The sequence below is a fragment of the Nocardioides koreensis genome, assembly GCF_039531775.1.
GTDB lineage: Bacteria > Actinomycetota > Actinomycetes > Propionibacteriales > Nocardioidaceae > Nocardioides > Nocardioides koreensis.
Map to the genome: position 1 here is coordinate 110,484 of NZ_BAAAQR010000012.1, position 56,379 is coordinate 166,862.

Here is a 56,379-nt window from a genome sequence, read left to right on the forward strand (position 1 = left end):
CGGTGCGACCGTCGCCCGGGAGGGCATGGAGCTCGGCGTCGTCTCGCGGGTGCCGGCCGTGGGCGGGCAGGTCGTCTCGCTCCAGGGCCTGCGGGCGAGGTACGACGAGGTGTTCCTGCCGCTCTACGGCGCCCACCAGGCGCAGAACGCCGCGCTGGCGCTGGCGGCGGTGGAGGCGTTCGCCGGCGAGCAGCCGCTGGACGAGGACATCGTCCGGGCCGCCTTCGCCGAGGTCACCTCGCCCGGTCGCCTGGAGATCGTCCGCCGCAGCCCGACCGTGGTCCTCGACGCCGCCCACAACCCGCACGGCGCGGAGGCGCTCGCGAGCGCGCTCGACGACTCGTTCACGTTCTCGCCGCTGGTCGGCGTGCTCGGCGTGATGGCGGACAAGGACCACGAGGGCCTGCTCGTCGCGCTGGAGCCGCACCTCGCGCACGTGATCTGCTCCCAGAACTCCACCGCCCGTGCGCTGCCTGCTGGTGAGCTGGCCGACGCGGCCCGCGAGATCTTCGGCGAGGACCGGGTCTCGGTCGCGCCCCGGCTGGCCGACGCCATCGACCAGGCCGCGGCGCTCGCCGAGGCCGGTGAGGCCTTCGGCGACCCCCTGGGGTCCGGCGCGGTCCTGGTCACCGGCTCGGTGGTCACCGCCGGCGAGGCGCGCAGCCTGCTCGTGCCCCGGGGCAAGGGGGGCCCGCGGTGAACACCCCACGACACCGCTCGCTGCGCTCGCGCTTCCGCGGGGGCCCCGAATGAGTGACGACCGCACGCGCTCGCCGCGCCGCGGCATGTGCGCCGCGATCCTCTGCCTCGAGGCGATCACCCTCGGGCTCACGACGCCGGTGATGATCTCGGTCTCCGACGTGGCGCGGGGCACCGCCCTGGCCATCGGGCTCGGCCTGACGGTCGCCTGCCTGCTGCTCGCGGGGATGCTCCGCGCCGAGTGGGCCTACACCCTCGGCTGGATCGTGCAGGCGGCCGCGATCGCCCTGGGGTTCGTCATCCCGCTGATGTTCTTCCTCGGAGCGCTGTTCGCGCTGCTGTGGGGAACGGCGTACTTCCTGGGTCGCAAGATCGAGCGCGAGCGCGCCGAGGCGTACGCCGCCTTCGACGCCGGCCGCGACTGATCCCGCCCCGGGCGGCGCTCAGCGCAGCGGCCGGGTCAGCGCCTCCAGTGCCCGGTCCAGCTGCTCGTCGGTGCACCCGCCGAAGCCGACCACCAGGCCGGTGAGCGTGGCCGAGCGGCAGTAGTCGGCCAGCAGGTTGACCCCGAAGCCGGCCTGTCGCGCCGAGTCCCGGGCCCGGCGGGCCTCGGCCTCGGGCAGCAGCCACGTGGAGTACATCCCGGCCAGTGGACCGGCGAGCTCGGCGTACGGGGACAGGGCGGCGGCCACGCGCGGGGCGCGCTCGGCGTACACCCGTCGTGCGGTCCGCACGACCTTGTCCACGTAGCCCTCGCGGAGCAGCGCCACGAACGCCCGCTGCACCGGCCAGGGCGCGGCGTCGTGGGTGACCGCCCGGCGGAGGTTGACGTGCTCCAGCAGGTCGGGGGGTGGCACCAGCCAGCCCAGGCGCAGGCTCGGCGCGACCGACTTCGAGGCGGTGCCGAGGTAGGCGACCCGGGACCGGTCGAGGGTGGCCAGGGCGGGGACGGGCGCCACGTCATAGCGGAACTCCGAGTCGTAGTCGTCCTCCACGAGCAGGGCGTCCGCCGCGCGGGCGGCGGTGAGGGCCGAGAGCCGGTCCGCGGCGGGCATCACGCGGCCGAGCGGGTGCTGGTGGGCGGGGGTGAGGTAGGCGGCCACCACGCCGCCCAGGTCGGTCACCGGGGCGGTGGCCGGCAGGTCGACGACCCCGCGACCGGCCCCCCGGACGGTCTCCACCGCGGCCCGGTAGCCGGGGTCCTCGAGCGCCACCGGGCCGGCCGGCACCACCGACAGCACGTGCCGGAGCCCGTCGGTGGTGCCGTTGGTGACGACCAGCTCGTCCGGGTCCACCGCCAGGCCGCGGGTCCGCGCCACGTGGTCGGCGAGTGCGCTGCGCAGCTCCGGCAGGCCGCGGGGGTCGTCGTACCCGCGCGGCGCGGAGGCGGTGGAGACCTCCCGCCAGGCCCGGCGCCACCCGGCCCGGTGCCGCGGGTCGATCCAGGGAGTGCCCGCGTCCAGCGACACCAGGTCCCGCCGCGGCGTGGGGGTACGACGCCGGACCGGCGCGGCGAGCGCCGGACCGCCGTCGGAGGCGACGAACGTGCCGGCGCCCCGTCGCGCCTCCAGCCAGCCCTCGGCCAGCAGCTGGTCGTAGGCCTGCTCGGCGACCGAGCGGGCGACGCCCAGCTCGGCCGCCAGCGCCCGGGTGCTGGGCAGCCGGTCACCCCGGACGAGGGTGCCGGCGAGGACGAGGTCGCGGACCTGGCCGGACAGCTGGACGCCGAGCGGCACGTGGTCGCTGCGGTCGAGCCGCACCGGCAAAGGGGAGTGGGACATCGAATTGTCCTGTTCGACTGGGTCCGGATTGGCCCGTGACGGCAGGCCACTGGGGACCCGACGATAGTCCCGTGCCCACGACCCCGCTCTCCCCGTCCCCGCGCACCACCGTGAACCGGGGCCGCAGCCGCGCCGTCGCCGACCGCGACCAGATGCACGCGCTGCTCACCGACGCCCTGGTGGCACACGTGGGCGTGGTCATGGGTGGCCACCCCGTCGTGCTGCCCGCGGCGTACGCCGTCGACCCGGCGGGCCCCGACCGCGACGGCACGCTCTACGTGCACGGGTCCGTGGCCGCGGGCTGGCTGCGCGGCGCCACGGACACGACCGTGTGCGTGACCGTCACCCAGCTCGACGGGCTGGTCGCGGGCCGCTCGGCCTTCCACCACTCGATGAACTACCGCTCGGCCGTGGTGATCGGGCGGGCGCGCCTGGTCGACGACCCGGCCGAGAAAGCGCGGGCCCTGGCCCTGATCGTGGACCACATGGTCCCGGGGCGGTCGCCCACGCTGCGGCCCGACACCCGCAAGGAGCTCGCCGCGACCGCCGTGCTCGCCGTACCCCTGCACGAGGCGTCGCTGAAGGCCCGCGACGGCGGCCCTGTCGACGAGCCCGACGACGTGGCCGCCGGCATCTGGGGAGGGCACGTGCCGGTGCGCCTGGTGGCCGGCGACCCGGTCCCCGACGACGACTCCCACGGGCCGGTGCCCGCGGACGTGGCAGCCCGGGCGCACCAGCTCGGTGGCCCAGGGCTGCGGGCCGGTGAGGATGCGGAGCCGGCCGCGGCCGGTGCGCGCGCCACTCGATAGGGTGCGGCTCATGACGCAGCGCACCCTGGTCCTCCTCAAGCCCGACACCGTCCGCCGCGGGCTGGTGGGGGAGGTCGTCTCCCGCTTCGAGGCCAAGGGCCTCACCATCGTGGCGATGGAGCACCGGACCATCGACGCAGCCAAGGCCGACGAGCACTACGCCGAGCACGTGGAGCGCGACTTCTACCCGCCGCTGCGGACCTTCGTCACCAGCGGGCCGCTGGTCGCGATGGTGCTCGAGGGTGACGAGGCGATCGAGGTCGTGCGGGCCCTGAACGGCGCCACCGACGGCCGCAAGGCGGCCCCGGGCACGATCCGCGGGGACCTGTCGCTGTCCAACCGCGAGAACCTCGTGCACGGGTCGGACAGCTCCGAGTCGGCGGAGCGCGAGATCAAGATCTGGTTCCCGAGCCTCTGACCGGGCGCGCGGAGCGGTAGCGGCGGCCCGACCGCCGGCCCGACAGCCGCTGCAGACGCGGGCCTCGTCCGGCTGCCCCCTGTCGCCAGCCAGACGACGACCCGCGCCGTGCATGCGCACCGTAGGTGAGCACAGCCGCGAGCCACACCGGTGTGTCTCGCCGGGTTTTCCTTTCCTCCGAGGCCCGGGAGGGGCAGGATCGCCTCCATGATCGGGCTGGTCGAACGGGCGACGGAGCTCCACCAGGTCATGGCCCTGCTCGAAGGTGCCCGCGAGGGCACCGGTGGGCTGCTCGTCCTCGAAGGGGCTGCGGGGATCGGGAAGACGACCATCCTGCGTGAGGCCGCGGCGATCGCGGACCAGGAGGGCATCGCCGTGGCGCGGGCGACCGGGCACCCGATCGAGGCCACCCTCTCCTTCGGCCTGGTCCGGCAGCTCCTCGAGCCCGCGCTGGCGCGGGTGACGCCGCGGGAGCGGGCCGCGCTGGCCGCCGGGCCGGCCCGGGCAGCCGTCGCGCTGCTCGACGGAGCACCCGCGGCCGGCACCGACGAGCTCGAGCTGGTGCACGCGGCGTACCGACTCGTGGCCGAGCTCGTGGGCGCGGGCGGGGGAGACCCGTGGCTGGTCGTCGTCGACGACCTGCACTGGGGCGACCGGTCCTCGGTGACGTTCCTGCTCTACCTGGCGCAGCGCCTGGTCGACCTCCCGGTCGCGCTCCTCGCCACCGTGCGCACCGGCGAGCCCACCGAGGTCGCCGACCTGCTGGGCCGGCTGCTGGTCGAGGTGGGACAGGGCGGCACCACGCTCGGGCCGCTGTCGGCGCAGGCGTGCGGCCAGCTGGTACGTCGTCGCTTCCCCGAGGCCGCGGACAGCTTCTGCGCCGAGTGCGCGCGCGTGACCGGCGGCAACCCGTTGCTGCTCAACGAGCTGCTGCAGGCGGTCGCGACGAGCGGGGCCGCCACCGACGAGCCGGCTGCCGAGCGGCTGCACGAGATCTCGTCGGTCTCGCTGCAGCGCTCCACCGGCCTGCGCCTCTCCGGGGTCGGCGTGGCCGGCCGGGCGGTCGCGGAGGCGGTCGCCGTGCTCGAGCCCGGGGCCCCGCTGCGCCGCGTGGCCGCGCTGGCCGGGCTGCCCACCGAGGACGCCGCCTCGGCCGCCGACGCCCTGGTCCGGGCGGGCGTGCTGGCCTCCAGCGATCCGCCCGCCTTCGCGCACCCGCTCATCCAGTCCACGGTCCGCAGCGCCATCCCGGACGCCGAGCGCGGCACCCGGCACCGCAGGGCGGCCGCGCTCGCCCACGGGGACGGCGCCGGCCCGGAGCAGGTCGCGGCCCACCTGATCTGGTCCACGCGCGCGGGCGACGCGTGGGCGGTCGGCACGCTGCGTGCCGCGGCGGACTCCGCCCGGTCCCGTGGCGCGGCCGAGTCGGCCTGCCGCTACCTCGAGCGCGCGCTCGAGGAGCCCCCGGCCCAGGCCGAGCGGGCCCACGTCCTCGCCGAGCTGGCCGAGGCCGAGCTCCTCACCGGCAGGCTCAGCGCCCTGGAGCGGCTCGACCAGGCGTCGCGAGCCGCGGTGGACCCCGAGACCGAGTCGGCCGTGCTGATCCGGATCGGCGACGTGCTGTTCCAGAGCGGGAAGTACGACGAGGCCGCCGAGGTGTTCGACCGCGCCCTGCAGCAACAACGCGGCGGCGACGCCGAGCTGCACTCGCGGTTGCGGGTCTGCCGGCTCGCCATGGAGACGCTGCGCCCGGGCGGCAAGGTCGGCCCGGACCTGGTCGACGTCCCGGACGAGCAGCTGGAGGGCGGCCGCTTCCTGCAGGCCCACCTCGCCCTCGCGAGCGTCATGGGCGTGACCGACCACGAGCAGACCCGCCGGCTGGCTCGCGGTGCACTCGCGGACGGCGCGATGCTCCGCGAGCAGGGGATCGGCCTGGACCTGATGGTGTCACTGGGCTGCCTGATCTGGTCGGACCTGTTCGACGAGTGCGACGAGGAGGTCGCTCGTGGCCTGGCGGTGGCCGACCGCCAGGCATCCCACCTGGGCAGGGCCAACCTGCTCTTCGGCCGGGCCTGGGCGCGCTACTGGTCGGGGCGGCTCGAGGAGTCCGTCGACGACTCCCTCGCCGCGATCGAGCCGTGGCGAGGGGGCTGGAACGGCCAGATCCACTTCGCGCGCTTCTGGTGCGCCGTGGCGCTCGTCGAGCTGGACCGCCTCGACGAGGCGCAGGCCGTGGTTGACGAGCCGGACTCGCCCGGGCACGGCGCCGACGCCGTCGGGGTCGCCACCATCGAGGTCGCCCGGGGGCGGGTCGCCACTGCTCGTGGGGACCACCGGGCGGCCCGCGAGCACCTGGTGAAGGCCGTGGCGGCCTCGGCGAGCCTGCCGTTCCTGGTCAACCCGACCGTGCTGCCCTGGCGCTCGGAGGCGGCGCTGGCCCACCACGCGGTGGGCGAGGTGGAGGAGGCCCTCGCCCTCGCGGCCGACGAGGTGCGCCTGGCCCGTGCGTACGGCGCCCGTCGGCCGATCGGCGTGGCCCTGCGGGCCCAGGCGCTGGTCGTCGGTGGCGAGGCCGGGCTCGACCTGCTCCGGGAGGCGGTCGAGGCGCTCGCCGCCTCGCCGGCCCGCCTCGAGGAGACCCGTGCGCGGATCGACCTGGGCGCTGCGCTGCGCCGCGCCGGCCGGCGCAGCGAGGCCCGGGAGGTGCTGCGCGAGGGGCTGGACGCGGCCACGCGGCTCGGGGCGGTCCGCCTGCGCGACCGGGCCCGTGCCGAGATGACGGCCGCGGGCGGCCGCCCGCGGCGCGCGGCATTGTCGGGGCCGGAGTCGCTGACCCCCAGCGAGCAGCGGGTCTGTGAGCTGGCCGCGGCCGGGCGCAGCAACCCCCAGATCGCCGCCGAGCTGTTCCTCAGCCGCCGGACCGTGGAGTTCCACCTGCGCGGGGCCTTCCGCAAGCTCGGCATCGGTTCCCGCGACGAGCTGGCGGCGGCGCTGCGCGACGGCTCCTGAGCGGCCGGCGGCAATTCGCCGGCGGGCGGGCCCGCGTGTCCTGCCGGGGAGCGCCCGTCCCGCTCCTTAGCCTTGTGCCACTCCCTTCCCAGCAGCACCATCTTCCTCCAGGGCGGCAGCACATGGCGAACAGCTTCATCGGCCGGGACATGGCCGTGGACCTCGGCACCGCCAACACCCTCGTCTACGTCCGCGGCAAGGGCGTCCTGCTCGACGAGCCCAGCGTCGTCGCGCTCAACGCCACCACCAACGAGATCCTGGCCGTGGGGCACGAGGCCAAGCGGATGATCGGGCGGACCCCCGACAACATCACCGCCATCCGCCCGCTCAAGGACGGCGTCATCGCCGACTTCGAGGCGACCGAGCAGATGCTGCGGTTCTTCATCCAGCAGGTGCACCGCCGCCGGTACTTCGCCAAGCCGCGCATGGTCATCTGCGTGCCCAGCGGCATCACCGCGGTCGAGCAGCGGGCCGTCAAGGAGGCCGGCTACCAGGCCGGCGCCCGCCGGGTCTACATCGTCGAGGAGCCGATGGCCGCCGCGATCGGCGCCGGGCTGCCGGTCCACCAGGCCACCGGGAACATGGTCGTCGACGTCGGCGGCGGCACCACCGAGGTCGCCGTCATCTCGCTCGGCGGCATCGTCACCAGCCTCTCGATCCGCACCGCCGGCGACGACCTCGACCAGGCCATCGTCGCGTGGATGAAGAAGGAGTACTCCCTGATGCTGGGGGAGCGCACCGCCGAGGAGGTCAAGATGACCCTCGGCTCGGCGTTCCCGCTGCCGGACGAGCCCGAGGCGGAGATCCGCGGCCGGGACATGGTCTCCGGCCTGCCGCGGACCGTCGTCGTGTCCAGCGCCGAGGTCCGCCAGGCCCTCGAGGAGCCGCTGCACGCCATCGTCGACGCCGTCCGGGCGACGCTCGACCAGACGCCGCCCGAGCTGGCCGGCGACATCATGGACCGCGGCATCGTGCTGACCGGTGGCGGCGCGTTGCTGCGCGGCCTCGACGAGCGCCTGCGCCACGAGACCGGCATGCCGGTCCACGTCGCCGAGAACCCACTCACCTCCGTGGCCCACGGGGCGGGCAAGTGCGTCGAGGAGTTCGAGGCGCTCCAGCAGGTCCTCGTCTCCGACCCCCGGCGGTACTGATGGGTCTCGACAAGCTCGGCCACCGGACCGCGAGGCTCGGCCGGTTCAGGGGGCGGCGCGAGCGGCGCTGGAGCGGCGCGGGCCGGCTCGACGAGCGGTCCCGCCCCTCGCGCTCGCTGCTCGTGGCGCTGGTGCTGGCCAGCCTCACGCTCATCACCCTCGACTACCACGGCGGCGACGACTCCCCGGTGGAGTCGGCCCGGCGCGGGGTGGGCGAGGTCTTCGGCCCGGTCGAGACCGGCACCGCCACCGCGATCCGGCCGTTCACGGCCGTGCCCGACTGGTTCCGCTCCCGCGGCGACCTCAACGACGACGTCGCCCGGCTCGAGGCCGAGAACTCCCGGCTGCGCTCGCAGGCCGCCACCGCGGACTACGACCGCAACCGCCTCCAGGAGTACGACGGCCTCACCGCCGCCGCCGACGACCTGGGCTACGCGCTGGTCCCGGCCCGGGTGGTCGCACTCGGCCCGGCCCAGTCCTTCTCCGACGCGGTCACCATCGACGCGGGATCGCGGGCCGGCATCCGCCCGGACATGACGGTCATCAACAACGACGGGCTGGTCGGCCGCGTCCTGCGGGTCACTAGCACCACCGCGACCGTGCTGCTGGTCGTCGACACCGACTCGGTGGTCGGCGGCCGGGTGGGGGAGAGCATGGAGGTCGGCTTCCTGCACGGCCGCGGCGTCGTCGGTGATGCGGGCCGCCTCGACCTCGAGCTCGTCGACGAGTCCGAGGTGCCGGCGAAGCACGACACGGTGGTGACCTGGGGCAGCGAGGACGGCGCGCCGTACGTCGCCGGGGTCCCGGTCGGTCGGGTCACCAGCGTCTACAGCAGCGTCCGGGAGAGCACCCAGCGCGCCGTCATCGACCCGTACGTCGACTTCGGCTCCCTGGACCTGGTCGGCGTGGTCGTGCCGTCCGGCACCCACAGCGACCGGGCCGTCATCGAGGCGGACGGGAGCATGCGGTGAGCCTGATGCGTGGCGTCGTCGCGGCCCTGGCCGTCTCGCTCGCGCTGGTGCTGCAGGTGACGGTCTTCCCGCACCTCGCCTGGCAGGGCATCGTCCCCAACCTGTGCCTCCTGGTCGTCGTCGGCGCGGCGCTGACCCGCGGCCCGCAGTTCGCCGCGGTCCTCGGCTTCCTGGCCGGCGTGGCGCTCGACCTGGCCCCGCCGGCCGACCACGTGGCCGGCCGGTGGGCCCTGGCCCTGGTGGTCGTCGGGTACCTGGCCGGCCGGGTCCGCCAGGACGTCCGGCCGACCGCCATGGCCGTGGTGGCCACCGTGGCCGCCTCCTCGTTCGTCGGCACCTCCGTCTTCGCGATCAGCGGCCTCGTGCTGCGTGACCCCGCGCTGGGCGTCCCCGACCTGCTCCGGGTGATCCTCGTCGCGGTGGTGTGGGACGTGCTGCTGACGCCCTTCGTGCTGCCGCTGGTGATGCGGATGTTCCAGGCCCTCGAGCCGGCCCGGACCGCGTGATGGCGCCCTCGAACCCGGGGAGCCCGTCGGGCCGCCTCTCCGCCACCGCGACGACCAAGAGCCGGTTGCGGCTGCTCGTCATCCAGGCGCTGGTCTTCTCCCTCTTCGCCACGCTCTTCGTGCGGCTGTACTACCTCCAGGTCGTCGGCGGCGAGGAGTACCACGCCCAGGCCGCCTCGCAGTCGGTGCGCGAGGTGGTCGTGCAGCCCCAGCGTGGCCTGATCGTCGACGACATGGGCCGCCCCCTGGTCGCCAACCGCACCTCGTGGGTGGTCTCGGTGGACCGCAGCATGCTGGACAAGATGTCGCACGCCCAGCGCGAGAAGCTGGTCGAGCGGCTCGCCTCGGTCGTGGACCAGGAGGCCGGCACGATCCGCAAGCGCCTGGTCACCTGCGGTGACCCGGGCAGCGTGACGGGCACCTGCTGGAACGGCTCGCCGTACCAGCCGGTCCCGGTCGCCACCGACGTCCCGCAGGGGATCGCGCTGCGCATCCTGGAGCAGCCCGAGGACTTCCCGTCGGTGGTCGCGGAGCGGCAGAGCGTGCGGGCCTACCCGCACCCGTTCGGGGTCAACCTCGCCCACGTGCTCGGCTACCTCAGCCCGATCACCGAGAAGGAGTACGACCAGGCCCAGAGGGACGGCGACCGCTCGGTCAACGGCGCCTCCTCGGTCGGCCGGGCCGGCGTCGAGAAGCAGTACGACGCGTGGTTGCGCGGCATGCCCGGCTACAAGCGGGTGGCCGTCGACTCGATGGGCCGCGTGCTCGGCGACGACAGCGAGGTCGACGGGCAGCCGGGCGACACCCTGGTCACCTCGATCGACGCCAAGGTCCAGGGCGTGGTCGAGAAGCAGCTCGCGCAGACCATCAAGCTCGCCCGGCAGACCTACGACCCGGTCACCCACATGAACTACAAGGCCGACTCCGGCGCCGTGGTGGTGATGGAGGCGAAGACCGGGCGGATCGTGTCGATGGCCAGCCAGCCGACGTACGACCCCTCGGTGTGGGTCGGCGGGATCACCGACAAGCAGCTGGCCCACCTGTACTCCGACGCGGCCGGCACCCCGCTGCTGGCGCGGGCCACCCAGGGCCAGTTCGCCCCCGGCTCGACGTGGAAGCCGATCATGACCGTCGGCGCGCTCAACAACGGCTTCTCGCCCTCGACCCGGCTGGACTGCTCCGGCGGGCTCCAGGTCGGCAACCGCTGGTTCAAGAACTACGAGTCGGCCTCCTACGGGATGATCGGCTTCGACCGCGCGCTGCAGCTCTCGTGCGACACGTTCTTCTACCGGGTCGGGCTGCACTACTGGAACAAGTACGGCTCCGACCCGACGAACGTCGACGCCAAGGACCCGCTGGTCCAGGAGGCCAAGAACTTCGGCTTCGGCAGCGAGACCGGCATCGACCTGCCGGGCGAGGCCAGCGGCCGGATCGCCGACCGGCACTGGAAGCTCGCCTACTGGAAGTCCATGAAGAGCTACTACTGCACGATGGACCGCAAGGGGAACGCCCCCAGCTCCTTCCTGCGGGTCTTCGCCCACGAGTTCTGCCTCGAGGGCAGCTACTACCGCGCCGGCGACGCGGTGAACTACTCGATCGGCCAGGGCGACACGATCGTGACGCCGCTGCAGCTCGCCCGCGCGTACGCCGCCCTCTCCAACGGTGGCACCCTGTGGCAGCCGCGGATCGCGAAGGCGATCGTCAGCGCCGACGGCAAGGTGCTCAAGCGGTTCGGGCCCCGTTCCAGCGGCAAGGTCGACGCCTCGCCGGCGAGCCTGCGCTACGTCAACCAGGCCCTGCTCGGTACGCCCCGGGTCGGCACGCTGGCCTGGAAGTTCATCGACTTCCCCCTGGACACGGTGCACATCCGCGGCAAGACCGGCTCGGCCGAGGTCTACGGCAAGCAGTCGACCTCCTGGGTCGCGACCTTCGACGAGAACTACGTCGTGATCATGATGGTCAGCCAGGCCGGCACCGGCTCGGGCACGTCCGGCCCGGCCGTGCGCAAGATCTGGGAGGCGCTCTACGGCATCGACGGGATGAACGTCGACCCCGGCCACGCAGCCATCCCCGGCACGGTCCCGCCCGCGGGACTGCCCACGTTCATGAAGGACGGCTCGATCCTGCCGCCCGCCCGGGAGGACTGACATGCCCCTCGCCCCCAGCCCGCGCTCCGCCCGCACGACCCTGCGCGCCCCCGGCCTCGACTGGCTGCTCATGCTCGCGGTGCTCGCCCTGGTCACGCTCGGCAGCCTGCTGGTGTGGTCGGCCACCTCCCACCGCGAGGACCTCACCCTCGGCGACCCCACGGCGTACCTGAAGAAGCAGCTGGTCAACGTCGCCATCGGCCTGGTGCTGCTGGTGACGGTGATGGCCACCGACCACCGCTGGGTACGGATCGTGGCCCCGCTGGTCTACCTCGCCTCGATCGTGGGGCTGGTGCTGGTGCTGACCATGGGCTCGACGATCAACGGCTCCCGGTCCTGGCTCCAGCTGGGCAGCATGTCCATCCAGCCCTCGGAGTTCGCCAAGCTCGCGGTCGTGATCGGCATGGCGCTGATCGTGGCCGAGCGCGCCGAGGGACGCTGGCAGAACCAGGTCGGCACCGTCGAGGTGGTCGGCATGCTCGTCGTCGCCGGCGTCCCCGCCTCGCTGATCATGCTGCAGCCCGACCTCGGCACGATGCTGGTGCTGTCGGCGACCGTGTTCGGCGTGCTGGCGACCTCCGGCGCGCCGCGTCGCTGGCTGGCCCTGCTCGGGATCGGCGGCGTCACCGCGGCGGCGGCCGGGATCGCGGCGGGGTTCCTCAAGCAGTACCAGGTCGACCGGTTCATGGCCTTCACCAACCCCGACCTCGACCCCCAGGGTGCCGGCTACAACACCGAGCAGGCCCGGATCGCGGTCGGCAACGGCGGGCTCTTCGGGCAGGGCCTCTTCCACGGCTCGCAGACCCGGGCCGGCTTCGTGCCCGAGCAGCACACCGACTTCATCTTCACGGTCGCGGGCGAGGAGCTCGGCCTGGTCGGGGCCGGGGTGCTGATCGCGCTGCTCGGCATCGTGATCTGGCGGGCCCTGGCCATCGCCCGGCACACCGACGACGTCTTCGGCCGGGTCGCCGCCGCCGGGATCGCCTGCTGGTTCGGCTTCCAGGCGTTCCAGAACGTCGGCATGTGCCTGGGCATCATGCCGGTCACCGGCGTGCCCCTGCCGTTCGTGTCGTACGGCGGCAGCTCGATGTTCGCGGGGATGCTCGCTATCGGGCTGCTCCAGAACATCCACCTGCGCTCGACCGCCTCGCTGCCGACGCGCTACGTCATGCCGGTCCGCGTGCTCGTCTCCCGCTGAGCGGGTCGCAGCGGGATACTGCCGACATGGCGTACGACGAGGAGCTGGCGGACCGGGTCCGGGACCTGGTGGAGGGTGAACCGGGCCTGAGCGAGAAGCGCATGTTCGGCGGGCTCGCCTTCCTCGTGAACGGGAACATGGCGGTGAGCGCCAGCAGCCAAGGTGGTCTCCTGCTGCGCATCGAACCGACCCGGACCGAGTCGCTGGTGGACGGCCAGCACGTGCGTCGCTTCGAGATGCGCGGCCGGGAGATGGACGGGTGGCTGCGCGTGGACGTCGCGGTGCTCGGCACCGACGAGGAGCTCCGCCGCTGGGTGGACCACGGCCTGGCGTACGCCCGGACGCTCCCGCCCAAGTAGCGGGTCCCAGGGCTGCGCGGACATGTCCGCACCCTGGGCAGCGACACCCAAGGCGGCCCTAGGCTCGAGGTCGATGAGCACGAGCCCCACGAGCCCCGCACCGGCCGAGACCGGCGAGTACTCCCACGCACAGGTGCTGACGATCCTGTCCGGCCTGATGATGGGCATGTTCCTCGGGGCGCTCGACCAGACCATCGTGAGCACGGCGATCCGGACCATCGCCGACGACCTGCACGGGCTGTCGGTGCAGGCCTGGGTCACCACGGCGTACCTGATCACCTCGACGATCGCGACGCCGATCTACGGCAAGCTCGGCGACCTCTACGGCCGCAAGAAGCTGTTCATGTTCGCGATCACGATCTTCATCGTCGGCTCCGCGCTGTGCTCGTTCGCGACCTCGATGTACATGCTCGCCGCGTTCCGGGCCTTCCAGGGGATCGGTGCCGGTGGCCTGTTCACGCTGGTCCTGGCGATCGTCGGCGACATCGTCTCGCCCCGGGAGCGCGCTCGCTACACCGGCTACTTCATGGCGATGTTCGGCACCTCCAGCGTGCTCGGGCCGGTGATCGGCGGCTTCTTCGCGGGGCAGGGCGTGCTGCTGGGCGTGGCCGGCTGGCGCTGGGTATTCCTGGTCAACGTGCCGATCGGCATCGCGGCGCTGGCGGTGGTTGCCCGCACCCTGCACCTGCACCACGAGCGGCGCGAGGTCCGGATCGACTGGTGGGGAGCGACCTGGCTGGTCGTCGCGCTGGTGCCGCTGCTGACCGTGGCCGAGCAGGGTCGCGCGTGGGGCTGGGGCTCCGGGCGCTCGGTCACGGCGTACGTTGTCGGCGCCGTCGGGCTGGTGGCCTTCGTGGCGGCCGAGGCCCGGATGGGGGACGCCGCGCTGATCCCGCTGCGGATCTTCCGGATCCGCCCGGCGGCGGTGGCCATCGCGGCCAGCGTCATCGTGGGCATGGCCATGTTCGGCGGCATCATGCTGCTGCCGCTGTACATGCAGATCGTCCACGACGCCTCACCGACCGAGGCGGGCTTCCTGATGCTGCCGATGGTGGTCGGGATGATGGCCGCATCGATCGGCTCCGGCCAGGTGATCTCGCGGACCGGTCGCACCCGCCCGTTCCCCATCGCCGGATCCCTGCTGATCACCGCCGGACTGCTCCTGCTCTCGCTGGCGGGAGCCGACACGCCCCTGGTCCTGGTGCTGCTGTCGATGTTCGTGCTCGGCCTCGGCCTCGGCAACTGCATGCAGCCGCTGCTGCTGGTCCTGCAGAGCGCGGTGCCGCCCCGCGACATCGGCGTCGCGTCGAGCTCCGCGACGTTCTTCCGGCAGATCGGGGGCACCCTCGGTGTCGCGATCTTCCTGTCCATCCTGTTCGGCAGCGTCGGCGGCAACATCGCCGACGCGGTGCGCACGGAGTCCCGGACCGCTGCCTGGTCGGCGACCGTGCACGACCCGCAGGTGCTGGCGGACCCGCTGGACCGGGCGGTCGTCGAGTCGCTCCAGCACCCGACGCCCGACGGGGGAGTCCTGGGCCAGGTCCAGGACGACTCGTCGATCATCGGCCGGATGGACGCCGTGCTGGCCCACCCCTTCAAGGCGGGCTTCGCGGACTCGATGTCCACGGTCTTCCTGATCGCCGGAGTGGTGGCCTTCCTCGCCTTCCTGGTGCTGCTGCTGATGCCGCAGGTCGAGCTGCGGGCCACCTCCGCCAGTGCGGCGGCCCGCTCCGAGGGCCTGGCGGCCGCCGCCCCGCGCGAGGACGAGGTGCGCTGAGTCCCGTCATCATCCCAACGGCCCGCTTGGGCCATGGTGAACCACTCGCCGGGGTGCGACCGTGGCGGTGTGGCGCCTGCAGAGCTGCTGCGCGAGGCCGTTGAGCGTCGTGCGGTCTCGGGCCATGAGGGAAAGTCGGGAGCCGGTCTCGAGCGGGTCCGGCTCGCCGACGGCCGCGTGCTGCTCGTGAAGCGGGTGACGCCCGGTGCGGACTTCACCCTGGACCTGACCGGCGGGGGCCCCTCGCGCGAGTACCTGCTGTGGCGCTCCGGGGTGCTCGACGCGCTGCCGGACGGCGTAGGTCATGCCGTGGTCGACGGGTGGCTCGAGGGCGCCACGACGGTGCTGGTGATGCGCGACCTGGGCGACGCCGTCCTGACGTGGGAGGACCGGCTGCCGGCGGCGCAGGCCGTGGCCGTCATGGAGCGGCTGGCCACGCTGCACCGACGGTTCCTCGGGGACCCGCCGGCGGACCTGGCGCCGCTCGAGCTGGTGCTCACCCTGTTCGCACCCCGGCGGATCCGGGGCCTCGCGGCCCAGGGCAGCGAGCTGATGGCCCTCGCCTGCCGGGGGTGGGAGATCTTCGCCGACGCCGTCCCCTCCGACGTGGCCGGTCCGGTGCTCGGGCTGCTGGACGACGTGCGTCCCCTCGTCGCCGCGCTCGCGTCCGGGCCGGTCACCCTGACCCACGGTGACGCCGCCACGGTCAACATGGCCTTCGAGGGCGAGGACCTCGTGCTCCTCGACTGGGCGATGCCGACGGCGGCGCCGGGTGCGCTGGACGTGGCCCGGTTCCTGGCCGGCTGCTCCTCGGTCGTGGAGCCGAGCCGCGAGGCGCTGCTGGCGGCGTACCGGCGGGCCGCGGGCCCCGCGGCCGACGAGAGGTCGGTGCGGCTGGCCCTGCTCTCCGGCCTCGTCTGGCTGGGCTGGAACAAGGCACTGGACGCTGCGGAGCACCCGGACCCGGCGACGAGGCGGCGCGAGAGGGCGGACCTCGACTGGTGGGTCCGCGCGGCACGAACCACGCTCGAGAGAGGCGAACCCTGATGGATCTCAAGACCCTGTACGCCCGCACCGTGGAGGGGTGGGCGGAGCGCGTCAACGCGGTCCCGGCCGATCGCTGGGACGACCCCACTCCCTGCCGTGACTGGACCGTCCGCGAGCTCGTCAACCACGTGTGCGCGGAGGACCTGTGGACCGCGCCGCTCGTCTCGGGCCGCACCATCGAGGAGGTGGGGCACCGGTTCGACGGTGACCTGCTGGGCGGGGACCCGATCCGCAGCGCCCTGGCGGCCGCCTCCGACGCCACGCGCGCGGTGGCCGACTCCCCGCCGGAGGGCGCCACCGTCCACCTGTCCTACGGCGACGAGCAGCTCGAGGAGTACGTCCTCCAGCTGGCTGCCGACCACCTGATCCACGGCTGGGACCTGGCGGTGGCGACGGGCGGCGACCCGCGGCTCGATCCGGCCCTCGTGGCCGAGGTGTCCGCCTGGTTCGCCGAGCGCGAGGAGCTCTACCGGGCGGCCGGCGTCGTCGGTCCCCGCGCCGCGTCGCACGGGGACGCCCAGGGCGACCTGCTCGCGAGCGCCGGCCGGGACTCCGAGTGGGGCCCCAACCACGCCGCCATGGCCCGGTTCTCCGCAGCCTTCGGCAGCGGCGACGTCGACGAGATCATGGCGCTGATGACCGACGACTGCGTGTTCGAGGCGACCGGGCCGGCCCCGGACGGGCGCCGGCACGAGGGTGCCGAGGCCGTGCGCGCCGTGTGGGACGAGCTCTTCGGGCAGACCCGGGAGGCGGTCTTCACCGAGGAGGAGCTGTTCGTCTGTGGCGACCGCGGCGTGCTGCGGTGGCGGTTCGACTGGACCGACGAGCAGGGGACGCCCGGCCACGTCCGCGGGGTCGACGTGCTCCGGCTGCGGGACGGGCGGGTCGCCGAGAAGCTGTCGTACGTCAAGGGCTGACCCCGTCCCACCTCGCTCGGAGGTCCCCCTCCGCCCATGCTTGGATGGAGCCATGACCGAGCACACCATTGACCCGGCCATCGTCGAGGCGGTCCACGTCGTCGCCAACCGCTTCGGCGCCGCTGGGCTCGAGGACCTCATCACCGAGGCCCAGCGCGAGCTGGGCGAGGCGCGCGCGGCGCTCGAGAAGCTCGCCCGCGAGACCCCGTGACCCTCAGCGCGTGAGCCGCTTCAGCCGGCCGCGCGCCGAGGACCCCGCCGTCAGCGACACCAGTCCCGCGGCCCTGCCCAGGCCGTGGGGCGGCATGTTGCCGTAGACCGCTTCGTACTCCCCGGCGCGCACCAGGTAGGTCTCGTGCCAGATGCCCGACCTGGGGTCGCGGCCCACGCGCCTCCAGTAGCTGCGCCACGCCGGCCGGTGCGGGGCGTCGTCGTCGTTCGCGAACCGCTCGAGGTCCTCGAACGAGCGCCAGTACTGCACGTTCATCGTCAGCCCGTAGGTCTCGTAGCCCAACAGGCCCTTCTCGGGATGCTGGCCCAGGTGCTTGAGCATGTACGGCATCCCGCGCACGCCCCCGAGGTCGCGCAGGCTGCGGACCGGATGTCGTACGTCGATCCGCGCGCCGATCAGGAACACCACGAAGTCGCCGTCGATGTGGGCCGCCCAGCGACCCGGTCGCACCTGCGCCATCCTTGGATGCTCCCGCCCGGCGCGCGCGCCGACAAGGGTCGACCGGCCTGCATCGGTTCGCCCGCGGCCGGACGGGCGACGTACCCTAGGTCGATCCCCGATCCGTTGTGAGGAACTGCTGTGTCCAAGAGCCTGTTCGCCCGTCTCGAGCCACGGCTGTCGTCGGTCTCGAAGCCGATCCAGTACGTCGGCGGCGAGCTGAACTCCACGGTCAAGGACTGGGACTGCGCGCCCGAGGGCGAGACGGTCCGCTGGGCGCTGATGTACCCCGACGCCTACGAGGTCGGCCTGCCCAACCAGGGCGTGCAGATCCTCTACGAAGTGCTCAACGAGCGCGACTGGGTCGTCGCCGAGCGCACCTACGCCGTGTGGCCCGACATGGAGCAGGTCATGCGCGAGGGCGACGCGGACGGGCCGATCCCGCAGTTCACCGTCGACGCCCACCGCCCGGTGCGCGACTTCGACCTCTTCGGGCTGAGCTTCTCCACCGAGCTCGGCTACACCAACATGCTCAACGCCCTCGACCTGGCCGGGATCCCGCTGCACGCGGTCGACCGCGGCGAGGACGACCCGGTCGTGCTGGCCGGCGGCCACGCGGCGTTCAACCCCGAGCCGATCGCGGACTTCCTCGACGCAGCCGTCCTCGGTGACGGCGAGGAGGTCGTGCTCGCGATCTCCGAGGTGGTGCGCGAGTGGAAGGGCGAGGGCCGCCCGGGAGGGCGCGACGAGCTGCTGCGCCGGCTCGCGGTCAGCGGCGGCGTCTACGTGCCGAAGTTCTACGACGTGGGGTACGCCGAGGACGGCTCGATCGAGGCCGTCGTGCCGAACCGGCCCGGCATCCCGTTCCGGGTGCGCAAGCACACCCTGATGGACCTCGACGCCTGGCCCTACCCGGCCAAGCCGCTGGTGCCGCTCGCCGAGACCGTGCACGAGCGCTTCTCCGTCGAGATCTTCCGCGGCTGCACCCGCGGCTGCCGCTTCTGCCAGGCCGGCATGATCACCCGCCCGGTGCGCGAGCGCTCGATCGAGACCATCGGCGACATGGTCGAGAACGGCATCCGCAAGTCCGGCTTCGAGGAGGTCGGCCTGCTCTCGCTCTCCTCGGCCGACCACACCGAGATCGGTGACGTCGCCAAGGGCCTGGCCGACCGGTACGACGGCTCCAACGTCTCGCTGTCGCTGCCCTCGACCCGCGTCGACGCGTTCAACATCACCCTCGCCAACGAGTTCTCGCGCAACGGTCGGCGCTCGGGCCTGACGTTCGCGCCCGAGGGCGGCTCGGAGCGGATGCGCAAGGTGATCAACAAGATGGTCACCGAGGAGGACCTGATCCGCACCGTCGCCACGGCGTACTCCCACGGCTGGCGGCAGGTGAAGCTCTACTTCATGTGCGGCCTGCCCACCGAGACCGACGAGGACGTGCTGGCCATCGCCGATCTGGCGAAGAAGGTCATTGCCAAGGGTCGGGAGGTCTCCGGCCGCAACGACATCCGGTGCACCGTCTCGATCGGGGGCTTCGTGCCCAAGCCGCACACGCCGTTCCAGTGGGCCGCGCAGCTCGACCACGAGACCACCGACGAACGGCTCAAGAAGCTCCGCGACACCGTCCGCGAGGACAAGCGGTACGGCCGCGCCATCGGCTTCCGCTACCACGACGGCAAGCCCGGGATCGTCGAGGGGCTGCTCTCGCGGGGCGACCGCCGGGTCGGCGCGATCGTCGAGCAGGTCTGGCGCGACGGCGGCCGCTTCGACGGCTGGAGCGAGCACTTCTCCTACGACCGCTGGATCGAGTCGGCCGAGAAGGCGCTGGCCCCCACCGGCGTCGACCTGGACTGGTTCACCACCCGCGAGCGGGAGTACGACGAGGTCCTGCCCTGGGACCACCTCGACTCCGGCCTCGACAAGGACTGGCTGTGGGCCGACTGGGAGGACGCCATCGACCCCGACTCCGACGTCGAGGTCGAGGACTGCCGCTGGACGCCCTGCTACGACTGCGGGGTGTGCCCGGAGATGGACACCGAGATCCAGATCGGCCCGACGGGGCAGAAGCTGCTCCCGCTCAGCGTGGTCTGACCCCGCCCGCACGAGGCCGGTCGTCAGCGGACCGGTGCGCAGCCGGCCGGCAGCCACCCACCGGTTCAGCCGTGCGATGACGCTCCGCCCACCAGCAGCAGCGCGTACGCCGCCAGCGACTTCGCGTCGGTGATGGCGCCGTCCCTGATCATGCGCTCGATGTCACCACGCGAGAACCAGGCCGACCGCATGTCCTGCTCCGCCTGCTCGCGCTGCGGCGCCTCCTGGGTCAGGTCGGTGGCCAGGAAGACGCTGCACCGCTGGTTCAACGTGCTGGGTGTGACGTCGAGCGTCCCGAGCGGCACCAGGCTGCCGGCCACGAGTCCCGTCTCCTCGCGGAGCTCGCGCGCGGCGACCTCGGTGGCGTCCAGGTCGAGGCGCTCGTCTGCGCTCCCGGAGGGGAACTCCCAGCGTCGGCCACCGACGGGGTGGCGGTACTGCTCCACGAGATGCAGCCGGTCGCCGTCACCGGGGATGACCAGCGCGATGTCGGAGGTGTCCACCACCCAGTAGGTGCCGGTGGATCCGTCCGAGCGACGCACGGCGTCCTCCCGGACCGCGATCCAGGGGTTGGCGTACACCTGATGGCTGCCCAGGGTCTCCATGCGAGCCAGTATGGGCAGCCGCGAGCCACTCTCGCTCGCGCGCCGCGCGGCCGGGGAACCGCTCATCGTGAGTGCGCATCGGAGGGGCGCGACTCGCGACGGGGGATCTGGTCCTCGATCGCGGCCGGGCGGGCGACGTACAGCCCGAGGGCGATCTGCGGGACCATCAGCAGCGTCAGCATCAGCAGGGGAGCGGTCCAGGCCCCGGTGGCGTCGTACAACGCGCTCATCGCGAACGGTCCGAGCGCGGCGATCAGGTAGCCGGTGGACTGGGTGAACCCCGACAGCGCGGCGGTGCCCTGCGGCGTCCGGGCGCGCAGCCCGATCAGGGTCAGCACGATCGGGAAGGTCACCGCGCCGATGCCGACCAGGATCGCGCCGGGGACGGCGAAGCCGTGCGGGGCGATGATCAGTCCGACGTACCCGAGCGGGTAGCAGGCCATGATCGCCAGCAGGATGGCGCGCTGGTCGGTGCGTCGCGCGACGGCGGCCGGGGCCCACAACGACAGCGGGATCGACATGGCCGCCACCAGCGCGACCAGGGCGCCGGCCTGGCCGGCGGTGTAGCCGTTGTCCCGCCACAGCTGGGCGAACCAGCCGAAGACCGAGTAGGCCTGCAGCGACTGCAGCCCGAAGAAGAGCGCCATGGCCACCCCCAGCCGGGTGCGGGCGACGTCGGCCGACCGGATCGACCGCGCGGTCGGCTCGAGGCTCCGGTCGTGGGTGACCAGCCCGACCCAGGGCAGCGCGGCGAGCAGCGCGACCGCCGCCCACGCCCCGAGCCCCCAGCGCCAGGAGCCGGCCGCCTGGGACAGCGGGACGGTGATCAGGAGCGCGCCGGTGAGCCCGACCGCGAGCGCGGTCGTGTAGATGGCGGTGACCCGGCCGATCCGGTCGGGGAAGTGCAGCTTGACCAGGCTCGGCAGCAGCACGTTGGCCATCGCCATGCCGCCGAGCGCGACGAGCGAGAGGACCAGGAACAGCGCCTCGCTGTCGCTGACCGCCCGGCCGAGGAGCCCGAGGACCGCGGCGAGCAGCGCCAGCAGCGTGACCCGGTGGACCCCGATCCTGCGGGCCGCCGCGGGGGCGAGGGCCCCGAAGACGGCGAAGCCGATCACCGGCAGCGAGGTGAGCAGCCCGGCGGCCGCGGGCGACATCCCCAGCGACGACCGCACCTCGGCGAGGACCGGACCGACGCTGACCGCAGCCGGGCGGAGGTTCAGCGAGAGGAGGACGAGTCCGGTGAGGATGACGAGGGAGGTACGCCGGGCGGTCACTCGTCCCATCCTCGCAGGGCCCCGGTTGTCGGCGGGCTCGGGCAGGATGAGTGCATGCAGCACATCCCCGACGACGAGCGGCGGGCCCGGCTCGCGCGCCGCCACGCCGTCGCTCCCGGGCAGCGCGTGGCGGACCCGGTCGCGGCGACCCGGGCGATGACGGTGCTCCACTCGACCGAGCCGGCGACGGTCTACCTCTCGCTGTTCGCGCGGGTCGACGGCGTCACCCACGACGACGTGGACCGGGTGCTCTACGCCGAGCGGTCCCTGGTCAAGCAGCTGGCCATGCGGCGCACGCTGTTCGTCTTCCCCCGCGACCTGCTCCCGGCCGCGTGGGGCATCGCCTCGGCCCGTGTCGCGGCGCAGCAGCGGACACGCCTGGCGAAGGACGTGGAGCGGGCAGGGATCGCCGAGGACGGGTCGATCTGGCTCGATGCCGCGTGCGCCGCGGTCCTCGACCGGCTGGCCGACGGGTCTGCCCTGGGCGCACAGGAGCTGCGGGAGCAGGTCCCCGAGCTCCAGGGCCGCATCGACATGGCGGTGGGCAAGTCCTACGGCGGCAACTTCCCGATCGCGCCCCGGGTGCTGACCCAGCTGGGCGTCGAGGCGGCCATCGTGCGCGGCCCCAACGGCGGTCACTGGCGGCTCTCGCGGCCCCGGTGGACGCTGATGCACCACTGGCTGGGGGAGGAGGCGACCCCGCTGAAGGCCGACGAGGGGTACGCCGAGCTGGTCGCGCGCTGGCTGGCGTCCTTCGGCCCGGGGACCACCGCCGACCTGCAGTGGTGGCTGGGCGCGACGGCGGGCGCGGTGAAGCGGGCGCTGGCCGACGTCGGGGCGGTCCAGGTCTCGCTCGATGGCGACGCGGTGGGCTGGGTGCTGCCCGGCGACACGGAGCCGGTGGACTGGGACGGACCGTGGGCGGCGCTGCTGCCGGTGCTCGACCCGACCGTGATGGGCTGGAAGGAGCGGGGGTTCTTCCTCGGCCCGCACGGACCCGCCCTGTTCGACACCAACGGCAACGCCGGCACCACCGCCTGGTGGGACGGCCGCGTCGTGGGGTGCTGGGTCCAGGACGCCGAGGGCGTGGTGCGGCTGGAGCTGCTCGAGGAGGTGCCGGCCGCGGGGCGGGACGCGCTGGAGGCGGAGGCCTCCCGGCTCACGACCTGGCTGGCCGGCACGCGGGTGAGCACGGTCTACCCCTCACCGGCCATGAAGGCCGCGGCCGCGCGGCTGGGCGTCTGACTCTCGGGTGAACGGTGGCCTGTTCACCGCCGGGCCGCCAGACCCCCGGCCAGCCGCGACTGCGCAGCCTGCGGGTTCGAGCCTTAACCTTTGCGGATGCGTGAACAGCCCGAGCAGCAGGCCCCACCGGTCCAGCGACTCCGCGTGAGGTACGCCAAGCGGGGACGACTGCGTTTCACCAGCCACCGCGACTTCAGCCGGGCGTTCGAGCGGGCGGTCTTCCGGGCCCGTGTCCCGATGGCCTACTCCTCGGGTTTCAACCCGCACCCGCGCATCTCCTACGCCGGCGCGGCGCCGACCGGGTCGGCGAGCGAGGCGGAGTACCTCGAGATCGCGCTGGCCGAGGTTGTGACCCCGGACAGCATCCACGTGGCGCTCGAGGAGTCGCTGCCCGACGGCCTGGACATCCTCGAGGTGGTCGAGTCGCCGGGCGGATCCCTGGCCGACCGCCTGGAGGCGAGTCGCTGGAGCCTGGAGATCGCCACACCCGTCGAGGAGGCCGAGGGCGCCGTCGAACGGTTCCTGGCGACCGAGTCGGTCCCGGTCCAGCGGATGACCAAGAAGGGGATGCGGGAGTTCGACTGCCGCGCGGCGGTGGTGTCCCTCGGGGCGGCCGCGCACGAGCGCGGCGCCTGCCTCGACCTGGTGCTCCGGCACACGGTTCCCGCCGTCCGGCCGGACGACGTCCTGACCGGGCTCGCGGCGGTCTCCGGGCTCGCCGCGGGTGAGTCGCCGCTGCTCACCCGGCTCGCGCAGGGCCCGCTGGACGAGGCGACCGGCGAGATCGGTGACCCGCTGCGCGGTTCGGTATAGGACCCTTTCGGGTGGCGTGTGCGATACTCGCCGTGGTTGACGACGGATGGCTTGCTGTCCACGAGTCGACCCGACGACGTTCTCGCCGTCCCCGCCCGGGGTCGGCACAGTGGGTGTACGTCCTCGCCAGACCGCGACGCGGCAGGTGGGTCGGTGACAGCGACCCGCGGCAGTCAGACCGACTGCGCCCGGCGACCGCGGCAGGTGATGTGTCGGCCATCCAGTGACGCGCTGCGGAGAGTGTCGTCGCCATCGAAGGCTTAGCGCCGTCGACCCTGAGCTCGCGGGTCCCGGCGTCCGACACGCCCGGTGCCGAGGCACCGGGTCGAGGAGCAGTACATGCCCGACGACCTCCACACCGCAGAATCCACCACGGGCGAGGAAGTTCCGGCGCCCGACGCCGGCGCCGCCCCCGCCGAGATCGACGGGGCCGAGGCCGCGCCGGTGAAGAAGGCGGCCGCGCGGAAGACCACCGCGAAGAAGGCCCCCGCCAAGAAGGCGGCCACGAAGAGGACCACCGCGAAGAAGACGGCGGCCCCGGTGGCCGACGAGCCGCTCCCGGTCGTCGAGGACCTCGCGAGCGAGCCGTCGCCGCAGCCCGCCGAGGAGGCCCCGGCGAAGAAGGCGGCTGCCAAGAAGACCACGGCCAGGAAGACGGCCGCCAAGAAGACCACCACGAAGAAGACGGCCGCGAAGAAGGCCGCCCCCGCCGAGGCTCCGCTCGAGCTTCCCGTCGAGGAGGAGCCCGCCCGGCCTCCGGCTGCCGAGACTCCCGAAGAGCCGGCCGCCGTCGAGGCCGCGGCCCCGATGCTGCTGTTCAAGGCTCCCGAGCCCACGAAGGCACCGGCCAAGCGCACCCGCAAGGCCGCCCAGCCGAAGCCTGAGACCCAGGCCGACCAGGGCGAGGCCACCGCCGAGGCAGAGGGCAAGGCCGAGCCGGAGGGCAAGGCCGCGCAGCCGGCCAAGGCAGAGAAGTCGGGCAAGGGCGGCAAGTCCGGCAAGTCCGGCAAGTCCGCGGGCCCGGCGTCGTCCGAGACCGAGACCGAGACCCAGGCCGCGCCCGCTGCCGAGCAGCCCGCGGCGCAGGGCCCCGGCGAGTCCGCGGACGGCGAGGAGGGCGAGGGCGGTGAGGGCGGCGGTCGTCGCCGGCGCCGCCGCGGTGGCCGTCGGCGCCGCAAGTCCGGTGAGGGCGAGAACGGCGACGCCCAGAACGGCTCCGCCGCCGAGCAGGAGCCCGAGACGACCGAGCCCGAGGCCGAGTCCGAGGAGACCGGGGGCGACGGGTCCTCGCGCCGCCGCCGCCGGCGTCGCCGTTCCGGCGATGACTCCGGCGACTCCGGTGACGAGCCGCAGAACACCGTGACCCGGGTCCGCCGGCAGCGGAACGCCGAGGACGAGATCACGGCCGTGTCCGGCTCCACCCGCCTCGAGGCCAAGAAGCAGCGGCGCCGCGAGGGCCGGGAGGCCGGCCGCCGCCGCGCCCCGATCGTGAGCGAGGCCGAGTTCCTCGCCCGCCGCGAGGCCGTCGAGCGCGTCATGGTCATCCGCCAGCGCCACGAGCTCACCCAGATCGGCGTGCTGGAGGACAAGGTCCTCGTCGAGCACTACGTCGCTCGTGAGTCCCAGACCTCGCTGATCGGCAACGTCTACCTCGGCCGGGTGCAGAACGTCCTGCCCTCGATGGAGGCCGCCTTCATCGACATCGGCAAGGGCCGCAACGCGGTCCTCTACGCCGGCGAGGTCAACTGGTCGGCGCTCGGCCACCGCGACGGCCAGCCCCGCAAGATCGAGTCGGTGCTCACCTCGGGCCAGCCGGTCCTGGTGCAGGTCACCAAGGACCCGATCGGGCACAAGGGCGCCCGCCTCACCAGCCAGATCAGCCTGGCCGGCCGCTTCCTGGTGTACGTGCCCGACGGCACCACCAGCGGCATCTCCCGCAAGCTGCCGGACACCGAGCGCAACCGGCTCAAGACGCTGCTCAAGGAGATCGTGCCGGACAGCGCGGGCGTCATCGTGCGCACCGCCGCCGAGGGCGCCAGCGAGGACGAGCTGACCCGCGACGTCGAGCGGCTCAAGGCGCGCTGGGAGGACATCGAGAAGAAGTCCAAGGGCAGCGCGCCGCAGCTGCTGTACGGCGAGCCCGACCTGACCCTGAAGGTCGTGCGTGACCTGTTCACCGAGGACTTCACCAAGCTGGTGATCCAGGGTCAGGACGCGTGGGACACCGTCCAGGGGTACGTCGCGCACGTGGCGCCCGACCTGGAGCAGCGGCTCGAGCGCTTCGAGCCGAACGACAACGGCAAGGACGTGTTCGCGACGTACCGGATCGACGAGCAGATCGCCAAGGGCCTGGACCGGAAGGTGTGGCTGCCCTCCGGTGGGTCGCTGATCATCGACCGCACCGAGGCGATGACGGTCGTCGACGTCAACACCGGCAAGTTCACCGGCTCGGGCGGCAACCTCGAGGAGACCGTCACCAAGAACAACCTGGAGGCGGCCGAGGAGATCGTCCGCCAGCTCCGGCTGCGCGACATCGGCGGCATCATCGTCGTGGACTTCATCGACATGGTCCTGGAGTCCAACCGCGACCTGGTGCTGCGTCGCCTCGTCGAGTGCCTGGGCAGGGACCGCACCCGCCACCAGGTGGCCGAGGTGACCTCGCTGGGCCTGGTCCAGATGACCCGCAAGCGGATCGGCACCGGCCTGGTCGAGGCGTTCAGCGAGAACTGCGAGCACTGCCAGGGTCGCGGCGTCGTGATCAAGGACGCCCCGGTCGAGCCGAAGAAGGCCGAGGATGACTCGCGCCGCGGCGGCGGTCGCCGCAGCCGCGGGGGCCGCGGCCGCGGCCAGGACGACGGCGGCCACCACGACGGCGGCCACCACGACGGCGGTGGGAACGGCGGCCCGGGTGGCAAGTCCGCTCCGTCCCCGAAGGACGTGGCGGCGGTCGCCAAGCCGGAGAACGCCGAGAAGGCGCAGGCGGAGGAGCAGGCGCAGCCGGCCGAGGAGCAGCAGCGGCCCGTGGCGAAGAAGCGGCCCGCGGAGAAGCCCGCCGCGACCGAGAAGCCCGCCGCGACCGAGAAGCCCGCCGCGACCGAGGCGCCCGCCGAGTCGCCCCAGGCGCCGACGGCGGAGGAGAAGCAGTCCGAGCCTGCCGAGCCCGCTGCCCCGAAGGTCGTCACCCGGACCCGGCGGCGGGCGGCGAGCCGCCCCGCCGGACAGCCCGAGCAGCAGACCGCACCCGCACCGGTGGTGATCGAGGCCGCGCCGGCCGCCGAGCCCCCGGTCGCCGAGCCGGCGGCCCCGGTCGAGCCGCCCAAGGTCGTCACGCGCACCCGTGGCCGGAGCGCGAGCCGCCCCGCCGGTCCGCCCGCGGCAGGCACGGACGCCGCGGCGCCGACGGGTGACGGCACGGTTCCGGCCATGCCGGCCGCGACCTCGATGCCGCCCGGCAGCGTCGGCAGCGTGGGGGCGCCCCCGGTGCACGGCTCCGTGGAGCCCGGCACGGCGGAATCGGAGCCCGGCACCGACGCGGACGCGCAGGCCGAGGACAGCCACCCGGTCGAGCACGTCCCGGTCAAGAAGAAGGGCTCGCGCAAGCGCTGATCATGCGGGTCGGGGGGCCCGGCGCCGTGTTTTGCGGTCTGGGTTCCCGATCCGTACTATTGACCCTCGGTGCGCTCATGCGTGCCGCTCTCTGTGTGGCAGTCCGCGCCATCGCCGATCCAGGTTCGAGCCGGGGATCGCTGATGCGTGCGGAGCAGCCCCAGACCCAGACTGATGCAGCAGACGGAATCGACGAAGGAGACCGCGGTGTACGCGATCGTGCGCGCAGGCGCCAAGCAGCAGAAGGTTGCCGTGGGCGACGTCATCGAGATCGACAAGGTGACGACCGAGGTGGGCCAGACGCTGAGCCTTCCCGTCGTCCTCGCTGTCGATGGCGAGACCATCACCTCCGACGCGAAGGCGCTCGACAAGGCCTCCGTGACCGTCGAGGTGCTCGGTGCCACCAAGGGCCCCAAGATCATCATCCAGAAGTACAAGAACAAGACCGGGTACAAGAAGCGCCAGGGGCACCGTCAGAAGTACACCCAGGTCAAGGTCACCGACATCTCCCTCTGAGCGCAGCACGGCTCCGAGACACCTAAGGACTCGAAATGGCACACAAGAAGGGCGCGGCGTCCACCAAGAACGGTCGCGACTCCAACGCGCAGCGGCTCGGCGTCAAGCGGTACGGCGGCCAGACGGTCAACGCCGGCGAGATCATCGTGCGCCAGCGTGGCACCCACTTCCACCCGGGCAGCGGCGTCGGCCGCGGCGGTGACGACACCCTGTTCGCGCTCGTCGCGGGCGCCGTCGAGTTCGGCACCCGCCGGGGTCGTCGCGTCGTCAACATCGTTCCGGGCGAGTGACCTGACGCTCACCTGAGGCTTTCCACGAAGGGCGTCCCTGTCGACGGGGCGCCCTTCGCCCATTTGCTCCACACAAGCTCGATCGGCGGTTGACCCATGGCTGTACCCACCTTCGTGGACCGGGTGACGTTGTACGTCAGCGCCGGTCGGGGCGGCAACGGTGTCGCCTCGGTGCACCGGGAGAAGTTCAAGCCGCTCGGCGGCCCCGACGGCGGCAACGGCGGCCCGGGTGGCTCGGTGATCCTCCGGGTGGACCCGGACGTCACCACGCTCATCGACTACCACCACAGCCCGAAGCGCCGCGGCGAGCACGGCGGCCACGGCGCGGGGGGCCACCGCAACGGCGCCCACGGCGCCGACCTCGTGCTGCCGGTCCCCGACGGCACCCTGGTGACGGACCGGAAGGGCAACGTGCTGGCCGACATGGTCGGCCCGGGCACCGAGCTGGTCGTCGCCCAGGGCGGCCGCGGCGGCCTCGGCAACGCCGCGCTGGCCTCCTCGAAGCGCAAGGCCCCCGGCTTCGCGCTGCTCGGTGAGCCCGGCGACGAGCTCGAGATCGTGCTCGAGCTCAAGGTGGTCGCCGACATCGGCCTGGTGGGGTTCCCCAGCGCCGGCAAGTCGAGCCTGATCGCGGCGGTCTCGCGGGCCCGGCCGAAGATCGCCGACTACCCGTTCACCACGCTGGTGCCCAACCTCGGCGTCGTGACCGCCGGTGACACCACCTTCACCGTCGCCGACGTCCCCGGCCTGATCGAGGGCGCCAGCGACGGCCGCGGCCTCGGTCACGACTTCCTGCGCCACATCGAGCGTTGCGCGGCCCTGGTCCACGTCATCGACACCGCCACCATGGAGCCCGGCCGGAACCCGGTCGAGGACCTCGACATCATCGAGAACGAGCTGGCGCGGTACGGCGGTCTCGAGGACCGGCCCCGGCTGGTGGCCCTGAACAAGATCGACGTGCCGGACGGCCGGGACATCGCCGGCTTCGTCGTCGAGGAGCTGCGCGAGCGCGGCCTGCGGGTCTTCCCGGTGTCGGCGGCGTCGGGGGAGGGCATGCGGGAGCTGACCTTCGCGATGGCCGAGATCGTGGCTCGCGCCCGTGCTGAGAAGCCGGTCGTCGAGGCGCAGCGGATCGTGCTCCGGCCGCCCTCCGCGGACGGGTCGGACTCGTTCACCGTCACCGAGACCGGCGAGGGCTGGCGGGTGCGCGGCGAGAAGCCCGAGCGCTGGGTCCGGCAGACCGACTTCAGCAACGACGAGGCGGTCGGCTTCCTCGCCGACCGGCTCAACCGGCTCGGCGTCGAGACCCGGCTCGTCGAGCTCGGTGCCGTGGAGGGCGACACCGTCCTCATCGGCCACCCCGACAACTCGGTGGTCTTCGACTTCAAGCCCGGCGTCGACGCCGGCGTCGAGATGCTCGGCCGGCGCGGCGAGGACCAGCGGTTCGACGAGTCGCGCGCCGCGGCCCGCCGCCGCCGCGCCATCGATGACGCGATGGACGACCGAGCCGAGGGCGAGACCCGCGCCGACGTGGCACGCCGCCTGGACAAGCCCGAGCGGCTCGGCCCCACGTCGTACGAGATCGGCACCCACGACGACCCCGACTGGGCGGAGAACGACCCCGGGGTGAGCGAGCAGGAATGAGCGGTCGCGAGCCACGGGTCGAGGTGACGGGGGCCCGACGCGTGGTGGTCAAGGTCGGCTCCTCGTCCCTGACCACCGCCGCCGGCGGGATCGACCCGGCGCGGGTCAGCCGGCTCGTCGACGTGCTCGCGGCGGTGCGCGCCCGCGGTGCCGAGGTGGTGCTGGTCTCCTCCGGCGCCATCGCCGCCGGACTCGCGCCGCTGGGCCTGAGCCGACGTCCGCGCGGCCTGGCCGCGCAGCAGGCCGCGGCGTCGGTGGGCCAGGGCCTGCTGGTGCACCGCTACACCGAGGAGCTCGCGCGGCACGGCGTGATCGCCGGCCAGGTGCTGCTCACGCTGGACGACGTCACCCGCCGCTCCCACTACCGCAACGCCTACCAGACCTTCGCCAAGCTGCTCGACCTCGGCGTGCTTCCGATCGTCAACGAGAACGACACCGTCGCGACCACGGAGATCCGCTTCGGCGACAACGACCGGCTGGCCGCGCTGGTCGCCCACCTCGTGCACGCCGACCTGCTGGTGCTGCTCTCCGACGTCGACGGGCTGTACGACGCCCACCCGGCCGACCCGGGCAGCTCCCTGGTCACCGACGTGGCCACCGAGGCCGACCTGGACTCGGTGAGCATCGGCAGCGCCGGGGCGGCCGGCGTCGGGACCGGGGGCATGCAGACCAAGGTCGAGGCGGCCCGCATCGCCACCGGCGCGGGGATCCCGGTGGTGCTGACCGCCGCAGACCGCGCCGCCGAGGCGCTCGAGGGGCACCCGGTCGGCACCCTCTTCCACGCCACCGGCCGCCGTCGCCCGACCCGGCTGCTCTGGCTGGCGCACGCCACGGAGCCCAAGGGCAGCCTGCACCTCGATGCCGGTGCGGTCCGGGCCGTGGTCGAGCGCCGCGCCTCCCTGCTCGCCGCCGGCGTCACCGGGGCCTCGGGCAGCTTCGTCGCCGGCGACCCGGTCGACCTGTGCGACCCGGACGGCGTCCCGGTCGCCCGGGGACTGGTCAACTTCGACGCGGGGGAGGTGCCGAGCCTGCTCGGCCGGTCCTCGCACGAGCTCAAGCAGGAGCTGGGCTCCGGCTACGAGCGCGAGGTCGTGCACCGCGACGACCTGGTCCTGCTGTGACTGCACGGGAGCCGCTGCCGCGCAGCGCGGAGGAGATGGCCGAGGACGAGGCGTTCTTCCGCCGGTACGGCGCGTGGGCGCCGTTCGACCCGGCCGCGCTGCGGGAGTTCATGGCCGGCTTCCCACGGCCGTGGTGGATCGTGGGCGGCTGGTCGATCGAGGCGTTCACCGGGGCGCCCCGTGAGCACGAGGACGTCGACCTCTCGATCCTCGCCTGCGACGTGCCGGCGTTGCGTGAGCACGTCGGCGACCGCTGGCACCTGTGGAGCAACCACGGGGGCACGCTGCGGCCGCTCGACGACCGGTTCCCCGAGCCCCTCAGCGTGGAGAGCCAGATCTGGGTGCGGGCCGGCGCCCAGGACCCGTGGGTGATCGACCTGCCGATCACGCCGGACCGCGACGGCCTGTGGACCAACAAGCGGATGCCCGCCCACGTCGCCCCGCTCGAGCAGGTCACCTGGGTGGCCGCCGACGGGATCCGCTACCTGCGGCCCGAGATCACGCTGCTCTACAAGGCCGCCCTGCAGCGGCCGAAGGACGACCGCGACCTCGACCGGACCTGGCCGCTCCTCGAGCCGGGTGCGCGCACCTGGCTGCGCGAGGCAGTGCGCGAGCTGTACCCGGGCCACGCCTGGCTCGAGCGGCTGGCCTGAGGAACCGACGGCGGCCCTGATCACCGCGTGCGGGTCGGACACACCCGCCGCGGACGACCCGACCCCACGGGAGGTCGTGCGGCCGCACTGGCCGACCGAGGGCTGCGAGACGAGGTCGGGGTCGTCGATCGACCACGTGTCCGACGCCGCCGGTGCCGACACCCGCGGGGAGGCGCTCGCGAGGTACAACCCGCACGGGCTGCCGGTGGTCCGGGAGAAGAAGCGGCCGCACCGTGCGGCCCGCTGGCTGGTGGTGGACGAGGACCACGAGATCGTCCGCGCGGTCTCGATGTTCCGGGGCAGCAACGGCTGGCTGGTCGACGGCGTCGAGGAGTGCAGCGGCTGACCCGACCGCGGTTGGGCGGGGCAGCCGGGGGCGCCGTACGCTGGTCGGTGCGATGACCACCCGTACCGCCTATCTCGATCATGCCGCCACCACGCCGATGCGTGCGGAGGCCGTCGAGTCGATGACGGCGCACCTGCTCGACGTGGGCAACCCCAGCTCCCTGCACGCGTCCGGCCGCAAGGCCCGGCGGGTGGTGGAGGAGTCCCGCGAGACGATCGCGCAGGCGATGGGCTGCCGTCCCAGCGAGGTCGTCTTCACCTCCGGCGGCACCGAGGCGGACAACCTGGCGGTCAAGGGCATCTACTGGGCCCGGCGTGCGGTCGACCCGGCTCGCACCCGCATCCTCACCACCGCGGTCGAGCACCACGCCGTCCTCGACCCGCTGCGCTGGCTCGAGGAGCGCGAGGGCGCCGAGGTCGAGCTGCTGCCGGTCGACGGCGAGGCGCGGCTGGACCTCGACGCGCTGCGCGCCTCCATCGCCCGCGACCCCGGCTCCGTCGCGCTGGTCTCGGTGATGTGGGCCAACAACGAGGTCGGCACCCTCCAGCCGATCGACCAGGTTGTCGCGATCGCCGCCGAGCACGGCATCCCCGTGCACACCGACGCGGTCCAGGCCGTCGGCGCGGTCCCGGTCGACTTCGCGGCCTCCGGCGTCGACGCGCTCACCCTGACCGGCCACAAGGTCGGCGGGCCGTACGGCGTCGGCGCGCTCGTCGTACGCCGCGAGGTCGGCGTAACGCCGCTGGTGCACGGCGGCGGCCAGGAGCGCGACATCCGCAGCGGCACCATCGACACCCCGGCCATCGCCGGCTTCGCGGCCGCCGTCGAGCTCTCCGTCAAGCACCAGGCCGACCACGCCGCCCGGGTCAGCGCGCTGCGCGACGACCTGGTCCGCCGCGTCATCGAGGTGGTGCCCGACGCGCACGTCCACGGTGCTCCGCTCGACGCCGAGGGGGGCCGGCTGCCCGGCAACGCGCACCTCGGCTTCCCCGACTGCGAGGGCGACTCCCTGCTGATGCTGCTCGACGCCCGCGGGATCGAGTGCTCCACGGGGTCGGCCTGCTCGGCCGGGGTCCCGCAGCCCTCCCACGTGCTGCTCGCGATGGGCTGCACCGCCGAGGCCGCGCGCCACTCGCTGCGGTTCTCGCTCGGCCACACCTCCACCCGGGCCGACGTCGACGCGCTCGTCGAGGCGATCGGCCCGGTCGTGGAGCGCGCCCGGATGGCGAAGAGGCCGGCATGAGGGTCCTCGCCGCGATGTCCGGCGGCGTGGACTCGGCCGTCGCCGCCGCCCGCGCGGCCGAGGCCGGCCACGAGGTGACCGGCATCCACCTCGCCCTCTCGCGCAACCCCGCGTCGTACCGCTCCGGGGCCCGCGGCTGCTGCACCATCGAGGACAGCAACGACGCGCGCCGCGCCGCCGACGTGATCGGCATCCCGTTCTACGTGTGGGACCTCAGCGACCGCTTCCACGAGGACGTGGTCGAGGACTTCATGGACGAGTACGCCGCCGGCCGCACCCCCAACCCCTGCCTGCGGTGCAACGAGAAGATCAAGTTCGCCGCCGTGCTGGACCGGGCCCTGGGACTCGGGTTCGACGCGGTCGCCACCGGGCACTACGCGCAGCTGCGGACCGGGGCGGACGGCCTGATCGAGATGCACCGGGCCGTCGACGACGGCAAGGACCAGTCCTACGTGCTCGGGGTCCTCGACCAGGACCAGCTGGCGCACTCCCTCTTCCCGCTGGGTGACTCGCGCAAGGAGGACGTGCGGCGCGAGGCCGCCGCGCGGGGGCTGCTGGTCGCCGACAAGCCCGACAGCCACGACATCTGCTTCGTCGCCGACGGCGACAACGCCGGTTGGCTGCGGGAGAAGCTCGGCGAGAAGGCGCCCAACCACGGCGGCGACATCGTCGACGAGGCCTCCGGCGACGTGCTGGGCCGGCACGAGGGGACCTACGGCTTCACGATCGGGCAGCGCAAGGGGCTGCGCATCGGTCGGCCCGCGCCCGACGGCAAGCCGCGGTTCGTGCTCGACATCGAGCCGGTGTCCGGCACGGTCACCGTGGGACCCCGCGAGCGGCTGGCCGTCGACCGGCTCGCCGGGATCCGGCCGCGCTGGTGCGGCACGGTGCCCGGGCGCCTCGAGGGCACCGTCCAGCTCCGCGCCCACGGCGAGGAGCACCGGGCCGTGGTGACCACCGACGGCGACGAGGTCGCGATCGAGCTGCTCGACCCGGCGTACGGCATCGCCCCCGGCCAGGCCGCGGTGATCTACGACGGCACCCGCGTGGTCGGCTCCGCCACGATCGCGAGCACCCAGCGGGTCCCGGCGGACGCATGACGATCGCCACCGGTGTCGGGTCCATGCCCGGCGAGGACCAGCACGCGTTCGCCGAGGCGGTCCGGACCGTCCTCGGGGAGCTGCCCGAGCTGACCCACCTCCCGGAGCTGCCCGGCCGCGGCGTCACCGCCACCATGACCGGCCGCGCCCTGGCCGTGATGGCCGGCCTCGGCGCCGACCTCCAGCCGGCCGGCTGGCGGCTCACCGACGCCCCGGGTGTCGACCACCGCCGCGCCCGCAGCCTGCTCGGCCAGGACCTCGACGGCTTCGAGGAGCAGGCGCAGGGCTTCGCGGGCGGGGTGAAGATCCAGGTCGCGGGCCCGTGGACGCTGGCCGCGACGGTCGAGAAGCCCCGCGGGGACAAGGTGCTCAGCGACGTCGGTGCGCGTCGCGACCTGGCCCAGGCCCTCGCCGAGGGCGTCCGTGCGCACGTGCGCGACGTGCGTCGCCGGGTCCGGGACGCCGACCGGCTGGTGGTGCAGGTCGACGAGCCGGCGCTGGCCGCGGTGCTCGCTGGCCGGGTGCCGACCGCGTCCGGGTTCCACAGGCACCGCAGCATCGACCTCCCGGAGGCCTCGGCCGCGCTCGGCTGGGTGCTCGCCGCGATAGAGGAGGAGGGCGCCGAGCCCTGGGTGCACACCTGCGCCGCCGGCACGCCGCTGGGCCTGCTCCGCGGTGCGGGCGTCCGCGGGCTGTCGGTGGACCTCGACCGGATGTCCGCCGCCGACCACGACGTGCTGGCCGAGGCGCTCGAGGCGGGGGAGACGGTCGCCCTCGGCGTGCTCCCCACGAGCGCACCGTCGACGGTCCCGACGCCGGGCCAGGTGGCCGAGTCCGTGGCGCGGTGGCTCGACATGCTCGGTCTCGATCCGGCGACGACCGGTCCCCGACTGGTGCTCACGGCGACGTGCGGGCTGGCCGGCGCGTCCGACCAGTGGGCGCGCCGGGTCCTCGGGCTGCTGCGCGCCGGCGCTGCCGAGCTCACCGGCTGACCGCGCCGGGGGAGGAGGCATCCCCTCACCAGGGCCGGGGTAAGGGGGAAGGGACCCCGAACCGCCTCGAGAGGAGAGCCCCATGAGCGACCTGACCGGCAAGAGGGTGGCCATCATCGCCACCGACCACTTCGAGGAGTCCGAGCTCGTCGAGCCCCGCGATGCCCTGGCGAAGGCAGGGGCCGAGGTCAAGATCTACTCCAGCGGCACGGACCCGATCCAGGCCGTGAAGGGTGACACCGAGCCGACGCAGAAGGTCGAGGTCGACGGCACCTTCGCCGACCTCGACGTCAGCGCGGTCGACGCGGTGGTGGTGCCCGGCGGCACCGTGAACGCCGACACCATCCGCACCGACGAGCAGGCGCAGGCCATCGTGCGGCGGGTGACCGAGGCCGGCAAGCCGCTGGCGGTGATCTGCCACGGCCCGTGGCTCCTCGTGTCCGCGGGCCTGGCCAGGGGCCGCCGGCTGACCAGCTACTCCAGCCTCGCCGACGACGTGCGCAACGCCGGTGGTGACTGGGTCGACGAGGAGGTCGTCGTCGACGGCAACCTGATCACCAGCCGCAATCCCCACGACCTGCCGGCGTTCATCAAGGCGCTGGAGGACGCACTGTCCTGACCCCGGCCACACGTGGCGAGGGCCCGGTCACCGCAGCGGTGACCGGGCCCTCGTCGTACGTCGGGCGGGGCGTCAGCCCACGTGCACCGGAGCCTCCGGGCCGTCGGTCGCGAGCTCCTCGTGCTTGACGTTGAGGAAGAGCCAGACCACCAGCGAGGCGCCCAGCATCATCACCGCGCCCACCAGGAAGGCTGCCGTCGCGCCGTCGGTGAAGGTGGCCTGGAAGCCCGCGGCCTCGATGAACGTCAGCGACGTGCCGGGGACCTGCATGGCGGGGTCGATGTGCGCGGCCTGGGTGGCCTGCGCCAGGTCGGGCCCGATGCCGGCCGCCGAGCTGTTCACGTAGTGCAGCGACACCGTGCTCAGCGTGGCCAGCCCGAGGGCGCCGCCCACCTGCTGCATGGTGTTCAGGACGCCGGAGCCGATGCCGGAGTCGGCCGCCTTCACGTGGTGGACCGCCGTCAGCGTCAGCGGGACGAAGGTCAGGCCCATGCCGATGGACATGGTCACGATCCAGGGCAGGATCGAGGTCCAGTAGTTCACGTCGGAACCCGCCGTGCCGCCGTGGGCCAGTGCGGCCACGACCGCGCTCGGGGAGTCGTCGATCGAGAGCCTCGAGAACATGAACAGCGAGAACGACGCGAGCAGCGTGCCGACGCCGGCCAGGAAGCGGGGGTCGATCCTGTTCACGAGGTTGGACGCGAGCCCGGCCCCGATCACGATGCCGAACGAGAACGGCAGGAACGCGAACCCGGCGTGCAGCGGGCTGTAGCCCACGATCTGCTGGATGAACAGGCTGAGGAAGAAGAACATCGCGAACATCGCGGCCGGTGCCAGCATCATCGCGACGAAGCTGGCCGCGCGGGTGCGGTTGCGCAGGATCCGCATCGGCAGCAACGGGTGCTCCACGCGGGACTCGATCCTCGCGAAGACCGCCAGCAGCACCACGCCGAGGAGGAGGGACACGATGGTCGTCGGGTGGTCCCAGCCGTAGTCGGCCTTGCCCGCCTGGGTCAGGCCGAAGACGATGCCGAGCAGGCCGAGGGTGCCGGTGAGTGCCCCGGGGATGTCGAGCTCGCCGTGGTGCGACTCGGACTCGGCGAGCAGTCGCGGCGCGATGAACGCGGCGGCCAGGCCGATCGGGACGTTGATGAGGAAGGTCAGCCGCCAGCCGCTGAAGTCGAGCCCGGCGACGCCGTCGAGGCCGGTCAGCCAGCCACCGAGGATCAGCCCGACGGCCGCGCCGGCACCCGACATCGCGGCGTACACCGCGAAGGCCCGGTTGCGCTGCGGCCCGGCGGGGAACGTCGTGGTGATCAGCGCCAGCGCGGCGGGGGAGGCGAGGGCGGCACCGAAGCCCTGCAGGCCCCGGGCGCCCAGCAGCAGCCCCTCGTTCTGGGCCAGGCCACCGAGGAGGGACGCGACCGCGAAGACGGTGAGCCCGGTCATGAAGATCCGGCGGCGGCCGTAGAGGTCGCCGAGGCGTCCGCCGAGGAGCAGCAGGCCGCCGAAGGCGAGCGCGTAGCCGGTGACGATCCAGGACAGGTTCGCCTGGGAGATGTTGAGGTCGGCCCCGATGTAGGGGAGCGCGATGTTGGCGATGGTCGCGTCGAGCACGACCATCAGCTGGGCGATCGAGATGAGCACCAGCGCCCACCCGAGGTGGGCGTGCTGCCCGGGGGCGCGTGCCTCGGTCTGCGTGAGGTCAGCCATGAGGAGGTCCTTCGGTTCGGGGTGAACGGTCAGCGGGGGCCGGTGGCGGCCGGGAGGATGATCTGGTCGATGACGCGGGTGATGAGCGCCTCGTCCGGCAGCTCGCCCATGAGGTAGACGCGGTGCAGCACGATGCCGGCGAGCGCGGGGGCGAGCAGGTCGATGTCGACGTCGGGTGCGAGCTCGCCGCGGTCGCGGGCGCGCTCGAAGACCGTACGGGAGATCTGGGCCTTGGGGCCGATGACCTCGCGCCGGAACGCCTCGGCGAAGTCCTGGTCACGGGTGATGGCGGTGATGACGCTGGCGAAGGTGGCCACCGACTGCTCGTCGGTGAGGCCGCCCATCCCGCAGAACGACGCGATCAGGTCGCCCCGGAGCGTGCCGGTGTCCGGGAGGGCAGGCGTGCTCTTGGCCGACAGCAGGGCATCGATGACCAGGCTCACCTTGCCGTTCCAGCGCCGGTAGAGCGTGGCCTTGGAGGCCTTGGCCCGGGTCGCGACCGCATCCATGGTGAGCCGGTCGTAGCCGACGTCGGCGAGCACCTCGAGCGTGGCGTCGAGGATCTGCTGCTCGCGGTCGCCCTCGACGCGCGGCCGGCTGACCACGCTGTCGCTGACGTGGATGGTCGACATGGAGCCTCCTGCCCGATGAAACGAAACGGTTTCGTTTCATCCACGAACAGGGTAGGTACCGGCGGCATTCCCGCCGCAACGATTTCGGCCAGGTGGTCTGGTCCACCCTGGGCTGGGCGGGGCTGGTGCCGGTGTCGGCGGCCTCAGAGCTGGGCGAGCGCGGAGTGCACGGCGACCTCGTTCCAGGAGGCGACGCGCTTGAACATGTAGTGGCCCACCGGCCCCATGTCGCGCAGCTCGGCCGAGGAGGCGACCGCGCGGGCGCGCTCGACGAAGTCCGCGGTCGCGCGGTACGACGTGATCCGGTCGCGTCGCCCGTGGGCCGCCACCAGCCGCCGGCCGGCCAGGGCCGCCACCGGCTCGCCGGGCGGGAACCACGGGGCCAGGCCGACCACGCCGAGCACCGTGGCGTCGTCGGCGACGTGCACCGCGGTGCGAGCCCCCATCGAGTGGCCGAGCAGCACGACGGGCACGTCGCCGAGCGCGCGGCGTACCTCCGCGAGGGCCCACCGGGCGTCCTCGACCGGGCCGCGGCCGCCGTCCCAGCCGCGCCGGCGGTAGCGCAGCAGCCACACGCTGGTCCCCGCCTCGTGGGCGCGGCCGGCGATGCTGCGCTGCATCGCGGCCGCGCGGCGCCACGAGGCGCTGCGGCCGTCGACCCGGGCGGTCGACCGCTCCTTGCCGCCGTGCAGCATCAGGATCGCCGCCCGCGCCGGGGTCCCCGGGTCGAGGCGGGTGAGCGAGGGCTCGGTCACGGTCGTCTCCACGTCAGCCACGGTCAGGGTTCGGCGTGCGGCCGGGACCGGATGGGTCGGGTCCCCGGTGTCCGGGTGTCGGCGGTGCGGCGCTGTCGGTGGCGTTGGGCAAGATAGTGCCGTGGACACCACCGCTGCCGCACCGACCCCGGCGACCGATGACGCCCTGGAGGAGCACCGTCGCCTGGCGGAGGACGTCGAGGAGGCGCGCTGGCGCTACTACGTGCTCGACAGCCCGACGCTCTCCGACGCCGACTTCGACCAGCGCATGCGTCGCCTCGAGGAGCTCGAGCAGGAGTTCCCCGAGCTGCGGACGCCGGACTCGCCGACCCAGAAGGTCGGCGGTGCGGTGTCCACCGAGTTCACGGCGGTCGACCACCTGCAGCGCATGGAGAGCCTCGACAACGCCTTCTCCCACGAGGAGCTGGCGGCCTGGCACGCCCGGCTGGCGCGCGACGGGGTCGCCGACCCCGCGCTGCTGTGCGAGCTCAAGGTGGACGGGCTGGCGATCAACCTCCTCTACGAGGACGGCCGCCTGGTGCGGGCCCTGACCCGGGGCGACGGCCGCACCGGCGAGGACGTCACCCCCAACGTGAAGACGATCGACTCCATCCCCCACCGGCTGAGCGCGGCGGAGGGCTTCCCGGTCCCAGCACTGCTGGAGGTGCGGGGCGAGGTGTTCCTCCCGGTGGAGGCCTTCGAGCGCCTCAACGCGGCGATGACCGACGCCGGCAAGCCGGTCTTCGCCAACCCGCGCAACGCGGCCGCCGGATCGCTGCGCCAGAAGGACCCGCGGGTCACGGCCACCCGGGCCCTCGGGATGGTCTGCCACGGCATCGGGGCGCGCGAGGGCTTCGAGCCGGGGTCGCAGTCCGCGGCGTACGACGCCCTGCGCGCCTGGGGGCTGCCCACCTCCGACCGGGTCCGGGTGCTGCCGACGCTGCGGGAGGTCGAGGAGTTCATCGCCCACTACGGCGAGCACCGCCACGACGTCGAGCACGAGATCGACGGCGTGGTCGTCAAGGTCGACGACTTCGCGCTGCAGCGGCGGCTGGGGTCGACCAGCCGGGCACCGCGCTGGGCGATCGCGTTCAAGTACCCGCCCGAGGAGGTCAACGCCGAGCTGCTCGCGATCGAGGTCAACACCGGCCGGACCGGCCGAGTCACGCCGTTCGGCCGGATGGTCCCCACCCGGGTGGCGGGGTCCACCGTGGAGATGGCGACGCTGCACAACGCCCACGAGGTCAGGCGCAAGGACGTGCGACCCGGCGACACCGTCATCCTGCGCAAGGCCGGTGACGTGATCCCCGAGATCGTCGGTCCGGTGCTGGCGCTGCGGCCCGAGGGCACGCCCGAGTGGGTGATGCCGACCGAGTGCCCGGCCTGCGGCACCACGCTGGTGCAGCAGAAGGAGGGCGACAAGGACCTGCGCTGCCCCAACCACCAGAAGTGCCCGGCCCAGGTGCGCGAGCGGATCTTCCACGTCGCCGGGCGGGGAGCCTTCGACATCGAGGGCCTCGGCTACGAGGCCGCGGTCGCGCTGCTCGAGGCGGGCGTGGTCACCGACGAGGGTGACGTGTTCGACCTCGACGAGGCGGCACTGCGCCGGGCCCCGCTGTTCACCCGCGCCCCGAAGAAGGGCGAGGGCGACCAGCCGGTGCTGTCGGCGAACGGCCAGCGGCTGCTCGACAACCTCGGCAAGGCCAGGCAGGTGCCGCTGTGGCGGGTGCTGGTGGCCCTCTCGATCCGGCACGTCGGGCCCACGGCGGCGCGGGCGCTGGCCACCGAGTTCGGCTCCATGGAGGCGATCCGGGCCGCGACCGAGGAGCAGCTCGCGGCCGCCGAGGGGGTGGGGCCGACGATCGCGGAGTCGGTGATCGAGTGGTTCGGCGTCGACTGGCACCGCGACATCGTCGACAAGTGGGAGCGCGCCGGGGTGTCCCTGGCGGACCAGCGCGACGAGTCCACGCCGCGCACGCTGGAGGGGCTGACCCTCGTCGTGACCGGCTCGCTGGTCGACTTCAGCCGCGACGGCGCCAAGGAGGCGATCATCGCCCGCGGCGGCAAGGCGTCCTCCTCGGTCTCCAAGAAGACCGACTACGTCGTGGTCGGGGACAGCCCGGGCTCCAAGGCCGACAAGGCCGAGCAGCTGGGCGTGCCGGTCCTGGACGAGGCCGGCTTCAAGACGCTGCTCGAGGGCGGCCCGGACGCGCTGTGACGCCCCGGCCGCAGGTCAGGGGCTGCAGAACGACGCGTGCAGGGCGCGGATCACGGCGAGCGCCGGTCCCGACGCGAGGGTGTAGCGCACGTGCTGGCCGACGCGGTGGCAACGCACCACGTCCGCCTCGCGGAGGACGGCCAGGTGCTGGGAGAGGGCCGACTGGCTCAGGTCCAGGGCCCCGTTGAGCTCGGCCACCGTGTGGTCGCCCCCGAGCAGCAGGCAGCAGATCACGAGGCGCTTCTCGTTCGCCAGCGTCTTGAGCAGGCCGCTGGCCTCGCCGCGGTGCGCCACCATCGCCGCCGCGTCGATCCCGGTGCTGTCCTCCATGCGCCCTCCGCGACTAAGACATTAGAGAAAACTAATATATCCTTGGGGGGACCGCACCGACGCACCCGCGCCGGTCCCGATCGATCGGAGATCCGTGAACCTCGACCGTGCCGTCCTGTCCCTCACGGAGCCATGATCCTCGTGAGCGCGCTCCTGGCCGCCCTCGTGTCGCCGTGGTGGCTGCTCCTCACGGCGTTCGTCGGCCTCAACCTGCTCCAGTCGAGCATCACCGGCTTCTGCCCGGCCGCCTCGATCTTCCGCCGTCTCGGTGTCTCCAGCGGCTGCGCCTTCCGCTGATCCTGCCGCGCAGGGCCGGGGGTCAGCCGGTGTCGGCGGCGAGGATCTGCTCCCTGAGGATGTCGCCGTGGCCCGCGTGCCGCGCCAGCTCCTCGACCATGTGCACGTAGATCCAGCGCAGGGTCAGTGGTCCGCGCCGGTTGTGCACCGCCAGGTCGTCCAGGTCGTACGCCGCGGCGATCGCGTCGGCCTCCGCCCACGCCCGGCGGTACCCCGCCAGCACCGACTCGACGGTGTCGCTGTCATCGGTCACGAACGACTCCTGGGCATCCTCGGGGATGCCGGCCTCGGTGCGGGTACGGCCGGCCAGCGAGCAGTGGAACCAGGCCTTCTCGACGAAGGTGGCGTGCTTGACCAGCGCCAGGAGCGTGGTCAGCGAGGGCACCAGCCGGCGCCGGGCCTGCTCCTCGGTCACCCCGTCGAGCAGGGCGGCGATCTCCAGCCGGTTGTCGTGGAGGAACGCCTCGAGCTGCTCGCGCTCGGTGCCGGTCAGGGTGGCTTCGCTGCGGTGGTCGTCGGTCACGGGCGACGACCCTACGGGTCGCAGGGCCGTCGCCTCACCGGGTTTCTCCTCAGGACTCATAGGACCGGCCCGCGAACCGGACGTCCTCGGGAGAGACGCCGCCCCCCTCCGTCGGGACCTCCGCAGACCCGGTCGCACACTCGGCGGTGGACGTCGAGCAGGTGACCACGTGGTGCTTGCGGAGGGTGAACAGGTCGCCGCCGGGAGTCCAGCCGTAGTCGTACGACGCGCCGTCGATCGTCACGTGGCTGCCCGTGTCGACGTCGTACACCTCGAAGCTGTTGTCGTCGACGTCGAACAGCATGGCGGACCGGCCGTCGGGCGACAGGTCCAGGTAGCCCGACCCGTGGCGGGGCAGGTCCAGGAGCGTCTTCCCGGTGGCGACGTCCACCACCGCGACACGGGTCCTCGTGGCGGTGACCGCTCGTCCGCCCTGCACGTCGGGGTAGCCCGGCGGCACGGTGGTCGTGGTGGCGACCTCGCCGGTGCGCCAGTCGACGGCGTAGGTCACCTTGTCGGTCCCGACGTACGCCGTGTCGCCGGCCAGGGCGACCGGAGGGCCCGACCAGCCGCCCCAGGTGAGGTCACCGGGCACGGTCACGTCGGCGACGTTCTCGTCGGTGGTGACGTCGTGGACGAGCAGGTGCACGGTGCCGCGCTCGACCGTGGTGTAGGCGAGGTAGGGCTGGCGCGGGTCGACCCCCGGGACGTTCTCCTCGGTCACCACCGACAGCGGCTCCTCGGTGCCGTCGGGGGTGACCAGCGAGAACCGCTGCGGCCCGCCGCCGTCGCTGAAGTTGTTGTTGCCGTGGCGGACCAGCAGCCCGGCCGAGGTGAAGTACATCGACTTGATCGCCTTGTCGTCGATGGTGGTCCGGTGCTCGCCGCCGTCGTAGAACACGGTGGTGCCGACCGCGAAGACCGCGCCGTCGCCCGTGCTGGGCCCGGCCGGCTCGACGGCGCGATCGTCGTGCCGGAGGACGTTCGTGGTGAGGACGGCACCCGAGCCGACGACCGCCACGACCGCGAGGGCCGCCGCGACCCCGGCCGCGCGGCGCCGGCGGCGCAGCGAGCGGCCGCGGGCCAGCACGGTCGGGGCGGACGGGGGCGGGATCTCGAGGCCGGACGCCTCGTCGTGCAGGAGGGCGCTGAGGCGCTCAGTCATGGTGGGCTCCCAGGGTCTGGGGGACGACGGAGTCCCCGAGAAGTGCGCGGAGGCGGGCGAGGGCGTCGGAGGTCTGGCTCTTCACGGTGCCCTCGGAGCAGCCGAGCGCGGCGGCGGTCTGCGCGACGCTGAGGTCCTCGTAGTAGCGCAGCACGATGGCGGCGCGCTGCCGCGGGGGCAGCTGGGCCAGCGCGTCGACCAGCAGCGGCCGATCCGTGAGGTCGTGCTCGTGGGCCCTCTCCGGCAGCGCCTCGGAGGGACGCTCGTTGCGCCAGGACCGGCGGCGGAACCACGACGAGGCGGTGTTCACCATCGTGGTCCGGGCGTACCCCGTGGCGGCGTTGAGGTCACGGACCCGGTGCCAGCTGGCGTAGGTCTTGGCCAGCGCCGACTGGACGAGGTCCTCGGCCTCGGCGTGGTCGCCCAGCAGGAGGTACGCCGTGCGGTACAGCGAGGACCAGGACGCGTGCACGAACTCGGTGAACTGCTCGTCGGTGACGCGGGCGTCGGACGGCGGTCGTCCGGTCAGGTGGGGCATCGACTCTCCTCGGGCTCGGTCACCTGTTCAGATGCGGCGAGCCGCCGATCGGTTGGGACCCGTCCTCGATCTCGCGCGCCCGCGATCGTGCGCGGTCAGGCGCTCGCGGTCAGGCGCCCGCGATCAGGCGCACGGCCTCGGGGTGGTCGTGCAGGCGCTGGGCCAACGCCTGCTCCACGACGCTGACCGCCTGCGGGGCCGCGCCGCGCACGGCCAGCACCCCGCCCAGCCAGCCGCGGGTCTCGGCGTACACCGTCGGGTCCTCGGTGAGGAGCGCGCCGGCGACACAGTCGATGACGTGCGGGACGAACGTCGCCAGCACCACGCGCCAGTCGTCCGTCGCGAGGTCGCGGTCGGCGTGCCCGAGCCCGAGCGCGGCATCCGTGGCCAGGAGGACGTCCCGGCTGATCGTGTCGCTCTCCGCCTCGATGCTGCGGGCCTCGAAGGCGCCCGGGTGCCGCAGCGGGCCGGCCGACGGCACGTGCAGCGGGAGCGCGGTCACCACCTCCAGGACCACCTCCGGCGAGCCGGCGTACGCCGTGGCCCCGAGCCGCTGAGCGCGGCGGCCGTCGTTGCCGAAGGCGCGCCCGCCCAGGACGACGGGGGTCCCGGTGCCCCGCACCGCCTCGACCTGTCGGCGTACCCGTGGAAGCGAGGAGGTGAGCGAGGCACTGAGCAGCACGGCGCGGGGGCCGGTGTCGAGGATCGCGCTGACGAGGTGGTCGCGCGACGTGCTCGCGCCGAGCTGGGTGACCCGGCAGCCCCGGGCCCGCAGCATCAGCGCCACCACCATGGCCGGCAGGGCGTGCCACTCGCGCTCGACGCAGGCCACGGTCAGCACCGGGCCGGAGACGGGCGTCGGCACGTCCGCGCCGAGGCGCCGCACCACCGCCAGGCCGACCGCCGTCGCGGCGTGCTCACGGGCGACGGTCCACTCGTTCGCGGCCCACAGGTCGCCGACCCGCCGCTGGGCCGCGACGACGAGGTCGGCGAGCACCTCGGGCAGCGGCACCCCGCGGTCGCGGCTCGCGGCGGCCGCGGCACACGCGGCGCGCTCGTCACCGGCGGCCACGGCGGTCCAGTAGGCGTCCAGCTCGGCGCCCGCGACCGTGGCCGTCGGCGTGGTCACGATGGTTCCGGACTGAACTGCACCGCGAAGATGGCGATGTCGTCGTGCGCCCGTTCGCCGAGATGGTCGGAGACGGCGACGGCGACCGACTCGATGAGCGCCGACGGTGGCAGCCCGCCGAACCCGCGCAGGGCGTCGCGCAGGCGGCGGTCGCCGAACAGGTCGTCCACGCCGCGCGCCTCGGTCACGCCGTCGGTGTAGACGAGCAGCGAGTCCAGCGGACCCAGGGTGACCTGCGCCTCGGTGTAGGTGACGCCGTCGAGCAGCGCCAGGGCCACGCCCTCGGTCGCCACCTCCTCCAGGGTGCCGTCGGCCCGGAGCAGCAGCGCCGGCGGGTGTCCGGCGTTGGCCAGGTCGACCCGCAGCCGGTCCCCGTCGGGGCGGAGCCGGGCGCAGACCCCGGTGGCCATGCCCTCGGAGAACTCCTCGGCCTCGTTCACCAGCACCGTGTTGGTCAGTCCCAGGATCCAGCCGGGGGAGCGGTCGACGTGCGAGGCGGTACGGACCGCGTTGCGGATCCGCTTGGCGTGGACCGCCGCCTCCACGCCCTTCCCTGCGACGTCGCCGCACAGCAGGATCAGGTCGTCGTCGGCGCCGTGCACGTCGAGGAAGTCGCCGCCGAGCTCCTGCGACTGGTGCGCGACGCGGTAGTACGTCGCCAGCCGCAGCCCGGGCACCTGCGGCAGGTCGGTGGGCGCCAGCGAGCGGCGCAGCACCGAGGCGACGTACCGGCTCTCGGCGACCACGAGCGTGGCGTCGAGGCCCACCGCGACGCGGGCCGCGAGGTCGTCGAGGAAGTTCTGTGCATCGCCGAAGCCGAAGCCGGGGGCGCGGCCGATGACCAGCACGCCGAAGGAACGGCCGCGGGCGGTGAGCGGGAGCACGGCGAGCTGTTCGCAGCCCAGCGCGTCGACCTCGGCCGCCAGCTCGGGGTCCGGCAGGAAGGCGGCCAGCGCCCGGCGGCGGGGAGCCCCGGACTTGGGCAGCACCACGTCGTCGTGCAGGCCGCGGCGCAGGGCGTTCTCCAGGTCGGCCGGCGTGCCGTCCACGACGCGGGAGGCGGTGTTGTGGACGGAGCCGCCCTGCACGGCGCCGGAGACCAGCTGCCACTGGCCGGTGCGCACCACCACCTGCGCCACGTCGACCATGTCCTCCAGCAGCACCGAGACCAGGGTCTCGAGCGCGCGCTGGGGGTTCTGGATGGCCGAGACGGTGCGGGAGAGCCGGAGCAGGAACTCGGCCCGGGTGGAGGCCTGGGCGAGCCGGGCGCGCGGCTCGGCGGAGCGTGACTCGGCGAGCAGGCGCGCGTGTCGCTCACGAACCGAGGTCGTCAACCGGTTGCTCCCGCCGTTGCGCACAGCCCGAGTGGCGCATGCGTCCGGTGGAGTCTAGGTGCCGGTGGTCGCGATCCGCGCGTCTTCAACACCCCTTCCGGCAAGTTACGCCCTAAAGGGTGAAGGCCCTCGCAGGTAGCATTCCCCGGATGTTCCGCCCCACCAGCCCGGCCCGGCCCGAGCGCCGTCACCGCCGTGACCGCCAGTCCTGGGCATGGGTCTCCGTCGTGATCGGGCGAGGCGCCGCGGTGGCCGTCGCGGGCGGCCTGGTCCTGGCCGGCCTGGTCGTGGGCGCCGTGCTCCTCGGCAGCCCCGACCCGGGCAGCCGACCGCTGCGAGCCGAGCCCGGGTCCCGCGGCGCGGGGGACGGGCAGGGGGACCGGGCCACGGCGGGCCCGAGCGCCCCGGCGACCACGGCGCCGATGGGCGGGCCCGAGCCCTCGTCGCCGGCGCGCAGCCCGCAGGCCACCCCGGCCGCGCAGCCCCCGGAGACGTCCCCGTCTGCGCAGCCCGCCCCCTCGGCACCGACCACCTCGCAGCCCACCAAGCGCCACGGGAAGCCGCAGAAGGACAAGCCGCACCCGACACCGGGCCACGGATCCACCCACGGGCCGGGCAAGCCGTGACGGCCGGGGGGCAACGCCGCGACCGGCTCTCCTAGGATTGTGCGCATGCCTGACATCACCCGTGACGAGGTCGCGCACCTGGCGAACCTCGCCCGGATCGACCTCTCCGACGCCGAGCTCGACCACCTCGCACCGCAGCTGTCGGTGATCCTCGAGTCGGTCGCCTCGATCAGCGGGGTCGCCGGCGACGACGTCCCCCCGACCTCGCACGCGCTGCCGCTGACCAACGTCTTCCGCGACGACGTGGTGCGCCCCGGCCTGACCGCCGAGCAGGCGCTCTCCGGTGCCCCCGCGCAGGAGCAGCAGCGGTTCGCCGTGCCCCGCATCCTCGGGGACGAGCAGTGATCCGGCGTACGGCGGCCGAGCTCGCCGACGCGCTCGCGGCGGGGGAGACGACCTCGGTCGAGATCACCCGCGCCCACCTCGACCGCATCGCCGAGGTCGACGGCGCCGTGCACGCGTTCCTCCACGTCGACGCCGAGGGCGCACTCGCCCAGGCGGCCGCCGCCGACGAGCGCCGCGCCGCGGGCACGCCCGCCTCGGCGCTCGACGGCGTCCCGATCGCGGTCAAGGACGTGCTCGCGACCCAGGGGCTGCCGACCACCTGCGGCTCGCGGATCCTCGAGGGCTGGGTCCCGCCGTACGACGCCACGGTGGTCGCGCGCCTGAAGCAGGCCGGCCTGCCGATCCTCGGCAAGACCAACATGGACGAGTTCGCGATGGGCTCCTCCACCGAGCACTCGGCGTACGGCCCGACCCACAACCCGTGGGACCTCGACCGGATCCCCGGCGGGTCCGGCGGTGGCTCCGCGGCCGCGGTCGCGGCCTTCGAGGCGCCGCTGGCCATCGGCACCGACACCGGCGGCTCGATCCGCCAGCCCGGCGCCGTCACCGGCACGGTCGGCGTGAAGCCGACGTACGGCGGGGTGTCGCGCTACGGCCTCGTCGCGCTGGCCAACTCCCTCGACCAGGCCGGTCCGGTGACCCGGACGGTGCTGGACTCCGCGCTGCTGCACGAGGTCATCGGCGGCCACGACCCCCTCGACTCCACCAGCATCGACCAGCCGCTGCCCTCCCTCGTCGAGGCGGCCCGCCACGGCGCGGCCGGCGACCTGACCGGCGTGCGCATCGGCGTCGTGAAGGAGCTCGGTGGCGAGGGCTACCAGGCCGGCGTGCTCGCGCGCTTCCAGGAGTCGGTCGACCTGATGGTCAAGGCCGGCGCCGAGGTCGTCGAGGTGTCCTGCCCGAGCTTCGTGCACGCGCTCGCGACCTACTACCTGATCCTGCCGGCCGAGGCCTCCAGCAACCTCGCGAAGTTCGACGCGATGCGCTACGGCCTGCGGGTGCTGCCCGACGACATCGAGAACCCCAGCGCCGAGGAGGTCATGCGGGCCACCCGCGACGCCGGCTTCGGCGACGAGGTCAAGCGCCGGATCATCCTTGGCACCTACGCGCTGTCCAGCGGCTACTACGACGCCTACTACGGCCAGGCGCAGAAGGTCCGCACGCTGATCAGCCGCGACTTCGCCGCGGCGTTCGAGAAGGCCGACGTGCTGGTCTCGCCGACGGCGCCGACCACCGCGTTCAAGCTGGGCGAGAAGCTCGACGACCCGATCGCGATGTACCTCAACGACCTCGCGACCATCCCCGCCAACCTCGCCGGCGTCCCCGGCATCTCGGTGCCCAGCGGCCTCGCCGAGGAGGACGGCCTGCCGGCCGGCGTACAGATCCTCGCGCCGGCGCTGGCCGACGACCGGCTCTACCGGGTCGGTGCCGCGCTCGAGGCGGCCCTGCTGGAGCAGTGGGGGAGCCCGCTGCTGGACAAGGCCCCTGATCTCGACAAGCTCGATCGACGAAGCGGAGTGTCCCGATGACCGCCGACATCCTGGTCCCGTTCGACGAGGTGCTGGAGCGCTTCGACCCGGCGCTGGGCCTGGAGGTCCACGTCGAGCTGAACACCGCGTCCAAGATGTTCTGCGGCTGCCCGACGGAGTTCGGCGCCGAGCCGAACACCCAGGTCTGCCCGACCTGCCTCGGCCTGCCGGGCGCGATGCCGGTGGTCAACGGCAAGGCCGTGGAGTCGGCGATCCGGATCGGCCTCGCCCTCAACTGCGAGATCGCGGAGTGGTGCCGGTTCGCCCGGAAGAACTACTTCTACCCGGACATGCCGAAGAACTTCCAGACCTCGCAGTACGACGAGCCGATCGCGTTCGAGGGCTTCATGGACGTCACGGTGCCGAACGAGGGCGGCGACGACGAGACCTTCCGGGTCGAGATCGAGCGCGCGCACATGGAGGAGGACACCGGAAAGTCGCTGCACGTCGGCGGTGCCACCGGGCGCATCCACGGCGCGGAGTACTCCCTGGTCGACTACAACCGGGCCGGCATCCCCCTGATCGAGATCGTCACCAAGCCGATCCTCGGCGCGGGGGACAGGGCGCCCGAGATCGCCAAGGCGTACGTCGCACAGCTGCGGGAGCTGATCGTCGCGCTGGGCGTCTCCGACGCGCGCATGGACCAGGGCTCGATCCGCGCGGACGTGAACCTGTCGCTGTCGCCGAAGGGCTCGGGCGTGCTCGGCACCCGCACCGAGACCAAGAACGTCAACTCGCTGCGCTCGGTGGAGCGCGCGGTCCGCTACGAGATGTCACGGCACGCCGGTGTGCTCGACGAGGGACACAAGATCCTCCAGGAGACCCGGCACTGGCACGAGGACACCGGGATCACCACCAGCGGTCGTGAGAAGTCCGACGCCGAGGACTACCGGTACTTCCCCGAGCCCGACCTGGTGCCCGTCGCCCCGTCGCGCGAGTGGGTCGACGAGCTCCGCGGCACACTGCCGGAGAACCCCACCCAGAAGCGCGCCCGGCTGCAGGCCGAGTGGGGCTTCTCCGACCTCGAGATGCGCGACACCGTGGGTGCCGGCGCGCTCGGCCTGGTCGAGGAGACCATCGCCGCCGGGGCCACGCCGCAGGCGGCTCGCAAGTGGTGGCTCTCGGACATGGCCCGGCGGGCCAACGAGGCCGGCGTCGAGCTGACCGCGCTCGCGGTGACGCCGATCGACGTCGCCCGGGTCCAGGCACTCGTGGACGAGGGGAAGATCAACGACAAGCTGGCCCGTCAGGTCTTCGACGGCCTGCTCGCCGGTGAGGGCACCCCCGACGAGATCGTGGAGGCCCGCGGGCTGGCGATCGTGTCCGACGACGGCGCGCTCGGCGCCGCGGTCGACAACGCGATCGCCGCGAACCCCGACGTGGCGGACAAGATCCGTGACGGCAAGGTCGCCGCCGCCGGCGCCCTGATCGGCGCGGTCATGAAGGAGATGCGCGGCCAGGCCGACGCCGGCCGGGTCCGCGAGCTGATCCTCGAGAAGCTCTCCTGAGCCGAGTCGGCGCAGTTTGACGCCGAGACCCTGCCGAGGCGGCGCAGTTTGACGCCGTGACGGTGCCGAGGCGGCGCAGTTTCACGCCCGTGTCCGGGACAACTGCGCCGACTCGGCGGTTCGGGCGGGTGCAACTGCGCCGACTCGGCGGCTCGGACACGGTGCGGACGGCCCTGACGGGTGGGGTCGGTCCGTTGGTAGGCTGCCGCCACCATTCATCACGCCCGCACTGGGGAAAGCCGGTCCAAGTCCGGCGCTGACCCGCAACCGTAGGCCGCCCCACGTCCCCGCCGATCCCGGCAGGACAGGGGCTGCGAGCCGGAGCACCCGCTGCGACGCGTCCTGATCACACGCTGTCGAGGAAAGCAGCGGTGGCGCTCACGGGCATCGTCCTGAGTTCCCCGCTGTGCAGCGGAAAGGAACCCCCGATGTCCCAGCACGACCCCACCCCTGCCGGCGACCCGGCTCGCAACCGTCGAGGCACCCGAGTGCGGACCGCCCTGGCCTTGGGCGCCCTGGCCCTCGCCGTCTCCGCGTGCGGCTCCTCGGACTCCGACCCGACACCGGCCGCCGCGTCGTCGGAGGAGCACGACACCGCGGCGCTGGACGCCGGCGCAGCCTGGCTGGACGACCAGGTGACCGACGGCGTGGTGCACAACGACCAGTACGACCTCGACGACTACGGCCTGAGCATCGACGTCGCCCTGGCCCTGCACGCCGTGGACGACCAGCCGGACACCGTCCAGGCCGTCAGCGACCAGGTCGCGAAGCACGTCGGCGAGTACACCTCCCCGGGCTACGGCACCGTCACCTCCGCGGGCGGCACCGCCAAGGCGCTCGTGCTGGCCCAGGCCGCCGGCGCCGACCCCACGTCGTACGGCGGCACGGACCTGGTCGCCCAGCTGGAGGACACCGTGGCCGACCGGGGCCCGGTCGAGGGTCGCCTCCAGGACGCCCTGGACAAGAAGGAGGCCAGCGCCACCGACTACGCGAACGTCGTCGGCCAGGCGTACGCCGTCACCGGGCTCGACGCCGCGGACAGCGACGAGGCGGCCGCGGCCACCGACTTCCTGGTCGCCCAGCAGTGCGAGGACGGCTGGTTCCGGCTGGACTTCACCAAGGACACCGGTGCCGCGGACCAGAGCTGCGACGGGGACCCCTCGAGCAAGCCCGACCTCGACGCCACCGCGTTCGCCGTCCGGGCGCTGGCTGCGGACGACTCGGCGGAGGCCACGGCCGCGGTGGACGCAGCCGTCGCCTGGCTGGGGGAGCAGCAGGCGTCGGACGGCTCGTTCGGCGGCGGCGGCAGCGCGTCGACGACGGCGAACAGCAACAGCACCGGCCTGGCCGGCGCGGTGCTCGCCGACGCCGGGGAGACGGCCGCGGCCGAGAAGGCCGCGACCTGGGTCTTCCGGCACCAGGCGGTCGACTGCGACCGGTTCGACGCGGCCGACGTGGGGGCGATCGCCTACGACGACGCGAGCCTGACGGCCGCGGCGAAGAAGGGCATCACGGCCAAGACCTCCGACCAGTTCCGGCGCGCCGGCTCCGAGGCGCTCCCGGTGCTGCAGTGGCTGCCCGCCGGTGCGACCGAGGGCGAGCAGGTCGGGTCCTGCTGAGGTGAGACCCGTGGGCAGCCTCGTGCGCAGGGCCGTTGTCGTCATGGTGACGGCGGCGGCGGCCCTGCCCGCTGGGCCCGCACCGGCGTCCGCGGCCGCAGCGAGCTGCGCCGCCGGGCACGGGGTGACCGTCGTGGTCGAGTTCAACGAGCTGGGCAGGGACGACCTCGATGTCTGCGACGAGGCCGGTGGCGGTCGGACGGTGGCCCGGCTGCTCGAGGCCAACCGCCTGCCGCTGACCTACGTGCAGCGCCAGCCCGGGTTCGTCTGCCGGGTGGCGGGCCTGCCCGAGCAGGACCCGTGCGTGAACACGCCCCCGGACGACGCCTACTGGTCCCTGTGGTGGTCCGACGGGTCCTCGGACACGTGGAGCTACGCCACGACCGGGGTCGACAGCCTGGAGGTCCCCGACGGCGGTTCGGTCGCGCTGGCCTGGGACGGCGACGAGGGCGAGGTGCTGCCGGCCACGCCGCCGGGTGCGCCCGCCGCCCCGGCCCCGCGCACCGACGTCCGGGCCGATGCCGCCGCGACCTCCGGACGGGTCAGCCGGGACGACGGCGGCCTCCCGGCCTGGGTGGCCCCGTCGGCCGTCGGCCTGCTGCTGGCCGCCGCGGCGGGGACGGCCGTCGTACGCCGCCGGCGAGGGACCCCGCGACCGTGACCGGCCGACTCCCGCGCGACCTGCACCCCGTGGCCTGGTGGCTGTGGGCCATCGGGCTGGCCACGGCGGCGTCCATGACCACCAACCCGTTCGCCCTGCTGCTGCTCGTGGCGGTGGCGACGGTCGTGGTGGTCGCGCGCCGGTCCGACCAGCCGTGGGCGCGGTCCTTCCGGCTCTACGTCGGCATGGCCATGGTGATCGTGGTCCTCCGGGTGGTCTTCCGGCTGGCCTTCGGCGGCGGGTACGCCGGCGCCGTGCTGCTCGACCTCCCCACGGTCCCGCTCCCGGACTGGGTGGCCGGGGTGACCCTGTTCGGTCCGGTGACCCGGGAGTCGCTGCTCGCCGGGCTCTACGACGGGCTCCGGCTCGGCACGATCGTGGTCTGTGTCGGCGCGGCGAACGCGCTGGCCAACCCCAAGCGGCTGCTCCGCTCGGTCCCGCCGGCGCTCTACGAGATCGGCACGGCCCTGGTCGTCGCGGTGACGGTGCTGCCGCAGTTCGTCGACAGCGCCCGCCGGGTGCGTGCCGCCCAGGGCCTGCGCGCGGGGGAGACCGGACGTGTGGGCCGGCTGCGTCGCTTCCTGGTGCCGGTCCTCGAGGACGCCCTCGAGCGGTCCCTGGCGCTCGCGGCCGGCATGGACGCGCGCGGCTACGGCCGGTCCGCCGGCCTCAGCCCTGCCCGCCGCCGGCTGACCGGCGGTCTGATGCTGGTCGGTCTGTGCGGCATCTGCGTCGGTGTGTACGCCGTGCTCGACCGGACCGCGCCGCGCTACCTGGCCGTGCCGATGCTGGTCGTGGGCGCCGCCACGGCGGTGGGTGGCCTGCTCAGCGCCGGCCGCCGGGTCGAGCGGTCGCGCTACCGCCCGGACCCGTGGCGGTGGCCCGAGCTCGCCGTGGCCGGCTCCGGCGTCATCACCGCGCTCCTCGCCTGGTGGGTCTCGCGGCACCAGGTGCCGCTCGCCTTCCCGGACCTCTCGACCTTCCCCCAGGTGAGCGCCGTGTCGTTGCTCGGTGCGCTGGTCGCGCTCGGCGGTGGCCTGTGCGCACCGCCGCCGACCACGCCGTACGCCGTGCAGGTCCCGGCCCGGCAGGAGGTGGCGGCGTGATCGAGCTGCGTGGCATCCGCTTCGCCTACGACGCGACCCCGGTGCTCGACGGGGTCGACCTGACCATCGACGAGGGTGAGCTGGTCCTCGTCTCCGGACCCACCGGCGTCGGCAAGTCCACGCTGCTGGGCGTCGTCACCGGGCTCGTGCCCCGCTTCAGCGGCGGCCACCTCGAGGGCGAGGTGCTGATCGACGGGGTCAGCGTCGCCGGCCGGCCGCCGCGCGAGCGCGCCCACGTCGTCGGGTACGTCGGCCAGGACCCGGCCGCGGGCTTCGTGACCGACACGGTCGAGGAGGAGCTGGCCTACGGCATGGAGCAGCTCGGGCTGCCACCGGAGACCATGCGGCGCCGGGTCGAGGAGACCCTGGACCTGCTCGGCATCGCCGACCTGCGCGCCCGGGCGCTGCGCACGCTCTCCGGGGGCCAGCAGCAGCGGGTCGCCATCGGTTCGGTGCTGACCATGCACCCGCGGCTGCTCGTGCTCGACGAGCCCACCTCGGCCCTCGACCCGACCGCGGCGGAGGACGTGCTCGCCACGCTCACCCGGCTGGTGCACGACCTCGGGGTCTCCGTGCTGCTGGCCGAGCACCGGCTCGAGCGGGTGGTCCCCTTCGTGGACCGGATGTGCCTGATGACCGGCGACGGAGCGGTGCGTGTGGGCGAGCCCGCCCACCTGCTGGCCACGTCCCCGGTGGTGCCGCCGATCGTCGAGCTGGGCCGGGCTGCCGGCTGGCACCCGCTGCCGCTGAGCGTCCGGGACGCCCGTCGCCGCGCCCGCGGGCTCGGCGAGCGGCTGGTCAGCCCGCCGCTCCCGGACGACCTGCCCTCGGGCGCCGCCCTCGAGGCGCAGAGGGTGACGGTCGTGCACGGCCCCACGGTGGCGCTCCGTGAGGTCGACCTCACCCTGCGCGCCTGCCGGGTCACCGCGTTGATGGGGCGCAACGGGTCGGGCAAGTCGTCGCTGATGTGGGCGCTGCAGGGCAGCGGCCGCCGCAGCACCGGCGACGTCCGCGTGGGCGCGCTGGACCCGGCCCGGCTCGACCCGGCGGGCCGGCGCGGGCTGGTCGGCCTGGTGCCGCAGGCGGCCGCCGACCTGCTCTACCTGGAGACCGTGGCCGAGGAGTGCGCCGCGGCCGACGGCGGCACCGGCGAGTGCCGCCGGATTCTCGACCGGCTGGTCCCGGGGATCCCCGACGACCAGCACCCCCGTGATCTCTCCGAGGGGCAGCGGCTGGCGCTCGCCCTGGCCCTGGTGCTCGCGGCCCGGCCCCACGTCGTACTCCTCGACGAGCCGACCCGCGGGCTCGACTACGCCGCCAAGCACGTGCTGGCCGGGATCCTGCGCGACCTGGCCGCAGACGGGCACGCGGTGCTGGTGGCCACCCACGACGTGGAGTTCGTGGCGCTGGCCGCCGACGACGTCGTGGTCCTGGCCGACGGCGAGGTCGTCTCCTCGGGGCCGGTACGCCGCGTGGTCGCCGAGTCGCCCGCCTTCGCCCCGCAGGTCACCAAGGTGCTGGGGGTGCCGTGGCTGCGGGTCGACGAGGTGGTCGCCGCGCTGGACGCGTCATGAGCCGGCCCGCGGTCGCGCTCGCTCCGCGAACTGCGCTGGTCCTCGGCGTGGCCTCGCTCGCCGGGCTGATGATGCTGGCCTGGCCGCTGCTGGTGCGGGTCCCCGGGCACGCCCGGGTGGACCCGCCGTTCCTGTTCCTGGTGCTGCTCCCGGTGGTGATCGCGGTGGTGCTCGCCGAGGTCGGTGAGGGCGGGATGGACCCGCGGGTGCTCGCGGTCCTCGGGGTGCTGAGCGCGGTCAACGCGCTGCTGCGGGGGCTCTCCGCGGGCGTCGCCGGCGTGGAGCTGGTGTTCTTCCTGCTGATCCTCGCCGGCCGGGTGTTCGGCCCCGGCTTCGGCTTCGTGCTGGGCTGCACCTCGCTGTTCGCGTCGGCCCTGATGACCGCCGGGGTGGGGCCCTGGCTGCCGTTCCAGATGCTCGTCTCGGCCTGGGTCGGGATGGGGGCGGGGCTGCTGCCGCGCCGGGTCACCGGCCGGGCCGAGATCGCGATGCTCGTGGCGTACGGCGTGGTCGCGGCGTACGCGTTCGGCCTGCTGATGAACCTCTCCACCTGGCCCTTCGCGCTGGGCATCGACGTGCCCGGTCACGAGGGCTCGCTGGCCTTCGTCCCCGGTGACCCGCTGCTGGACAACCTGCAGCGCTTCGGCGTCTACACGCTGCTCACGTCCACGGGCAGCTGGGACACCGGACGAGCGATCACCAACTCCGCTGCGATCATGGTCCTCGGCCCCGCCGTCCTGACCACCCTGCGCCGGGCGGCCCGCCGGGCCACCGTCACCGGCACGGTGGGGGAGCCGGTCGATACTCCGTGACGCTCTGGTTGCGGACAAGCGGTTGTCCACGACCAGAACGTCACGGACTATCCGTCGAACCCGGGTCCACCAGCAGGATCCGGTCGTCCCCGGCGACCGGGGCGCCGCGGCCGTCCCGGTTGCTGGTGGTCACCCAGAGCCGCCCGTCGGGCGCCACCGCGACGGTGCGCATCCGGCCGTACTTCCCGACGAAGAAGTCGGTGGGGTCCGCGGCGTGTCCGCCGCCGACGTCGATGCGCCACAGCCGCTGGCCGCGCAGCGAGCCGAGCCAGAGACGGCCGTCGAGGTAGGCCAGCCCGGACGGTGAGGCGACCGCCGGGTCCCAGACCACCTGCGGGTCGG

54 protein-coding genes (2 of these 54 running past the window's edge) are annotated in these 56,379 nt (G+C 73.6%); 40 read left to right on the forward strand and 14 right to left on the reverse strand.

What is annotated here, in order from left to right; all coding sequences use genetic code 11:
* A protein-coding gene (folC, locus tag ABD268_RS17885) for a bifunctional tetrahydrofolate synthase/dihydrofolate synthase (RefSeq protein ID WP_344155421.1) crosses the window boundary here: on the forward strand, positions 1–700 show its 3' portion. 677 nt of this gene lie to the left of the window's left edge; only the last 700 of its 1,377 coding nucleotides appear in the window; the start codon falls outside the window, past its left edge; its stop codon occupies positions 698–700.
* Positions 701–749: 49 nt separating this feature from the next.
* Positions 750–1,124: a DUF4233 domain-containing protein gene (locus ABD268_RS17890; protein ID WP_344155423.1), complete on the forward strand. Its 375-nt coding sequence runs from the start codon at positions 750–752 to the stop codon at positions 1,122–1,124.
* Positions 1,125–1,142: 18 nt separating this feature from the next.
* Here ABD268_RS17890 and pdxR read toward each other — a convergent pair whose 3' ends face one another.
* Positions 1,143–2,480 (reverse strand): MocR-like pyridoxine biosynthesis transcription factor PdxR, encoded by a 1,338-nt coding sequence (pdxR, locus tag ABD268_RS17895; protein WP_344155426.1) that lies wholly within the window; start codon positions 2,478–2,480, stop codon positions 1,143–1,145.
* Between the two features lie 71 nt (positions 2,481–2,551).
* Between pdxR and ABD268_RS17900 the strand changes: the two genes are divergently transcribed.
* From ABD268_RS17900 to ABD268_RS17960, 13 genes are all read left to right on the forward strand, one after another.
* Positions 2,552–3,289 (forward strand): pyridoxamine 5'-phosphate oxidase family protein, encoded by a 738-nt coding sequence (locus tag ABD268_RS17900; RefSeq protein ID WP_344155429.1) that lies wholly within the window; start codon positions 2,552–2,554, stop codon positions 3,287–3,289.
* 10 nt (positions 3,290–3,299) lie between these two features.
* Complete coding sequence (gene ndk, locus ABD268_RS17905; protein ID WP_344155432.1) at positions 3,300–3,707, forward strand: nucleoside-diphosphate kinase; 408 nt, start codon at positions 3,300–3,302, stop codon at positions 3,705–3,707.
* Between the two features lie 207 nt (positions 3,708–3,914).
* Positions 3,915–6,716: an ATP-binding protein gene (locus ABD268_RS17910; RefSeq protein ID WP_344155435.1), complete on the forward strand. Its 2,802-nt coding sequence runs from the start codon at positions 3,915–3,917 to the stop codon at positions 6,714–6,716.
* 122 nt (positions 6,717–6,838) lie between these two features.
* Complete coding sequence (locus ABD268_RS17915; RefSeq protein WP_344155438.1) at positions 6,839–7,867, forward strand: rod shape-determining protein; 1,029 nt, start codon at positions 6,839–6,841, stop codon at positions 7,865–7,867.
* Positions 7,867–8,838, forward strand: a complete 972-nt coding sequence (gene mreC, locus ABD268_RS17920) for a rod shape-determining protein MreC (protein ID WP_344155441.1) — start codon at positions 7,867–7,869, stop codon at positions 8,836–8,838. Before ABD268_RS17915 ends, mreC begins: the two co-directional genes overlap by 1 nt.
* 5 nt (positions 8,839–8,843) lie before the next feature.
* The gene (gene mreD, locus ABD268_RS17925; protein WP_344155614.1) at positions 8,844–9,344 is read left to right on the forward strand and encodes a rod shape-determining protein MreD; all 501 of its coding nucleotides are present in this window, start codon (positions 8,844–8,846) and stop codon (positions 9,342–9,344) included.
* The gene (gene mrdA, locus ABD268_RS17930) at positions 9,344–11,491 is read left to right on the forward strand and encodes a penicillin-binding protein 2 (RefSeq protein WP_344155443.1); all 2,148 of its coding nucleotides are present in this window, start codon (positions 9,344–9,346) and stop codon (positions 11,489–11,491) included. Before mreD ends, mrdA begins: the two co-directional genes overlap by 1 nt.
* Before the next feature lies 1 nt (position 11,492).
* Positions 11,493–12,689, forward strand: coding sequence for a rod shape-determining protein RodA (gene rodA / locus ABD268_RS17935; RefSeq protein WP_344155446.1), 1,197 nt, complete (start codon positions 11,493–11,495; stop codon positions 12,687–12,689).
* A 26-nt stretch (positions 12,690–12,715) separates the two neighbouring features.
* Positions 12,716–13,048, forward strand: a complete 333-nt coding sequence (locus ABD268_RS17940; protein ID WP_344155449.1) for a TfoX/Sxy family protein — start codon at positions 12,716–12,718, stop codon at positions 13,046–13,048.
* Between the two features lie 73 nt (positions 13,049–13,121).
* Complete coding sequence (locus ABD268_RS17945; protein ID WP_344155452.1) at positions 13,122–14,825, forward strand: MDR family MFS transporter; 1,704 nt, start codon at positions 13,122–13,124, stop codon at positions 14,823–14,825.
* A 69-nt stretch (positions 14,826–14,894) separates the two neighbouring features.
* Positions 14,895–15,872: a hypothetical protein gene (locus ABD268_RS17950; RefSeq protein WP_344155455.1), complete on the forward strand. Its 978-nt coding sequence runs from the start codon at positions 14,895–14,897 to the stop codon at positions 15,870–15,872.
* On the forward strand, positions 15,872–16,789 hold the full coding sequence (locus tag ABD268_RS17955; RefSeq protein ID WP_344155458.1) for a TIGR03086 family metal-binding protein: 918 nt from the start codon (positions 15,872–15,874) through the stop codon (positions 16,787–16,789). Before ABD268_RS17950 ends, ABD268_RS17955 begins: the two co-directional genes overlap by 1 nt.
* Before the next feature lie 52 nt (positions 16,790–16,841).
* A complete protein-coding gene (locus tag ABD268_RS17960) occupies positions 16,842–17,000 on the forward strand; it encodes a hypothetical protein (RefSeq protein ID WP_344155461.1) in 159 nt (52 codons plus the stop codon).
* A 3-nt stretch (positions 17,001–17,003) separates the two neighbouring features.
* Here ABD268_RS17960 and ABD268_RS17965 read toward each other — a convergent pair whose 3' ends face one another.
* On the reverse strand, positions 17,004–17,480 hold the full coding sequence (locus ABD268_RS17965) for a DUF4188 domain-containing protein (protein WP_344155464.1): 477 nt from the start codon (positions 17,478–17,480) through the stop codon (positions 17,004–17,006).
* Positions 17,481–17,600: 120 nt separating this feature from the next.
* Between ABD268_RS17965 and ABD268_RS17970 the strand changes: the two genes are divergently transcribed.
* Complete coding sequence (locus tag ABD268_RS17970; protein WP_344155467.1) at positions 17,601–19,553, forward strand: TIGR03960 family B12-binding radical SAM protein; 1,953 nt, start codon at positions 17,601–17,603, stop codon at positions 19,551–19,553.
* A gap of 65 nt (positions 19,554–19,618) precedes the next feature.
* Here ABD268_RS17970 and ABD268_RS17975 read toward each other — a convergent pair whose 3' ends face one another.
* Entirely contained in the window at positions 19,619–20,158 is a 540-nt protein-coding gene (locus ABD268_RS17975; protein WP_344155470.1) for an NUDIX domain-containing protein, read from the reverse strand.
* A gap of 62 nt (positions 20,159–20,220) precedes the next feature.
* Complete coding sequence (locus ABD268_RS17980; RefSeq protein WP_344155473.1) at positions 20,221–21,435, reverse strand: MFS transporter; 1,215 nt, start codon at positions 21,433–21,435, stop codon at positions 20,221–20,223.
* A 54-nt stretch (positions 21,436–21,489) separates the two neighbouring features.
* Here ABD268_RS17980 and ABD268_RS17985 point away from each other — a divergent pair, with 54 nt between their 5' ends.
* From ABD268_RS17985 to ABD268_RS18045, 13 genes are all read left to right on the forward strand, one after another.
* Positions 21,490–22,680 carry a winged helix DNA-binding domain-containing protein gene (locus tag ABD268_RS17985; protein ID WP_344155476.1) on the forward strand — a complete coding sequence of 397 codons (1,191 nt, stop codon included), beginning with the start codon at positions 21,490–21,492 and terminating at the stop codon, positions 22,678–22,680.
* A gap of 96 nt (positions 22,681–22,776) precedes the next feature.
* Complete coding sequence (locus tag ABD268_RS17990) at positions 22,777–23,493, forward strand: TIGR03936 family radical SAM-associated protein (protein WP_344155478.1); 717 nt, start codon at positions 22,777–22,779, stop codon at positions 23,491–23,493.
* Between the two features lie 339 nt (positions 23,494–23,832).
* Positions 23,833–27,099, forward strand: coding sequence for an Rne/Rng family ribonuclease (locus ABD268_RS17995; RefSeq protein ID WP_344155480.1), 3,267 nt, complete (start codon positions 23,833–23,835; stop codon positions 27,097–27,099).
* A 207-nt stretch (positions 27,100–27,306) separates the two neighbouring features.
* Entirely contained in the window at positions 27,307–27,615 is a 309-nt protein-coding gene (rplU, locus tag ABD268_RS18000) for a 50S ribosomal protein L21 (RefSeq protein ID WP_344155617.1), read from the forward strand.
* Between the two features lie 35 nt (positions 27,616–27,650).
* Complete coding sequence (gene rpmA, locus ABD268_RS18005; protein WP_344155482.1) at positions 27,651–27,905, forward strand: 50S ribosomal protein L27; 255 nt, start codon at positions 27,651–27,653, stop codon at positions 27,903–27,905.
* Between the two features lie 96 nt (positions 27,906–28,001).
* The gene (obgE, locus tag ABD268_RS18010) at positions 28,002–29,549 is read left to right on the forward strand and encodes a GTPase ObgE (RefSeq protein ID WP_344155485.1); all 1,548 of its coding nucleotides are present in this window, start codon (positions 28,002–28,004) and stop codon (positions 29,547–29,549) included.
* Positions 29,546–30,670: a glutamate 5-kinase gene (gene proB / locus ABD268_RS18015; RefSeq protein WP_344155487.1), complete on the forward strand. Its 1,125-nt coding sequence runs from the start codon at positions 29,546–29,548 to the stop codon at positions 30,668–30,670. The genes obgE and proB overlap by 4 nt, the downstream gene beginning before the upstream one ends.
* Entirely contained in the window at positions 30,667–31,323 is a 657-nt protein-coding gene (locus tag ABD268_RS18020; RefSeq protein WP_344155490.1) for a nucleotidyltransferase domain-containing protein, read from the forward strand. The genes proB and ABD268_RS18020 overlap by 4 nt, the downstream gene beginning before the upstream one ends.
* Positions 31,324–31,459: 136 nt before the next feature.
* Positions 31,460–31,669, forward strand: coding sequence for a hypothetical protein (locus ABD268_RS18025; RefSeq protein WP_344155492.1), 210 nt, complete (start codon positions 31,460–31,462; stop codon positions 31,667–31,669).
* A gap of 52 nt (positions 31,670–31,721) precedes the next feature.
* Complete coding sequence (locus tag ABD268_RS18030) at positions 31,722–32,912, forward strand: cysteine desulfurase family protein (protein WP_344155495.1); 1,191 nt, start codon at positions 31,722–31,724, stop codon at positions 32,910–32,912.
* Positions 32,909–34,012, forward strand: a complete 1,104-nt coding sequence (gene mnmA / locus ABD268_RS18035) for a tRNA 2-thiouridine(34) synthase MnmA (RefSeq protein WP_344155498.1) — start codon at positions 32,909–32,911, stop codon at positions 34,010–34,012. Before ABD268_RS18030 ends, mnmA begins: the two co-directional genes overlap by 4 nt.
* Entirely contained in the window at positions 34,009–35,004 is a 996-nt protein-coding gene (locus tag ABD268_RS18040) for a uroporphyrinogen decarboxylase/cobalamine-independent methonine synthase family protein (RefSeq protein ID WP_344155501.1), read from the forward strand. The genes mnmA and ABD268_RS18040 overlap by 4 nt, the downstream gene beginning before the upstream one ends.
* An 82-nt stretch (positions 35,005–35,086) precedes the next feature.
* Positions 35,087–35,623, forward strand: coding sequence for a type 1 glutamine amidotransferase domain-containing protein (locus tag ABD268_RS18045; protein WP_344155504.1), 537 nt, complete (start codon positions 35,087–35,089; stop codon positions 35,621–35,623).
* A gap of 72 nt (positions 35,624–35,695) precedes the next feature.
* Here ABD268_RS18045 and ABD268_RS18050 read toward each other — a convergent pair whose 3' ends face one another.
* The 3 genes from ABD268_RS18050 to ABD268_RS18060 form a co-directional block, all read right to left on the reverse strand.
* Positions 35,696–37,336: an MFS transporter gene (locus tag ABD268_RS18050; RefSeq protein ID WP_344155507.1), complete on the reverse strand. Its 1,641-nt coding sequence runs from the start codon at positions 37,334–37,336 to the stop codon at positions 35,696–35,698.
* A gap of 29 nt (positions 37,337–37,365) precedes the next feature.
* Positions 37,366–37,968 carry a TetR/AcrR family transcriptional regulator gene (locus ABD268_RS18055; protein ID WP_344155510.1) on the reverse strand — a complete coding sequence of 201 codons (603 nt, stop codon included), beginning with the start codon at positions 37,966–37,968 and terminating at the stop codon, positions 37,366–37,368.
* Positions 37,969–38,111: 143 nt separating this feature from the next.
* A complete protein-coding gene (locus ABD268_RS18060) occupies positions 38,112–38,735 on the reverse strand; it encodes an alpha/beta hydrolase (RefSeq protein ID WP_344155513.1) in 624 nt (207 codons plus the stop codon).
* A gap of 109 nt (positions 38,736–38,844) precedes the next feature.
* Between ABD268_RS18060 and ligA the strand changes: the two genes are divergently transcribed.
* Positions 38,845–40,941, forward strand: a complete 2,097-nt coding sequence (ligA, locus tag ABD268_RS18065; RefSeq protein ID WP_344155516.1) for an NAD-dependent DNA ligase LigA — start codon at positions 38,845–38,847, stop codon at positions 40,939–40,941.
* Between the two features lie 15 nt (positions 40,942–40,956).
* Here the strand turns inward: ligA and ABD268_RS18070 are convergent, their stop codons facing one another.
* Positions 40,957–41,271, reverse strand: a complete 315-nt coding sequence (locus ABD268_RS18070) for an ArsR/SmtB family transcription factor (RefSeq protein WP_344155519.1) — start codon at positions 41,269–41,271, stop codon at positions 40,957–40,959.
* Positions 41,272–41,412: 141 nt separating this feature from the next.
* On the opposite strand from ABD268_RS18070, the gene ABD268_RS18075 reads away from it, so the two are divergent.
* Positions 41,413–41,568: a YgaP family membrane protein gene (locus ABD268_RS18075; protein WP_344155522.1), complete on the forward strand. Its 156-nt coding sequence runs from the start codon at positions 41,413–41,415 to the stop codon at positions 41,566–41,568.
* Positions 41,569–41,590: 22 nt separating this feature from the next.
* Here the strand turns inward: ABD268_RS18075 and ABD268_RS18080 are convergent, their stop codons facing one another.
* The 5 genes from ABD268_RS18080 to ABD268_RS18100 form a co-directional block, all read right to left on the reverse strand.
* Complete coding sequence (locus ABD268_RS18080) at positions 41,591–42,091, reverse strand: DinB family protein (RefSeq protein WP_344155525.1); 501 nt, start codon at positions 42,089–42,091, stop codon at positions 41,591–41,593.
* 49 nt (positions 42,092–42,140) lie between these two features.
* Entirely contained in the window at positions 42,141–43,256 is a 1,116-nt protein-coding gene (locus ABD268_RS18085; protein WP_344155528.1) for a hypothetical protein, read from the reverse strand.
* Positions 43,249–43,794 carry a SigE family RNA polymerase sigma factor gene (locus ABD268_RS18090; RefSeq protein ID WP_344155532.1) on the reverse strand — a complete coding sequence of 182 codons (546 nt, stop codon included), beginning with the start codon at positions 43,792–43,794 and terminating at the stop codon, positions 43,249–43,251. Before ABD268_RS18090 ends, ABD268_RS18085 begins: the two co-directional genes overlap by 8 nt.
* Positions 43,795–43,903: 109 nt before the next feature.
* Positions 43,904–44,923, reverse strand: coding sequence for a cobalamin B12-binding domain-containing protein (locus tag ABD268_RS18095; RefSeq protein WP_344155534.1), 1,020 nt, complete (start codon positions 44,921–44,923; stop codon positions 43,904–43,906).
* Positions 44,920–46,257 carry a PP2C family protein-serine/threonine phosphatase gene (locus ABD268_RS18100; RefSeq protein ID WP_344155536.1) on the reverse strand — a complete coding sequence of 446 codons (1,338 nt, stop codon included), beginning with the start codon at positions 46,255–46,257 and terminating at the stop codon, positions 44,920–44,922. Before ABD268_RS18100 ends, ABD268_RS18095 begins: the two co-directional genes overlap by 4 nt.
* Positions 46,258–46,406: 149 nt before the next feature.
* Between ABD268_RS18100 and ABD268_RS18105 the strand changes: the two genes are divergently transcribed.
* The 9 genes from ABD268_RS18105 to ABD268_RS18145 all read left to right on the forward strand — a co-directional run bounded on the left by ABD268_RS18105 (position 46,407) and on the right by ABD268_RS18145 (position 56,037).
* A complete protein-coding gene (locus ABD268_RS18105; protein ID WP_344155539.1) occupies positions 46,407–46,883 on the forward strand; it encodes a hypothetical protein in 477 nt (158 codons plus the stop codon).
* A 45-nt stretch (positions 46,884–46,928) separates the two neighbouring features.
* Positions 46,929–47,228, forward strand: coding sequence for an Asp-tRNA(Asn)/Glu-tRNA(Gln) amidotransferase subunit GatC (gene gatC, locus ABD268_RS18110; RefSeq protein WP_344155542.1), 300 nt, complete (start codon positions 46,929–46,931; stop codon positions 47,226–47,228).
* On the forward strand, positions 47,225–48,757 hold the full coding sequence (gene gatA / locus ABD268_RS18115) for an Asp-tRNA(Asn)/Glu-tRNA(Gln) amidotransferase subunit GatA (protein WP_344155545.1): 1,533 nt from the start codon (positions 47,225–47,227) through the stop codon (positions 48,755–48,757). The genes gatC and gatA overlap by 4 nt, the downstream gene beginning before the upstream one ends.
* Positions 48,754–50,265, forward strand: a complete 1,512-nt coding sequence (gene gatB / locus ABD268_RS18120) for an Asp-tRNA(Asn)/Glu-tRNA(Gln) amidotransferase subunit GatB (protein ID WP_344155548.1) — start codon at positions 48,754–48,756, stop codon at positions 50,263–50,265. The genes gatA and gatB overlap by 4 nt, the downstream gene beginning before the upstream one ends.
* Positions 50,266–50,693: 428 nt before the next feature.
* Entirely contained in the window at positions 50,694–51,884 is a 1,191-nt protein-coding gene (locus ABD268_RS18125; RefSeq protein WP_344155551.1) for a hypothetical protein, read from the forward strand.
* A 10-nt stretch (positions 51,885–51,894) separates the two neighbouring features.
* On the forward strand, positions 51,895–52,545 hold the full coding sequence (locus ABD268_RS18130) for a hypothetical protein (RefSeq protein WP_344155554.1): 651 nt from the start codon (positions 51,895–51,897) through the stop codon (positions 52,543–52,545).
* Positions 52,542–53,651, forward strand: a complete 1,110-nt coding sequence (locus tag ABD268_RS18135) for an energy-coupling factor transporter transmembrane component T (RefSeq protein ID WP_344155557.1) — start codon at positions 52,542–52,544, stop codon at positions 53,649–53,651. The genes ABD268_RS18130 and ABD268_RS18135 overlap by 4 nt, the downstream gene beginning before the upstream one ends.
* Positions 53,648–55,225, forward strand: coding sequence for an ABC transporter ATP-binding protein (locus tag ABD268_RS18140; protein ID WP_344155560.1), 1,578 nt, complete (start codon positions 53,648–53,650; stop codon positions 55,223–55,225). The genes ABD268_RS18135 and ABD268_RS18140 overlap by 4 nt, the downstream gene beginning before the upstream one ends.
* Positions 55,222–56,037: an ECF transporter S component gene (locus tag ABD268_RS18145; RefSeq protein ID WP_344155563.1), complete on the forward strand. Its 816-nt coding sequence runs from the start codon at positions 55,222–55,224 to the stop codon at positions 56,035–56,037. Before ABD268_RS18140 ends, ABD268_RS18145 begins: the two co-directional genes overlap by 4 nt.
* Before the next feature lie 40 nt (positions 56,038–56,077).
* Here the strand turns inward: ABD268_RS18145 and ABD268_RS18150 are convergent, their stop codons facing one another.
* On the reverse strand, positions 56,078–56,379 hold the 3' end of the coding sequence (locus ABD268_RS18150; RefSeq protein ID WP_344155566.1) for a PQQ-dependent sugar dehydrogenase. 841 nt of this gene lie beyond the right edge of the window; only the last 302 of its 1,143 coding nucleotides appear in the window; its start codon lies beyond the right edge, outside the window; it ends in the stop codon at positions 56,078–56,080.

Bases quoted from the DNA above. Each gene is read 5' to 3' on its own strand.
- ABD268_RS18030 (WP_344155495.1), top strand. From the start codon at position 31,722: ATGACCACCCGTACCGCCTATCTCGATCATGCCGCCACCACGCCGATG.
- ABD268_RS17945 (WP_344155452.1), top strand. From the start codon at position 13,122: ATGAGCACGAGCCCCACGAGCCCCGCACCGGCCGAGACCGGCGAGTAC.
- ABD268_RS18045 (WP_344155504.1), top strand. From the start codon at position 35,087: ATGAGCGACCTGACCGGCAAGAGGGTGGCCATCATCGCCACCGACCAC.
- obgE (WP_344155485.1), top strand. From the start codon at position 28,002: ATGGCTGTACCCACCTTCGTGGACCGGGTGACGTTGTACGTCAGCGCC.
- ABD268_RS17960 (WP_344155461.1), top strand. From the start codon at position 16,842: ATGACCGAGCACACCATTGACCCGGCCATCGTCGAGGCGGTCCACGTC.
- ABD268_RS17890 (WP_344155423.1), top strand. From the start codon at position 750: ATGAGTGACGACCGCACGCGCTCGCCGCGCCGCGGCATGTGCGCCGCG.
- pdxR (WP_344155426.1), bottom strand. From the start codon at position 2,480: ATGTCCCACTCCCCTTTGCCGGTGCGGCTCGACCGCAGCGACCACGTG.
- ABD268_RS18070 (WP_344155519.1), bottom strand. From the start codon at position 41,271: ATGGAGGACAGCACCGGGATCGACGCGGCGGCGATGGTGGCGCACCGC.
- ABD268_RS18055 (WP_344155510.1), bottom strand. From the start codon at position 37,968: ATGTCGACCATCCACGTCAGCGACAGCGTGGTCAGCCGGCCGCGCGTC.
- mreC (WP_344155441.1), top strand. From the start codon at position 7,867: ATGGGTCTCGACAAGCTCGGCCACCGGACCGCGAGGCTCGGCCGGTTC.
- ABD268_RS18125 (WP_344155551.1), top strand. From the start codon at position 50,694: ATGTCCCAGCACGACCCCACCCCTGCCGGCGACCCGGCTCGCAACCGT.
- ABD268_RS17910 (WP_344155435.1), top strand. From the start codon at position 3,915: ATGATCGGGCTGGTCGAACGGGCGACGGAGCTCCACCAGGTCATGGCC.
- ABD268_RS17965 (WP_344155464.1), bottom strand. From the start codon at position 17,480: ATGGCGCAGGTGCGACCGGGTCGCTGGGCGGCCCACATCGACGGCGAC.
- mreD (WP_344155614.1), top strand. From the start codon at position 8,844: ATGCGTGGCGTCGTCGCGGCCCTGGCCGTCTCGCTCGCGCTGGTGCTG.
- ABD268_RS17975 (WP_344155470.1), bottom strand. From the start codon at position 20,158: ATGGAGACCCTGGGCAGCCATCAGGTGTACGCCAACCCCTGGATCGCG.
- ABD268_RS17940 (WP_344155449.1), top strand. From the start codon at position 12,716: ATGGCGTACGACGAGGAGCTGGCGGACCGGGTCCGGGACCTGGTGGAG.
- proB (WP_344155487.1), top strand. From the start codon at position 29,546: ATGAGCGGTCGCGAGCCACGGGTCGAGGTGACGGGGGCCCGACGCGTG.
- ABD268_RS17955 (WP_344155458.1), top strand. From the start codon at position 15,872: ATGGATCTCAAGACCCTGTACGCCCGCACCGTGGAGGGGTGGGCGGAG.
- ABD268_RS18040 (WP_344155501.1), top strand. From the start codon at position 34,009: ATGACGATCGCCACCGGTGTCGGGTCCATGCCCGGCGAGGACCAGCAC.
- ABD268_RS17990 (WP_344155478.1), top strand. From the start codon at position 22,777: ATGCGTGAACAGCCCGAGCAGCAGGCCCCACCGGTCCAGCGACTCCGC.
- rpmA (WP_344155482.1), top strand. From the start codon at position 27,651: ATGGCACACAAGAAGGGCGCGGCGTCCACCAAGAACGGTCGCGACTCC.
- ABD268_RS18105 (WP_344155539.1), top strand. From the start codon at position 46,407: ATGTTCCGCCCCACCAGCCCGGCCCGGCCCGAGCGCCGTCACCGCCGT.
- ABD268_RS18085 (WP_344155528.1), bottom strand. From the start codon at position 43,256: ATGACTGAGCGCCTCAGCGCCCTCCTGCACGACGAGGCGTCCGGCCTC.
- ABD268_RS18145 (WP_344155563.1), top strand. From the start codon at position 55,222: ATGAGCCGGCCCGCGGTCGCGCTCGCTCCGCGAACTGCGCTGGTCCTC.
- gatB (WP_344155548.1), top strand. From the start codon at position 48,754: ATGACCGCCGACATCCTGGTCCCGTTCGACGAGGTGCTGGAGCGCTTC.
- ABD268_RS17985 (WP_344155476.1), top strand. From the start codon at position 21,490: ATGCAGCACATCCCCGACGACGAGCGGCGGGCCCGGCTCGCGCGCCGC.
- ABD268_RS17915 (WP_344155438.1), top strand. From the start codon at position 6,839: ATGGCGAACAGCTTCATCGGCCGGGACATGGCCGTGGACCTCGGCACC.
- mrdA (WP_344155443.1), top strand. From the start codon at position 9,344: ATGGCGCCCTCGAACCCGGGGAGCCCGTCGGGCCGCCTCTCCGCCACC.
- ABD268_RS17995 (WP_344155480.1), top strand. From the start codon at position 23,833: ATGCCCGACGACCTCCACACCGCAGAATCCACCACGGGCGAGGAAGTT.
- ABD268_RS18090 (WP_344155532.1), bottom strand. From the start codon at position 43,794: ATGCCCCACCTGACCGGACGACCGCCGTCCGACGCCCGCGTCACCGAC.
- mnmA (WP_344155498.1), top strand. From the start codon at position 32,909: ATGAGGGTCCTCGCCGCGATGTCCGGCGGCGTGGACTCGGCCGTCGCC.
- gatC (WP_344155542.1), top strand. From the start codon at position 46,929: ATGCCTGACATCACCCGTGACGAGGTCGCGCACCTGGCGAACCTCGCC.
- ABD268_RS18050 (WP_344155507.1), bottom strand. From the start codon at position 37,336: ATGGCTGACCTCACGCAGACCGAGGCACGCGCCCCCGGGCAGCACGCC.
- ndk (WP_344155432.1), top strand. From the start codon at position 3,300: ATGACGCAGCGCACCCTGGTCCTCCTCAAGCCCGACACCGTCCGCCGC.
- rodA (WP_344155446.1), top strand. From the start codon at position 11,493: ATGCCCCTCGCCCCCAGCCCGCGCTCCGCCCGCACGACCCTGCGCGCC.